Source organism: Stenotrophomonas sp. YJH_SMC_4, assembly GCF_059371575.1.
In genome coordinates, this window is sequence record NZ_JCAFUR010000018.1 from 1 (window position 1) to 56,187 (window position 56,187).

The following is a 56,187-nucleotide window of genomic DNA, read 5'->3' on the forward strand; positions in this document are numbered from 1 at the left end:
GGAAATCTGTCGAAGGCGGGGTGGGTCCGGTTGCGGGGGCGTGAGCCGCATGGATGCGGCGACCGAGCTTACATGGACGTACTTGCAGCGTCCCCCGCAACCGGACCCACCCCGCCATCCCTCAGCAGGCCCGCTGTTGCTGTTGCTGTTGCTGTTGCTTCTGAGGTTGCCGGCCAGCGGCCGGCACTACCCGCGGGTGCCGGGTGCAACCCGGCCGCAAACCCCATCCCTCAAAGCGGCAGCTGGGTCGTCTGCTTGATCCGCTGCATCGGAATCTCGGTCTTGGTGTTCTGCACCCCGGCAATCCGGTTCAGGTGCTGCATCTGGAACTGCCGGTAGGCATCCAGGTCGGCCACCGCCACCCGCAGCAGGAAATCGCAGTCACCGGCCATCAGATGGCATTCAAGCACTTCCGGGAACGACTTGATGCTGTTGATGAAATGATTGGTGGTGTCCTCGTCCTGCCCGCGCAGCCACACCCGCACGAACACCGTGAAGCCACGGCCCACCTTGGCCTCGTTCAACAAGGCCACATAGCGGTCGATGTAGCCGCCCTCCTCCAGCAGACGCACCCGGCGCAGGCAGGCCGACGGCGACAGCCCGACCAGGCGTGCCAGCTCAAGGTTCTGCAGGCGGCCGTCGCGCTGCAGGGCGTCGAGGATGCGCCGATCGAGGTTGTCCAGCTGGTACTGCATGGAATTTCACCTCTTCCACTTCTGACCGCATGAAATATCAATCATCCAGAATCAAGTGGTATCAACGCAACCCGATTTCGCGATTGGACCGCTAGCATGGGCCACCCCCACCTTGTTGTGCCGTTCGATGGACGCCCGTACCGCCCTCCCCCTGCCTGACACCTGCGATACCGCACCGCGTGCCGAATTCCTGCGCGGCCTGCGCGCCGCCGTGCCGGTGATGATCGGCTTCATTCCCTTCGCCTTGGTGCTCGGCGCGCAGGCAGCCCAGAAAGGCCTGAGCGCACTGGAAGTGCCGCTGATGACCGGCCTCAACTTCGCTGGCGGCTCGGAGTTCGCCGCCGTCGAACTGTGGACCTCGCCACCGCACATTGCACTGATCGTGGCCATCACCGCGCTGGTCAACAGCCGTCACCTGCTGATGGGCGCCAGCTTGGCCCCGCTGCTGCAGCACCTGCCGCGCCGCCGGGTGCTGCCGGCGCTGTTCTTCATGTGCGACGAAAGCTGGGCGATGGGCGTGGCCGATGCGCGCAGACGCGCGCTTGGCTTCAGCCTGGCCTACTACCTGGGCGTATCGGCAGGCCTGTACACGGTCTGGGTGGCCTGCACCGCGCTCGGCGCGATCATTGGCCCGATGCTGGGCAACATCCACGCCTACGGCTTCGACATGGCCTTCCCCGCCGTGTTCCTGGTGCTGCTGCGTGGCATGTGGCAGGGCATGAAGGCCGCGCGGCCGTGGCTGGTCAGCCTGGCTGTAGCCGCTGCTACCTACCTGCTGGTGCCAGGTGCGTGGTACGTGGCCAGCGGCGCACTGGCCGGCCTGGCCGCAGCCTGGCTGCTGGCGGAGGACGCAGCATGATCTTCAATGGCCTGATCCACTGGACCTCGGTACTGACCATCGTGCTGATGGCCGCCGCCACCTACCTGACCCGCATCGTCGGCTTCCTCGCGCTGCGCAACCGCACACTGGGCAAACGCGCAGTGACGGTGATGGAAGCCGCGCCGGGCTGCGTGCTGATCTCGGTGATCGCCCCGGACTTCGTCGCCGACAAGCCGGCCGACCTGGCCGCGCTGGCGATCACCCTGCTGGCCGCCACGCGGCTGTCGATGCTGCCGACCGTGCTGATCGGCGTGGTCTCGGCGGGTGTGTTGCGCTATCTGATGGGGTAGCTACCGGTCCGCCGGGCAATGCCCGGCGGTCCGTAGTGGCGCAGCAGTGCAATCACGCGCTGCTGCTTGCCGCCAGCAGGCACAGGCTGCGCGGCGGCAGCGTCCAGGCGCCTTCCTCATCCGGCTCCAACGTCGTTTCGTCGGTCTGCAGGAGTACGCGCCGGAACGACAGGGCGTCGTCTGACACACAGAACCGCTGCGGCTGCTCCCCGGCGTTCAACAGCAGGGCCAGGCTGACATGCCGCCCGGGCTCGCGCAGGCCACTGTCCGGACTGCGACCGTCCAGCACGATCAGCAGCGCACGCAGCCCTGCGTCATGCCAGTCCGCTTCCTCCATGCCGCGACCATCGGGATGCCGCCAGTCGATATCGCGCAGGCCCAGCGCCTCATCGTACTCGCCGCGCAGGAACCGGTTCCGGCGCAGCAGGCCGTAGCGCCGGCGCAGTGACAGCGCCCGCCGCACGAACGCCACCTGCGCCTGTGCAGCCGGCAATGCTGCGCGCTCCCAGTCGATCCAGCTCAGCGGATTGTCCTGGCAGTAGGCGTTGTTGTTGCCCTGCTGCGAATGGCCGAACTCATCGCCTGCCAGCAGCATCGGCGTCCCCTGCGCCAGCAGCAGCGTGGCCAGCAGATTGCGCATCTGCCGCGCACGCAACGAAAGGATCGCCGCATCATCGGTGTCTCCCTCCACGCCGTGGTTGCTGGAGAGGTTGTGCGAGTGGCCGTCACGATTGTCCTCGCCGTTGGCCTCGTTGTGGCGATCGTTGTAGCTGACCAGATCGTGCAGGGTGAATCCATCATGCGCCGTCACCAGATTGATGCTGGCCGACGGTCGCCTGCCGTGGTGTTCGAACAGGTCGGCCGAGCCAGTGAAGCGCGTGGCAAACTCCGCCAGCTGCCCGCCATCGCCACGCCACAGCGCGCGCACCGTGTCGCGGAAGCGGTCGTTCCACTCGGCCCAGCCCGGCGGAAACTGGCCCAGCTGGTAGCCGCCCGGGCCGATGTCCCATGGCTCGGCAATCAGCTTCACCTGGCTCAGGATCGGGTCCTGGCGTACCGCATCGAGGAAGCTGCCCGAGGCGTCGAAGCCATGCCGTTCGCGGCCGAGGATGGTTGCCAGGTCGAAGCGGAACCCATCCACCCGCATCTCGGTCACCCAGTAGCGCAGGGAGTCCATGACCATGCGCAGCGCACCGGCATTGGTCAGATCGAACGTGTTGCCGGTACCGGTATCGTTGATGTAATAGCGGCGATCATCGGCCAAACGGTAGTAGCTGGCGTTGTCGATGCCCTTGAACGACAGCGTAGGGCCCAGCTCGTTGCCTTCGGCCGTGTGGTTGTAGACCACGTCCAGGATGACCTCGATGCCCGCGTTGTGCAGGCGCGCGACCATCTGCTTGAACTCGGCCACGGTGCCCAGCGACAGATAGCGTGCCTGCGGCGCGAAGAAGCCGATGGTGTTGTATCCCCAGTAGTTGCGCAGCCCGCGCTCGAGCAGCTGCTGGTCATCCACGTAGGCATGCACCGGCAGCAGCTCGATGGCGGTCACCCCCAGATGGCTGAGGTGGTCGACCACCGCATCGTGCCGCAACGCGGAGAAGGTACCGCGCTCGGCCTGTGGGACGTCGGGATGCTGCATGGTCAGTCCGCGCACGTGGGCTTCGTAGATCACGGTCCGGTCCCAGGGCGTGGCAGGTGCACGCTCTGCGCCCCAGCTGAAAGCCGGATCGATCACGGCACAGCGTGGCATGTAACCGGCGCTGTCGCGGCGGTCGAAACTGAGATCGCCATCGCGGTGACCCAGGGTGTAGCCGAACAGGTGTGGGGCCCACTTCAGTTCGCCGACGATCTGCTTGGCATAGGGATCCAGCAGCAGCTTGTTGGGATTGAAGCGATGGCCCTCTTCCGGCGCATACGGGCCGTGCACCCGGTAGCCGTAACGTTGCCCGGGCCGCACGTCCGGCAGGTAGCCGTGCCAGATCTCGTTGGTGTACTCGGGCAGCGCGATACGCTCGACTTCACGGTTGCGCGCGTCGAACAGGCAGAGTTCCACCCGGGTAGCGTGCCGCGAGTACAGCGCGAAGTTCACACCCAAGCCGTCCCAGGTCGCCCCCAGCGGGAACGGCCGGCCTTCGCGCACCCGCGAGGTCTGCGTCCACTTACGGCTGGCCATCGGTTCCCTCCTCGTCGCGCGCAGCGGCAATCTCGGCTTCCACCAGGCGCTCGGCCATGTGCCAATGCCGCTGCTGCTGGTCGTCCGGCCGCCCTTCCGCTTCCCATATCTGGTGGGCCAATGCCTCAATCCGCTGCCGTCGTTCCCTGCTGTCCATTCCTGTCCGTCTCCTCGTTGATCCATACCGCCAACGGGCTGCCAGCCAGAAGCCGTGCCGCGTCCCCGGTTGCCTTGAAATGTTCGATGCGCCCGTCCAGCAGGTTGCGCATGGGGCCTGTCGCCAGCCCGTGCAGCATCAGGCCAGTGCCGACGTTGTGTGCTGCGTGCAGGCTGGGCCCGGGCACGGCGGTGGGCGAACCACGCCGCACGATCACCAGCAGCACCTGCGCCTGATGCCTGCGCGCGAATGCCAGCCAGGGCGAACGCGCCGGTGCGGACAGCGCCTGCAGTTGGCCGTGCAGGAACAGCTGCGGGTGCCTGCGGCGGCACTCCAGCAAGCGCCTGAGCAGAAATGCCTTGATGCCACCGTCCCGCCAGTCCTCCAGCAGGGCGGGCCAACCGCGCGTATCGCGCAGCCACGCCTGCCGCACTGGATAGTCCACGGCACGCCGGTTGTCCGGGTCCACCAGGCTCAGGTCCCAGCCTTCTCCGCCCTGGTAGAGGTCGGGCACGCCGGGCAGGCAGTGCTGCAGGCACAGTTGTGCCAGGCCGTTGCAGGCGCCGGCCGGCGCAATGCGCGCCACGAACGTCGCCAGCGCCTCCCGCACCGGCTGCAATGGCGCTCCATCCAGCAGTGCGTGCAGCCACTGCGCGGCGGCCTCCTCCACCGCCACGTTGGGATCGGACCAGCTGCTGACCCGTTTGCCCTCGCGCAACGCCTTGGTCAGCCATTGCACCATCCTCGATGCGAAGTCGGCGCCCGGGTTACCGTGCATCGGCCACGCGGCCACGAGCGCCTGCCACAGCGCATAGGCCTCGGCACCCGGCAACGGCATCGGCGCGCCCGCGCGGGTCGACATCCGGCTCCAGCGCCGCACGGCGTCCCGCCACTCGACCGTGCAGGTGCTGAGAACCGCCAGCCGCGCCCGGCTGTCGGCCCCGCGCTTGTGATCGTGGGTCGCCAGCGCAAGCAATGCCCGCGGATGGCGCTGCAGGCGTCCCACTGCGTGTTCCAGCAGCTCGCGTCCCTCCATGCCCAGCCGCTGCGGATCACTTCCGACTTCGTTGCGCGACAGCAGCCTGAAGTAACGATAGAAGCCTGTGTCCTCCACCGACTTGGCATTCAACGGCGCGGCCAATTGCCCGAATCTCACCCGCAGCGCGCGCTCGGCCTCCGCCTCGCCGGGAAGTGCCCGCAGCAGCAGATCCAGTGCCGCGTGTGCCGTACCGTCCAGTGCCTCGCGTGCTGCCGCGGCAGCGTCCACCAGGGCCTTCCGTTCACCTGCATCCTGCAGCGAATAGGGGCGGTAGGTACGGTAGTGCCGCAGCAGCGCGGCCAATGCACGGGCAAGCGCAGCGGCTCCGATATCGGCTTCGGCCAGCCGGGGCTGCAGGACCCGCTGCGCGCTGCGCAGCAGTCGCTGGAAGTCGGTGTGAAGCGACGTGCGCAGCAGCATGCTGCGGGCATCCTGCTGCAAGTCGTCAAAGCTGCGCGCGTCGCCAATCGCCGCTTGCCAGGTGCGGGAGAGCGCGGGTGCAGCAGCCGGATCATGCAGCCAGGCGCCAACCTGGTCCATGAAGTCATAGCCCGTCGTGCCGTCGCAGGCCCAGCCATCGGGCAGCTGTTCGTCCTCCGCCAGTATCTTCTCCACATGCACGCTCACTGCCTGTGGGTCGCGACCGCCTGCCGCGCAGGCCTCGTCGAGCGACGCACGCAGGTGTTGCAGGTACGGCCCGGGTGACGACAGGCCATCCACATGGTCAATGCGCAGGCCGTCAACCCACCCCGCACGCACCAGCCGCAACGGCAGCGCATGCACCGCCGCGAACACATCGTCGCGCTCCACCCGCAGTGCGGCCAGTTCGTTGATGTCGAAGAAGCGCCGGTAGTTCACCTGATCGCCCGCCGTGCGCCACCAAGCCAGCCGGTAGTGCTGCCGCCGCAGCAGCGTGTGCAACCGTTCGACGCTGCGGTTGCAGCGTTCCGCCCATGCCGGCCACTGCGCGGGTACCAGCGGATGGCTGCGCGGAGACAACGGCAATGCCAGCCCGTGATGACGCAGCGTCGGCCGCTCATCGTCCACTGCTACGCGCAACACGCCATCGCGCACGGCGTCGTGCAGTGGCCGGTCCAGCACTGGCAGCCAGAGCCGGCCCTCGCAACCCGGCGCCTCCCAGTCAATGTCGAACCATCCTGCATGGGGACTTCTGCACCCGTGCAGCAGCACATCGTTCCACCAGGGCGTCTGCGGGGATGCCGCAAGATGGTTGGGTACGATGTCCAGGATCAGGCCCATGCCATGCGCACGCGCCGCTGTCGCCAGCCGCTGGAAGGCTTCTTCGCCGCCCAGTTCCGGATTGATGCGGGCCGGGTCGATGCCATCGTAGCCATGCATGGACCCTGGCATCGCAGCGCTGATCGGCGACAGGTAAAGGTGGCTGACGCCCAGCGCGGCGTAGTACGGCAGCTGCGCCGCAGCGGCCTCGAAGTTGAAGCCTGCATGCAGCTGCAGGCGTGCGGTGGCACGCAACCGGGTCATCGTCCCGCCTTGCGCCGCGTGGCGCTGAACCGGGCAATGCGCGCATCGGCCGCGTCCGGATCCCACGCAAGCGGCAAGCGTCGGCGCCAGTTCGGGTGACCATTGACGGTACCCGGCAGGTTCACCTGCGCGCGGCTGCCCAGCGCATCTTCCAGCGGGAGCAGCGCCAGCCGTGAAGGTGCGTGCGCCACCAGTGACAGCGCACGCGCTTCCAGCGTCGCGCCCTCGCCCCGGGCGACTGCGGACAGCGCCTGTACCTCGCTGGCACGCGCGTGCAGCGCCGCGGGAAGCTCGGTCAGCTCACCCAGGCGTGCACGCCAGCGCAGGTCGCGCCCACGCAGCCAGCCGGCCAGCGGCGGCAGATCATGGGTGGAGGGCATGGCCACCGCATCGCGGCGCCACCGTGGCGCCGGCAGGAAGCGCTCACCGTTGCGGGCGAACGGCAGCACCTCCAGCCCCAGCACGCCACGGGCTGCCAGTCGCTGGCGGATACCCGGAGGAACCACGCCCAGGTCTTCGCCAATCAGCACGCAGCGATGGCGCCACGATTCCAGCACCAGCAGGTTGATCAGATCATCGAACGGATAGCGCAGATACACCCCCTGCCCGGCGCCCGCGCCACGCGGCAGCACCCACAGCCGCTGCAGGCCCAGGATGTGGTCGATGCGCAATCCACCGCGACCCGCCATCACGGCGCGCAACACGCGGATGAACGGTTCAAACCCTTCGCGCTGCAACGCAGAGGGTGACCAGCTGGTGATACCCCAGGCCTGGCCCAGCGGATTGAACGCATCCGGCGGCGCGCCCAGCTCGAGGCCCTGCAGCAGGCGGTCGCCGCCGGTCCGGGCCTCGACGCCCTGCGGTGCACAACCCACTGCCAGATCCGCGATCAGTCCGATCGACGCGCCGTCGTTGCGCAGTCCCGCCTGCACCTGCGCCCAGCCTTGCCACGCCAACCACTGCGCAAACGCATGGTCGTCGGCGCTTCCAGTGAATCGGTCGGCGGCGTGCTGGCAATACTGCAGCAGGGGTTCCCGCTGCGCATCGCACCACGTCTGCATCTGTTCGTACTGTGCCGGCGCCTGCTGCCGCAGCCATTGGCGCCCTTGGCGCAGCCAGCGCCACTTCACTGCCGCCGAGTGCGGCCAGTCGATGCGGCGTGCTGCGGTAGCCGCTTCAACGGCCATCGCCAGTGCTTCGTCCTCGCGCAACACGCTGCCGGCGGCCTCCGGCAAAACCTGCGGCAGCGACACCTGCAGCGGATCGAGCCAGCGCCGGTCGCTGGGCGAGTAAGGACTGTAGCCCGTGCCCGGTGCCAGGCCGGCGTGCAGCGGACTCAACGCCAGTGCATCGCCGCAGTGACGGTGCAGCAGCTCGCGCCACCGCGCACAGCCGGCGCTGTCACCGATGCCGGCATCACCGGGCGCGCGCAGGCTGTAGACCTGCGCCGACAGACCCCAACCGCGCAGCAGGCCCTGCGGCCACCAGGCACGCTGCGGTGCCACCGCAACCGCCTGTTGCCGGTCGCCCCGGCGCCACTGCCAATAGCCTGGCTGATCCGGAACCCGCCAGCGCCCTTGCGCATCCGCACGTGCAGGCAACGCTGTGCCCTGCTCGTCCACCCAGCACGCCGCGCCAGTTGCCTCAGGCATGGCCAGGAGCTGACCACAGCAGGCAGTGAGCAACGGGTGGGCCACCGGCACACCGTCGCACGCGAACTCCGACAGCACGGCGCGCAGCACGTCGGGCGCAACCTCGCGCTCTGCTCCGGCCACGTCGGTCCAGCGGACCAGCAGGCCCGCACGGCGGGCCGCCTCCCGGACCGCCGCATCCGTATTCATGCGGCGATCCAGCGCGCAAGCGCACCGCCGCCTGCCGGCAGCATCGCGGCCGCGTCCGGCCCAACGACGCACTCGCCGGCCGGCACCGCATGCGCCACCGGCACAGGGCCCACGTTGATCGCGATCCACCATTGGCCCGAGGGCAACTGCCAGCCCGCCTGCACCGCGCCTTGGCCCAGCACGCGCGCGCCCAGCGACCGCGCCTGCAGCAGGCCCGGCTGCAGATAGCGCCTGCGCAGGCCGAGGAACTCACCCGTACAGCGCAGCCAGTGCTGCGACCAGGGATCATCGCCGGGCGGCGGCGTGTACGACGCCTGCAGGGTCGCCGCATCGTTCGGGTCCGGAATACGCGCGCGCGCGGCGGCGTCGGCAAAGGCACTGAAACCGGAGAACTCACGGCGACGCCCTTCACGCACCGCCTCGTCCAGCGGTGGCGCGTAGTCGGTGAAGAACAGGAATGGCGATTGCACCTGCCACGGTTCGCCCATGAACAGCAGCGGGATCATCGGCGTCAGCAGGGTCAGGGCCAGCGCCGCGCGCAGCCGGGCAGGATCGATCAGCATCGACAGGCGCTCGCCGAAGGCGCGGTTTCCCACCTGGTCGTGGTTCTGCGCGAATACCACAAAACGCGCAGGCGACAGGTCGACGCTGGGCTCGCCACGGGGATGGCCGCGCAGGTCCGGTTCGCCCTGCCAGGCGAATCCCTCGGCCAGGCAGCGCGCCAGGAGTGCTTCGGCGCGCCCGGCATAGGCCGCGTAATAGCCTTCCTGCTCGCCGGTCAGCATCACATGCAGCGCGTTGTGGAAGTCGTCGTTCCACTGCCCCTGATAGGCGCCGCGCAGCCAACGCGCCTGGTTGCGTTCGTTCTCCAGCACCAGGTGCGCCTGCGGCACCGCAGCGCGTACCTCATCGGCCAGCTGCTGCAGGAACCGGTCATCGTCAATGGCGTGCACAGCATCCAGGCGCAGTCCGTCGACTCCATAGTCGCGCAGCCACATCAGCGCATTGTCGATGAAGAACCGCCGCACCCAGGGCTGGCGGAAGTCGATGGCCTCGCCCCACGGCGTGCTGCGATCGTCACGGAAGAACCCGCGCGCGTAGTTGCGCAGGTGGTTGCCCTGCGGTCCGAAGTGGTTGTAGACCACATCCAGCAGCACCGACAGCCCTGCATCGTGCGCCGCCTCGATGAAGGTCCTCAGCGCTGCCGGCCCGCCGTAGGCATGGGCCGGCGCATACGGGAACACGCCGTCGTAGCCCCAGTTGCGCTGCCCGGGAAACTGCGCGACCGGCATCAGTTCGATGGCGGTAACGCCCAGCGCCGCCAGCAGCGGCAGCTGCGCAGCCAGCGCAGCGAAGCCGCCGCCCGCTTCGATATGCACTTCATAGATCACCAGGTCCTGCCAGGCATGCCCGTGCCAGGCAGGCCGCGCTGCCTCCGTATCCAGCACCACGGCGCTGTCGCCGTCGACGCCGTCCGGTTGCCAGCGCGAGGCCGGGTCGGGCACGTCCTGGCCGGACGGCAGGCGGAACCGGTAGCGGTCACCATGCGACGCCTGTGTCCGCAGCCAGTGGCAGCCGTCCGGGTCGCGGTGCATCGGCCGCGGCACGCCCTGCAGGCACAGCGCCACGGTGCCTGCGTCCGGTGCCCACACGCGGAACTCGACACCTTCACCGGCCACCGGCCATGCGCCCAGGCGCGGCGCCACTGCGGTCATGCATCAACCTGCAGGTACAGCGTGGACAGCGGCGGCAGTGTGAGCCGCAGCGACTGCGCGTGACCATGCATCGGCCTCGGCTCGGTATGCACTGCGCCGAGGTTTCCCGCGTTGCCGCCACCGTAGTAACCGCTGTCGGTGTTGAGCCGTTCGGTCCAACACCCCGGTTGCGGCACGCCGACCCGGTAGCCGTCGCGACGTACCGGAGTGAAGTTGCTCACCACCAGAAGGGTGCGGCCGCTACCGGCCGGATCCCGGCGGATGAAGGCGTAGACGCTGTTGCGGCTGTCGTCGGCCACGCTCCAGTCGAAACCGCGTTCGTCGCGTTCGTCGCGGTGCAGCGCAGGTTCGGAGCGCAGCACGGCATTGAGGTCGCCCACCAGGCGCGACAGGCCCTGGCCCTCGTTGCTGGCCGCCCGTGCCCAGTCCAGTGCCGCATCGTGCGACCACTCCTGTCCCTGGCCGAACTCGCCGCCCATGAACAGCAGTTTGCTGCCCGGGTGCGCCCACATGAAACCGTAGTACGCGCGGAGCTGGGCCAGCCGCTGCGCCGGGTCGCCCACCATCTTGTCCAGCAGCGCTCCCTTGCCGTGCACCACCTCGTCATGCGAAAGCGGAAGCACGAACCGTTCGGAGAAGGCGTAGACCAGGCCGAAGCTGATCTCACTATGGTGATGCTGGCGATGAACCGGATCGCGCCCCAGGTACTGCAGGGTGTCGTGCATCCAGCCCATGTTCCATTTGTGGGTGAAACCAAGCCCGCCCTGCTCCACCGGCGCGGTCACCCCTGGCCATGCGGTGGATTCCTCGGCGATCACCAGCACGTCCGGGAAGCGCTCCCTCAGCGTCTGGTTCATCCGCCGTAGAAAAGCGACCGCCTGCAGGTTCTCGCGCCCGCCCTGCTCGTTGGGTATCCACTGGCCCTCGGCACGGCTGTAATCCCGGTACAGCATCGACGCCACGGCATCCACGCGCAGACCATCGATGTGGAACCGCTCCACCCACTCCAATGCACTGCCGATCAGGTAGGCGGCCACTTCGTTGCGGCCATAGTTGTAGATCAGCGTGTCCCAGTCGGCGTGCACCCCTTCGCGCGGGTCGGCATGCTCGTACAGCGCGGTGCCATCGAACCCGGCCAGGCCATGCGCATCGTTCGGGAAGTGCGCGCTCACCCAGTCCACGATCACCCCTACGCCGGCCTGATGACAGCGGTCCACGAAGCGTGCGAAGGCCTGTGGCGTGCCATGGCGCGCCGTTGGCGCGTAGATCCCCAGTGGCTGATAGCCCCAGGAACCGCCAAAGGGATGCTCGCTGACCGGCAGCAGCTCGATGTGGGTGAAACCAAGCCCTGCCACGTACGGAATCAACCGGTCGGCCAAGGCATCCCAGTCCAGCGGCGAACCATCGTCGCTGCGCTGCCAGGAGCCCGCATGCACTTCGTAGATGGACAGCGGCGTGCAGGTTCCGGCCTGCCGCCGCGCCGCCAACCATGCGTCATCGTGCCACTGCATCGGCGCTGCCGAAGGCACCCGCGAGGCGGTGGCCGGTGGCAGCTCGGCCCAGCGCGCCATCGGATCGAACTTGTCGGGCATCACCCGGCCGTCGGCGCCGACGATGCGGAATTTGTAGCGGGCACCGGCCTGCACGCCAGGCAGGAACAGCTCCCACACGCCAGCGGTGTGGCGCAGCCGCATCGGATGGCGCCGGCCATCCCACCCGTTGAAATCGCCGACCACGGCAACCCTTCGTGCGTTGGGGGCCCACACCGCGAAGCGCACGCCGTCGATACCCTGTACCTGCATCGCTACTGCGCCCAACTGGCGCGCTGCATCAGCGTCACCGGCATGGAAATGCTGCAGCAGCGCCTCATCCAGCAGCGGACCGAAGGAATAGGCATCGTGCACCTGCTCCACACCCTGCTCGAAATGCAGGGCGAGCAGCGGCACGGGCGCTTCACCTGCTGCACCTTCGAACAGGCCGGGCAAGGGACCCGGTTGCAGATCCCAGCGCCGCTCCGGGCCCGCAATCACCTCCACGCGACGCGCGTGGGGCACCAGAACGCGCAGCTGGCGCTGGCCATCGGGCTGTTGGTGCGGCCCGAGCCAGGCAAACGCATCGGCCGGCCGTGCATGAACCAGGTCGTCCAGGGCCGGAGCCACCACGCCCTCCTCCCGTCCGGCAGTCGCCATGGGCTCGTCCTCGAGGGCGACCGGCTGCAGGCTGTCGTGACTCATGCGGCCACCTGGCAGGTCTGCTGGTACAGGGCCAGATATGCGCGCCCCGCCGCATCCCAACCGCCCGGCCGCAGCATGGCCGCGCGGCGCATGGCCTGCAGCAGGCCGGGCAGGCGGAAGGTGCGCATCGCCCGTTCCACGCAGCGGCGCAGGCCATCGGCATTGGCGCCGTGGAACAGGAATCCGGTCACGCCATCCTCGACGGTATCCACCAGCCCGCCGGTCGCGTGCGCGATGGGCAGGCAGCCGAAGCGCTGCGCGTACATCTGGCTCAACCCACAGGGTTCGAAACGCGAAGGCATCAGCAGGAAATCGGCGCCAGCAAACATCTGGCGGGCCAGCGCCTCTTCGAAGCCGATGAATGCGCCCACCCGTCCGGGGTAGCGCCGGGCCAGCGCCTGCACCTGCGCTTCCACCTGCGGCTCGCCGCCACCGATGATGACCAGCTGGCCGCCGGCCGCCACGATCTGCGGCGCCACGTCGCATGTGATGTCCAGACCTTTCTGGTGCACCAGGCGGGAGACCACCGCGAACAGCGGGCCGGCCGAGGGCGCCAGGCCGAATGCACTGCGCACCGCGTGCGCATTGGTGGCGCGCCCGGTCCACTCACCAATGCCGAAGTGGGCCTTGAGATGGATGTCACGACGGGGGTCCCAGCTGGCGTCAATGCCGTTGACGATACCGCTCAGGTGGCCGCCGGCGGCGCGCCGGGCCAACAGATCATGCAGTCCGCAACCATCGTCCGGGGCGGTGATCTGTTGCGCGTAGCGCAGGCTGACCGTGTTCAGGCGCGTGGCATTGGTGATGCCACCCTGCAGGAACGACATCTGCCCGTGGAAGTGCAGTTCATCCAGGTGTTCGACCGGTACGCCTAGCACAGGTGCAAGCGCATACGGAAACAGCCCCTGGTAAGCCAGGTTGTGGATGGTCAGCAGGGTCGGCACGGTGGTCCGGTCCCAACGCACGTAGGCTGCCGCCATGGCCACAGGCCAATCATTCAGGTGCAGCAGCTGCGGCGACCAGTCCAGCCCGGCACGCCCGGCCGCAATCTCCGCCGCCGCGTGTGAGAGCGTGGCGAAGCGAACCGCGTTGTCCTTCCACTCCTGGCCCTGCCCATCGACGTATGGCGAACCTTCGCGCTCGTACAGCTCTGGCGAGAGCAGCACGTAGATCGGAAGGCCGTCTGCCTGCACTGCCATGCCGATCCCGCACGCAGGCAGGCCCGCCCTCGCGCTGACCTGTCCCACCCGCTGCAGCTGTGGCAGGCGCTGCAGTACCTCCGGGTAGCCGGGCAGCAGCACGCGCGAATCACAGGCGCCGCGTACCGCACGCGGCAGGGCTGCGGCCACGTCGCCCAGGCCCCCGGCCTTGATGAAGTCGGCCATCTCGGTCGCGACGAACAACACACGCTGTACCAGCTCCGGCAGCTGCAGTGGCTGCGAGTGGCCACGCCGGGTGCCGATCGGCACGAGCGAACCGGGAGAGGTCGCAACAGATGAAGCGGACTGGACAGCGCGGGCCATGGGAGGGTCTCTCGGGTATTTCAGGCAGACGGACGCCAGCGGCGCCCGGACGGGCGCTGATGGTGGGAAGGAAGTCGACGCAGGACGTGGGGGACGTCAGCGAGAGGCTCAGGACGACAATAGCCCTGCATGCGATCAATCAACCGTGAAGCCATGGCGATTTCTTTGTGACAACACGTCATGAGCTCAGTACACATGACATGCGCCCGCCTCCTGCACGTCTCTCCTGCGATGGGGCCGAGCCCACGCCCGGCTGCAATCCCGCGTGCCGCCTGAGCCGAGCTGGATTGGTCTTTAAGAGACTCACCCTGCGACACCCGGTCGCAGGCCTTCGCGCTACGCGCTTGACCAATGTCAAACCGCCCGCCGCCGCGCGGGCGTATTCCTATGCAGGACCCGAACACGCCGGCGCGGCCGGCATCCACAAGGACCCTGCGATGAGCTACACCCCCGACAACGCCCAGCTGCTGAACGCCATGCAGAACGTCATGGTGATCTCCACCACCGACCTGCAGGGCAACATCACCTACGCCAATGACCTGTTCTGCACGCTCACCGGCTTCGCCCGCGAAGAGCTGATCGGCCAGCCGCACAGCATCGTGCGCCACCCGGACGTGCCCAAGGCCGTATACAAGGACATGTGGGACACCATCAAGGCCGGCAAGACCTGGACCGGCATCGTGCCCAACCTCGGCAAGGGCGGCGTGCTCTACGTGGTCGACACCACCGTGCAGCCGCTGTTCGACGCAGACGGCAACATCACCTCCTACATCAGCATCCGCCGCGTGGTGAACGACCTGATGCAGAACTACGACCTGGTCGAGTTCAGCAAGGAAAAGTTCGACGACTTCTACGAGGCCGCGTGAACGCTCTCCCGACCAGTACGCCCTTCAGCCGTCTGCTGGTGGGTTTCGCGTCCGAGTCGGGCAACGCCCGCGCCCTGGCCCAGCGCCTGGGCGCGGAACTGCAGCCGCATGGGCCGCAGGTGCTCCCGTTCAACGACATCGACGTAGCCAGTCTCGGCCAAGGCGATGTGCTGCTGGCGATCTCCAGTTCCTTCGGTGACGGTGAGCCGCCAGCCAATGGCGAGCAGTTCTTCGAAACGCTGCGCCAGGTCCCGACGCTGAGCGGCCTGCGCTATGCAGTGTTCGGGCTCGGTGATACCGGCTACCCGAGCTTCTGCGGCTTCACCAAGGCGCTGGATGCCGCGCTGAGCGAGCGCCAGGCGCAGCCGCTGCTGCATCGGGTGGACGCCGACCTGGGCTACGAGCAGTTCTTCCAGCAATGGCAGCCGGTGCTCGGCCAGGTGTTGGATGGCGACCTCAGCGCTGGCCAGCACCTGCACCTGCAGGTCACCGCCTATGGCGAAGACAATGCGTTTGCCGCCCGCATCCTCGAACGCCGCCGCTTGAACAGCAGCGACCCGGCCGCCTGGCACCTGCAACTGGACATTGCCGGCAGTGGCATGGCCTACCGCGCGGGGGACACCCTGCACGTGGTACCCGAGAACGACCCTGCCTTGCTGCGGGCATTGGCTACCTGGTACGGCGACACCGCCGCCGTGGCCGCCCTGCACGACCGCGAGCTGCGCCTGCTGAGCAAGGGCGTGCTGCGCGAACTGGCCAGGCTCGGCGGCAGCGAGGTACTGAAGGGCCTGTTGAAGGTCAGCCAGAAGCGCGAGCTGGAAGCCTACCTGCACGGCCTGGACCTGCTGGACGTGCTGCAGGACCACGCCACGCCGGACAGCGTGCCGCTGGCCCGGCTGCGCGAACTGCTGTCACCGCGGCTGCCGCGTGCCTATTCGATCGCCTCGCACCCGTGCGACGACCAGCTGAGCCTGTGCGTGCGCGAAGTGCGCTACACCCTGCGCGGCCGCGAGCGCTTCGGCACCGCCACCGGCAGCCTGCTGCATGGCGGCGACCACGCCCGTGTGTACTGCCGCTCCAACCCTGGCTTCCACCTGCCCGATACCGGCCAGGCGCCGCTGCTGCTGGTCGGCACCGGCACCGGCATCGCACCGCTGATGGGCCTGATGCAGGAGCTGCAGGCCAACGGCTGCGAACGCGAGGTGCACCTGGTGTTTGGCGAGAAGCACCGCCAGCACGATTACCTGTATCGAGACCAGCTGCAGGACTGGCACGCGCGTGGCGTGCTGGCCGGCCTGCATACCGCGTTCTCGCGCGATGGCGCTGAAAAGATCTATGTGCAGCACGTGCTGCAGCAGCGCGCCAGCGAAGTGCGCGACGTCCTGGCCCGCGGTGGGCATCTTTACCTGTGCGGCAACAAGCGCCATCTGGAAGGCGCGGTGCGCGAGGCCATCGATGCCATTGGTGGCGAGGGGCGCTGGGACGCGCTGCGCGGTGAAGGCCGCACGCACTGTGAGCTGTATTGATCGGTACCACTGGACTGCACGAATCCTGGACCGGTAGAGCCGGCCGCTGGCCGGCATTACCAGAATATGTAGCCAACCATCGCCCGTGCATCACGGTAGAGCCGGCCGCTGGCCGGCTGCTCAGGATACCGAGGTTGCCGGCCAGCGGCCGGCACTACCATCAGATGTGACCCACCGTCGCCGGTGCGTCCATCACGGGTCAATTGCCGACAATGCGGCCGTCCACCACGCGCGCCACCTGCTGGCCGAACATGGCCACGTCCTGTGGATCGTGGCTGATCAACAGCAGCGGAATGCCGGTCTTGTCCAGCACGGTCTCCAGCTCCTGGCGCAGATGCTGGCGCAGGTCATGGTCCAGTGCGGAGAACGGCTCATCCAGCAGCAGCGCTTGCGGCTGCGTCACCAGGGCGCGCGCCAATGCAGTGCGCTGGCGCTGGCCACCGGAGACCTGCGACGGCAGCAGATCGCCCACCGTGTCGATGCGGAATGCGTGCAGCCACTGCTCCACCGCATCGAAACGCTGGCCGACCCGCGGATTCAGCCATCCCTTCTGCAGCCCGAACGCCACGTTCTGGCGCACGCTCAGGTGCGGGAACAACGCGTAATCCTGGAACACGTAGCCCAGCCGGCGGCGCTGCGGCGGCAGATCCACAGCGGTGGCCGCGTCGAACAGGGTCTGCCCCTGCAGGCGCACATGGCCCTGGCCCGGCCGCAGCAGCCCGGCCACCGCCTTCAGGGTCAGGCTCTTGCCGGCGCCTGAAGGCCCGAACAGCACCACCTGCCGCTGCGTGCACTGCAGCGATACGTCCAACACGAAATCCTGGCCGGCCGCCTGCAGGCGGCGCTGCACCTGCAGGTCAAGCCACATCGCGCAGCTCCCGGCGACGCCCGCCCACCAGCCGCGCTGCCAGCAACAGGATCACGATGCACACCACCGAAGTCAGGATCACCAGCGCATTGGCCTTGCCATCCTGGCCGGCCTGCACCGCCTCGTAGATGGCGATCGACAGCGTCTGCGTGCGTCCCGGAATGCTGCCCGCTACCATCAATGTCGCGCCAAACTCACCCATCGCACGTGCGAAGGCCAGCAGCAGGCCGGCAAGAATGCCGCGCCACGCCAGCGGCAGCGTGACGCGGAAGAACACCGCTGCTTCGGACACTCCAAGCGTGCGCGCGGCCTGCTCCAGCTGTCCGTCCACTTCCTCGAACGCCGCGCGTGCCGGCTTGAACACCAGCGGCAGCGAAGCCACCGCCGCGGCGATCACCGCGGCCTGCCAAGTGAACACCAGGTTGATGCCGAACCACGACTGCAGCCACGCGCCGATCGGGCCGTTGCGGCCGATCAGCACCAGCAGGTAATAGCCCAGCACCGTCGGTGGCAGCACCATCGGCAGGGTCAGCAGCGAATCCAGCAGCTCGCGGCCGGGAAAGCGCCGCCGCGCCAGCAGCGCGCCCAGTGCCACGCCCAGCACCAGATTGATCGCGGTGGCCCAGCCGGCCACCTTCAGCGACAACCCCAGTGCGCTCCAGTCCAGATCCATGCGTCAGGGCTTGCCGAACCCGTGCTTGGCCAGGATCGCCTGGCCCGGCGCCGAACGCACGAAGGCGGTGAAGCGCCTGGCTTCGGCCGACTGCGCGCTGGCCTTGGTCACCGCCAGCGGATAAGCAATGCGCCCCGCCACCGGAACCGCGAAGGCGCGGCGCACCCGGTCGGGCATCGCCTGTGCATCTGTGGCATAGACGAAGCCCGCATCCACTTCACCGCGCGCCACGTAATCCAGCGACTGGCGCACGTTCTGCGTCGTGATGATCCTGCCCTGCACCGACGGCCACAGGCCCGCCGCTTCCAGCGCGCCCTTGGCATAGCGGCCAACCGGCACGCTGTCCGGGTTGCCCAGCGCAACGCGCTGCACACCGGCACCGGCCAGGTCCTTCAAGGTACGCGGCGCAGCCTTGGCCTGCGGCGGCACCACCACCCATAGTGCGTTCACCGCGAACACCTCGCGGGTACCGGCCGCCAGCAGGTCCTGCTGCTGGGCCTGGTCCATCGTGGTTTCATCGGCCGACGCGAACACATCCACCGGTGCGCCACGGCTGATCTGCTGCAGCAGCACGCCGGATGCGGCGAAGTTGAAATCGACCTTGGTTCCCGGGTGCGCCCTCTCATACGCCGCGCCCAGCTCGCGGAAGCTCTCGGTCAGGCTCGAAGCCGCCGACACCGTCAGGTCGGCCGCCCAGGCCGGTACTGCAGCCAGCATTCCCAGCAACAACAGTCCAGCTCGCTTCATCGTCGGCTCCCGGCCAGGTTCAGTTCGGATCGGATTCGTCGGCCACCGCCAGCGCTGCCAGGCGCTCGGGCTGCAGCAACAGGATCTCGCGCTGCTTCACCGCAATGATCCCATCATCGCTCAGGCGGCGCAGCACGCGGCTGGCGGTTTCCGGCGCCATCCGCAGGTAATTGGCGATCTCGGTACGCGCCATCGTCAGGTTGAAGCGCGTGGCGGAGAAACCGCGCCGCGCGTAGCGCTCGGACATGTCCAGCAGGAACGCGGCCATGCGTTCTTCGGTACGGTGGTTGGCGGCCAGGGTCGCGACCTTGCCGATCTCCGCACTGAGCAGGCTGAACAGCTTGGCCTGCAGCCCCGGCATGCGGGTCGCCAACAGGCTGAGCTTGGGGAACGAGATGCGGCACAGGTGCACGGTGTCCAGCGCCACCGCATTGCAGGGGAAGCGCGAACCGTGGATCGCGTTGAGGCCGATCACTTCGCCCGGCAGGCTGAAGCCCAGCACCTGCTCGTTGCCCTGGCTGTCATCGACGAAGGTCTTGACCATGCCCGCGCGCACCGCAGCAATCGAATCGAACGATTCGCCGGCGCGGAAGATGTAGTCACCTGCATGGAACGGACCGACATGGTCGACCAGCACGTGCAGGTCGCCCAGTGCGGTCTTGTCGTAACCCTGCGACATGCATGCGTCGGAGAACGCGCAGGTGCTGCAGAAGTGCAGTGCGTCGCCATCATCGGCGGCGGCGGGGTTGGGTGTGGCCCGGCCGAGACGGCCCTGCGAAGGCGGAATTGAAGACATCGGGGCAAGACTCAAGCGATGGCGGCCGCCGGCCGGAAGCATGCGGCCATCATACGCCACAGCAGGCGCCCTTCTTCGGCCAGGCGCAGCACGCGCGCATCCCACTGCGCCCAGCCGCGTGCCAGCAGCGGCGACAACGCGGGCAGCTGTTCGGCGAAACATTCCTCGAACGGTTCATCGTTGCGCCACTCGAAGGCAGCCGCATCGAGGGCGTGGTCACAGGCGATGCTCTGCGCCACTTCGGCCACCAACCGCTCGTCCTCGGACAGGATCAGCCCGGCGGAGACTCCCATGTGACCCGCCAGCAGCCGCGCACGCCATTCGCCCAGTTCGTCCTCCAGCCGGTAGAACACCTCGCCGATCTGGCTGCAGGCAGACAGGCCAAGCCCGATGAAATCACTGCGGTCGCGGCGTGGCACGCTGGCAAGATCGCAATGGCGCTGGCCATCGCCCGGACCGTGCGGGTTCGGCAGATCGCCGCGCTGATAGTGATCGCCACCAATCGGTTCGTAACCCGCAGCGCGCAGCAGGCGCCAGGCCTGCAGCCAATGGACGGCCGAGGGGTATTCTGGCAGCGCACACGGCGCCGGCAGCAGGATGCGCTCCGGTGCCTCGGCCAGCACCTCGTGCAGCCGTTCAATGAAGCCAGCGTCCTCGCTGCCGGGTACCCGCAACTGGTAGTAGCGCGCGGTGAAGCCCACCTGTCGCGCCTGTGCCAGCAGGGTCGGCCCCGGTGCATCGGCGCGATCGATCACGTTCAAACGGGTGCAGCCCACCGCACGCAGCTGCGCCGGCGCCAGCGCGCTGCCTGCGTCCAGCCGCACCTCCACCTGGGGCCGCGCCACGGTGCGCAGGTGCTGCGGCACCGCATCCAGCAGCTGGCCGAGCTGCGGCGGCGGCAACGTCTCGGCCAGCCCCAGCTGCAGTACCATCGCCACCACTTCACGGTCCTCGGCCAGCACGTCGGCCTGCAGCCGCAGCGCCAGCAGCAAGGTGTCCAGATAGGCCTGCGGCGGCACACCGCGCCCGCCACGACCGACCTGGAAGCCGAGCGTCAAGCCGCGTGGGATCAGGTGCTCATTGCTGGCGCGCATGGCAGCGCGCCAGCCGCTTTCGCCAAAACCAGTACTGAACTGGTCAGCCGGCGGAAACAGCACGTGCCGCGGTTGCCGCAGCAATGCAGCCTGCAGCGCAGTGTCCTCGCTCTCGTCAACGTGGAAGCTCATGGCAGACATCTTCGGGCGTTCCTCTTCGCGTGGCCCTGATTGAAATCAAGCGTGGCGCATCTGGCGGTTGCTGCCGGCCAGCGTCCGGCACTACCCCTTCACCCACCATTTGGTAGTGCCGGCCGCTGGCCGGCAAACACCTTCACCCACCGCGCACCCGCTCGGCGGCGGCCGCATCGATGGCTTCGGGCAGATCGGTTTCGCGGTCGATCTGCGGGAAGTGGCGGCGTTCCATACGGCGGATCGCGAAGTGCATCCAGGCCAGTGCAGCGGCCACCAGCACGAACAGCAGCATGAAGCAGCTGCTCCAGATGCCCACCGCATCGTTCAATGCACCGAACACGATCGGCAGGATGAAGCCACCCAGGCCACCGATCATGCCAACCACGCCGCCCACGGCACCCACGTGCTTGGGGTAGTACACCGGGATGTGCTTGTAGACCGCGGCCTTGCCCAGCGACATGAAGAAGCCCAGCACGAACACCAGCACGGTGAACATCACCACGCCGATGGCCAGATGGAAGTGGATCGGGCCATGGATGCCCTTCACCACATACTCGGTATCCGGGTAGGCCAGCAGGAAGGTGCAGATGGCCGACACGCCGAAGGTCCAGTACATCACCCGGCGCGCCCCCATCCGGTCCGACATCCAGCCACCGACCACGCGGAACAGGCTGGCCGGGATCGAATAGCACGCCGCCAGCATGCCGGCGTGGCCCACGTCCATGCCATAGGCGCCCACCAGGTAGTGCGGCAGCCACAGCGCCAGCGCCACGAAGCCACCGAACACGAAGAAGTAGTACAGCGAGAACCGCCACACCTGCAGGTTCTTCAGTGGCGCCATCTGCTCGGCGAACGGCACCGGCTTCACGCCTTCGCGACGGCGCTGCTCCAGCGACGGATCTTCCTTGCTGAAGAGGAAGAACAGCACCGCCGTGACGGCCAGCGCGACGGCCCAGACCTTGGCGACCATGGTCCAGCCGGCCGCCACCATCACCAGCGGCGCCAGCAGCTTGGTCACCGCCGAGCCGATGTTGCCAGCACCGAAGATGCCCAGTGCGGTGCCCTGCTTGCTGGCCGGGAACCACTTCGAGACGTAGGCCACGCCCACCGAGAAGTTGCCGCCGGCGATACCCACGCACAGCGCGGCAATCAGGAACTGGGTGTAGGTCTGGGCATAGGTCAGCATCCAGGTGGCCACTGCGCCACACAGCATCACCAGCACCATCACCTTGCGGCCACCGAACTGGTCGGACCATATGCCGAGGAAGACCCGGCTGACCGAACCGGTCAGCACCGGCGTGGCGATCAACAGGCCGAACTGGGTGTCATTCAAGCCGAGCTGTTGACTGATCTGGATGCCGATGATCGAAAAGATCATCCACACCGCAAAGCACACGGTGAAGGCGAACGTGCTCAGCCACAGCGCACGTTGCTGCTGCCCGGCACTGGCGGGGGCAAGGGCCTGGTTCATGAATTCTCCTCGTTCAAGGGGGTTCAGCCGATATCCGCTTCGGCTTCGATCTCATCCAGCCCGCGCACCGGGTAGCGTTCCTGCAGCTGCAGCAGGTAGGCCTGCACTTCACGCTGGCGTACCTGCAGCTCCAGGTAGTCACGCAGCTGCGGCAGCACCGCCTCGAACGGCTGCGGCTGGCCTTCCTCGCGTGCATCGACGCAGACCACGTGGTAGCCCCAGCGCGATTCCACCGGGAAACCGGCCAGGCCCTCGCGCAGGCGGAACACCTGGCGGTCGAACTCCGGCGTGGTCTGCCCACGCTGCAGCCAGCCCAGGTCGCCGCCCTCGCTGCTGGATGGGCAACGCGAATGGCGCAGGGCGAAATCGGCGAACAGGTGCGGCGACTCTTTCAGCAGCCCGACCAGCCGCTCGCCCTCGGTACGTGCGGCGAAGCGCCCAGCCACGTCGTCGGCCGGCGCGGCCAGCAGGATATGGCGCAGACGCACGCGGTCGGGGGAGCGGAAGCGCTCCGGGTTCTGCTCGAAGTACCGGCGGCAGTCTTCATCACTCGGTACGCGGTCTTTGATCGCATCTTCCAGCAGCTGTTGGATCAGCACTTCCTCGTCGCTTACTCGGTTGCCCTCCGGCGCCTGCAGCCCAAGCCGCTGCGCTTCCAGGCGCAGCAGCTCGCGCACCACCAGTGCACGTGCCGCTTCGGCACGAGACTGCTCCGGGCGCATCGCCCGGTGGTGCTGCATCTCGCGGGCGATGTCGGCCTCGCTGATCGCGGTCTCGTCCACGAACAGCCGGCACGGTGCCGGCTGCCCGAGCGAGCGCGGCCCCTGCGCTGCCGCGTCATGGTGGTGCGAATGCGCCTCGGCGGGAACCGGCGCAGCGGAGTCGATCACGGTGATCGGCAGGAATTTCGGCAGGCTGCCCATGACTTACTCCCGCGGACCGTAGCGCAGCGTGGCCTGGCGGCGGCGCACCACCTGGTACGGCCTCCACAGGTAGCTGATCGGAATGCTCCACACGTGCACCAGGCGCGTGAACGGCGCGATCAGGAACAGGGTCAGGCCCAGGAAGATATGCATCTTGTAGACCCAGCTGACGCCCTCGATGTAGTCGGCGGCACCGGCACGGAAGGTCACGATGTGCTGTGCCCACTCGGCCAGCTGCACCATCACCCCGCCGTCCAGGTGGCCGGACGAGATGCGGATGCTGTACAGGCCCAGGCACAGCTGGGCGAACAGCAACACCAGCACCAGGGTGTCACCGAAGCTGCCGGTGGCCCGCACGCGCGCGTTGAACAGGCGGCGCACCAGCAGGATGCTGATGCCGATGAAGCACAGTGCGCCGAACACACCACCGACCACCATCGCCAGCATCTGCTTCTGCGAGGAGGTGATGAAGTGCTCGTACACCGCGTGCGGGGTCAGCAGGCCGACCAGGTGGCCACCGAGGATGGCCAGGATGCCGATGTGGAAGCAGTTGCTGCCGATCCGCATGCCCTTGTCCGACAGCATCTGGCTGGAGCCGGTGCGCCAGGTATACATGGCCCTGTCATAGCGGGCCCAGCTGCCGATCAGCAGCACCGCCACGGCGATGTACGGGTAGTACTGGAAGGCGAATTGATGCAGGGAGTAACTCATGGCTGGACCTCTCGATGCGAAGGACGGGCCGGCGAACGCACGGGCGGCTTGCAGTCTTCGGCAGGAGCTTCGGCGCCGAAGCGCACCGCCTCCTCCTCCCACAAACGGTCCATGGCCTCGGCGGTATCGTCGCGGACTTCCTCGCTGGCACGCTGGCGCAGCGCCTGCAGATCGGCCTTGCCGTCACCGGCTTCGACCAGGATCTCGAACAGCACCCGGTGCGGCAGCTCCCGCTCGGCGGCACGCGCCGCCAGCATCCCGGCGATATGGCCGATGTGGTGCAGCCACTCGCGGGCCTCGCTGCCTGGGCGATGGGCCAGGAACTCCAGCAGCAGCGGCAGGTAATCCGGCAGCTCGCGTGCATCCAGTTCGAAGCCGTTGCGGCGGTAGGTTTCGACCAGATCGACCATGGCCTGGCCACGGTCCCGCGACTCGCCATGGATGTGTTCGAACAGCAGCAGGCTCATCGAACGGCCGCGGTCGAAACTGGCCAGCCACGCCGCCTGCGCATCCAGCGCATCGGTGGCCAGCAGCTGCTGCACGAAGCTGCGCAGCTGCTGGCGGCGGGCGGCGTTCAGCGCCGGGTCGTCACAGGCGGCGAGCAGTTCCTCGCCGTGCTCCCACAGTTCTTCGCGGGGGTAGTCCAGCAATACCCCGACCAGCTTGAGCACGCTCATCACACCACCTCCTTGCGGCGGTGGTTCGGGCCCTTGTCCACCACGAAGGTGGTGGTCTTGCGCTGGCCGAACAGGTCGGCCGGGCTGTCACCATTGCAGCCGTTGCCGAAGGTGAAGCCGCAGCCGCCGCGCTCGCCGAAGGCGTCGTTGGCGTACTCGCGGTGGCCGGTCGGAATCACGAAACGGTCCTCGTAGTTGGCGATGGCCAGGTAGCGGTACATCTCCTCCACCTGGGCGATGCTCAGCCCGGTCTGTTCCAGCACCGAGGTGTCTTCCACGCCGTCCACGTTCCTGGCCCGGCGCCAGGCACGCATCGCCATCAGCCGCTCCAGCGCGCGTACCACCGGCGCCTCGTCACCGGCCGTCAGCAGGTTGGCCAGGTAGCGCATCGGAATGCGCAGCGACGCCACGTCCGGCAGTTCCCCGCTCATGCCCACGCGGCCACGCTCGGCGGCAGACTGGATCGGCGACAGCGGCGGCACGTACCAGACCATCGGCAGCGTGCGGTATTCCGGGTGCAGCGGCAGCGCCAGCTTCCAGTCGATCGCCAGCTTGTACACCGGCGACTGCTTGGCAGACTCCAGCCAGCTGTCCGGGATGCCCTCCTTGCGCGCGGCGGCGATCACCGCCGGATCGTTCGGGTCCAGGAAGATATCCAGGTGGGCCTGGTACAGGTCCTTCTCGGCGGCCACCGAAGCGGCCTCGGCGATGCGGTCGGCGTCGTACAGCATCACGCCCAGGTAGCGGATGCGGCCCACGCAGGTTTCCGAGCACACGGTCGGCTCACCCATCTCGATGCGCGGGTAGCAGAAGATGCACTTCTCCGACTTGCCGCTCTTCCAGTTGTAGTAGATCTTCTTGTACGGGCAGGCCGACACGCACATGCGCCAGCCGCGGCACTTGTCCTGGTCGATCAGCACGATGCCATCTTCCTCGCGCTTGTAGATCGCGCCCGAGGGGCACGCCGACACGCACGCCGGGTTCAGGCAGTGCTCGCACAGGCGCGGCAGGTACATCATGAAAGTCTTCTCGAAGGCGCCGTAGATCTCCTTCTGCACCTGGTCGAAATTGTAGTCGCGCGATCGCTTGCTGAACTCCGAACCGAGGATCTCCTCCCAGTTCGGGCCCCACTCGATCTTCTGCATGCGCTCGCCACTGATCAGCGAACGCGGCCGCGCGGTGGGCTGGTGCTGGCTGTCCTTGGCGGTGTGCAGGTTCTGGTAGTCGAAATCGAACGGCTCGTAGTAGTCGTCGATCTGCGGCAGGTCCGGGTTGGCGAAGATCTTGGCCAGCATGCGCCAGCGGCCACCCGCGCGTGGCACCAGCTTGCCGCTGCCGGTGCGCACCCAGCCACCGTTCCACTTCTCCTGGTTTTCCCATTCCTTCGGGTAGCCGATGCCCGGCTTGGTTTCCACGTTGTTGAACCAGGCGTACTCGACGCCCTCGCGCGAAGTCCAGACGTTCTTGCAGGTGATCGAGCAGGTATGGCAGCCGATGCACTTGTCCAGGTTCAGCACCATCGCGATCTGTGCACGGACCTTCATCACACCACCTCCTTGCTGGCCGATGCCGAAGCACCAGCGGGCTGCTCATCGGTCGCTCCTGCGCGTCCTGCGCCCGCGACACTCGAACTTCCTTGTTCATCGTCCAACCAATCAATCTTGTCCATCTTGCGTACGATCACGAACTCGTCGCGGTTGGTACCGCAGGTGCCGTAGTAGTTGAAGCCATAGGCCAGCTGCGCGTAGCCGCCGATCATGTGGGTCGGCTTGAGCACGATGCGGGTCACCGAGTTGTGGATGCCGCCGCGGGTGCCGGAAATCTCCGAGCCCGGCACGTTGATGATGCGTTCCTGGGCGTGGTACATCATCGCCATGCCCGGCATCACGCGCTGGCTGACCACCGCGCGCGCAGCAATCGCACCGTTGACGTTGAACAGCTCGATCCAGTCGTTGTCGACGATGCCGGCGCTGCGCGCGTCGTCCTCGCTGATCCACACGATCGGGCCACCGCGCGACAGTGTCTGCATGATCAGGTTGTCGCTGTAGGTGCTGTGGATGCCCCACTTCTGGTGCGGGGTGATCCAGTTCAGCACGATCTCCTTGTTGCCGTTCGGGCGCTGGTTCAGCAGCGGCTCCACCGTGCGCGTGTTGACCGGCGGCCGGTAGCTCATGAAGGCCTCGCCAAAGTCGATCATCCACTCGTGGTCCTGGTAGAACTGCTGGCGACCGGTCACCGTGCGCCACGGAATCAGCTCGTGCACGTTGGTATAGCCGGCGTTGTAGCTGACGTTGTCGTCTTCCAGGCCCGACCAGATCGGCGAGGAAATGATCTTGCGCGGCTGTGCCTGGATGTCACGGAAGCGGATCGCCTCGTGCTCCTTGCCCACGGCCAGGTGGGTGTGCTCGCGGCCGGTGAAGGTGCCCAGCGATTCCCAGGCCTTCACCGCCACGTGGCCGTTGGTTTCCGGCGCCAGGTGCAGGATCACTTCGGCCGCGTCGATCGCGGTCGAGATGGCCGGGCGCCCCTGGCTTACGCCTTCTTCGTGCACGGTGTGGTTCAACTTGCCGAGGAACTCGACCTCGTGCTTCGTGTCCCAGCTCATGCCCTTGCCGCCATTGCCCTGCTTGTCCAGCAGTGGGCCGAGCGAGGTGAACTTGCGGTACAGGTTCGGGTAGTCACGCTCAACCACCGTCATCGACGGCATGGTCTGGCCCGGAATGGCCTCGCACTCGCCCTTCTTCCAGTCGGCTACGCCGAACGGCATGCCCAGCTCGTTGGGGGTGTCGTGCAGGGTCGGCACCAGCACCAGGTCCTTCTCCACACCCAGCACGCCCGGCGCCATCTCGCTCACGGTGCGGGCCACCTCCTTGAAGATGTCCCAGTCACTGCGCGATTCCCAGGCCGGGTCCACCGCCTTCGACAGCGGGTGGATGAACGGGTGCATGTCCGAGGTGTTGAGGTCGTCCTTCTCGTACCAGGTTGCCGTCGGCAGCACGATGTCCGAGTACAGCGCGGTGGTGCACATGCGGAAGTCGAGCGTGACCAGCAGGTCCAGCTTGCCTTCCGGCGCCTCGTCGCGCCACTTCACCTCCTGCGGCTTCACTGCGCCCATTTCGCCCAGGTCCTTGCCCTGCAGCCCGTGGCGCGTACCCAGCAGGTGCCGCAGCATGTACTCGTGGCCCTTGCCCGAGGAACCCAGCAGGTTCGAGCGCCAGATGAACATCATGCGCGGGTGGTTCTGGCTGGCGTCCGGGTCGGCGAAGGCGAAGTCCAGCGAGCCGTCCTTGAACTTGCCCAGCGCATAGTCCGCCGGGGCCACGCCGGCCGCTTCGGCCTCGCGTACCAGCTGCAGCGGGTTGCGGTCCAGCTGCGGGGTGCTCGGCAGCCAGCCCATGCGCACCGCGCGCAGGTTCAGGTCGGCCAGGCTGCCGCCGTACTTGCTCGCATCGGCCAGCGGCGACAGCAGCTCGTCCACCTGCAGCTTCTCGTAGCGCCACTGCCCGGTGTTGAAGTAGAAGAACGAAGTGCCGTTCATGTGGCGCGGCGGCTTGCTCCAGTCCAGGCCGAATGCGAGCGGCTGCCAGCCGGTCTGCGGGCGCAGCTTTTCCTGGCCCACGTAATGCGCCCAGCCGCCACCGGTCTGGCCCACGCAGCCGCACATGATCAGCATGTTGATCAGGCCGCGGTAGTTCATGTCGTTGTGGAACCAGTGGTTCATGCCCGCGCCGACGATGATCATCGATCGGCCGTGGGTCTTGTCGGCGGTACGCGCGAACTCGCGGGCGATCTCGATCACCTCGGCGCGCGACACGCCGGTGATGCGTTCCTGCCACGCCGGCGTGCCCGGCACCATGTCATCGAAGCTCGATGCCACGTTGCCGCCGCCAAAGCCACGGTCCACGCCGTACTGGGCCAGCAGCAGGTCGTAGACCGTGGCCACCAGCGTCTCGCCGCCATCGGCCGTGGCCAGTCGGCGCACCGGAATGTTGCGGTCCAGTACTTCTTCGGCCGGTGCAGCGGTCCAGCCATCGCTTTCAATGCCACCGAAGTACGGGAAGCTCACTGCCTCGATGCCGTCGTTGGCCTCGGACAAGCTCAGGCGCAGGCGCGTATCGGCGCCATTGCTGGCCTTCTCTTCGATGTTCCAACGACCCTTCTCGCCCCAGCGGAAACCGATCGAGCCGTTGGGCACCACGATCTGGCCGCTGTTCTCGTCGTAGGCCAGGGTCTTCCAGTCCGGGTTGTTGGCTTCACCCAGCCCGCCCAGCTCACTGGCACGCAGGAAGCGGCCCGCCACCAGGCGGCCATCGTCGCGACGCTCCAGACGCACCAGCATCGGCATGTCCGAGTACTGGCGGCAGTAGTCCTGGAAATACTGCGAGGGCCAATCAACATGGAACTCGCGCAGGATCACATGGCCGAAGGCAAAGGCCAGCGCCGCGTCGGTGCCCTGCTTGGGGTGCAGCCAGTGGTCGGTCAGCTTGGCCAGCTCGGAATAGTCCGGGCAGATCGCCACCGTCTTGGTGCCGTTGTAGCGCGCCTCGGTGAAGAAATGTGCATCGGGCGTACGCGTCTGCGGCACGTTCGAGCCCCAGGCGATGATGTAGCGACTGTTGTACCAGTCGGCCGATTCGGGCACGTCGGTCTGCTCGCCCCAGATCTGCGGCGAGGCCGGCGGCAGGTCGCAGTACCAGTCGTAGAAGGACAGGCAGGCGCCACCCAGCAGCGACAAATATCGCGCACCGGCGGCGTAGGACACCATCGACATCGCCGGAATCGGCGAGAACCCGACCACGCGGTCCGGGCCGTACTGCTTCACCGTATACAGGTTGGAGGCGGCGATGATCTCGTTGGCCTCTTCCCACTGCAGGCGCACGAAGCCACCCATGCCGCGGCGGGTCTTGTACGAACGCGCCTTCTCCTTGTCCTCCACGATGCTGGCCCAGGCATCGACCGGGGCCTTGCTCTTGCGTGCTTCGCGCCACAGGCGCAGCAGCGTGCCGCGGATCAGCGGGTACTTCAGCCGGTTGGCGCTGTACAGGTACCAGGAATAGCTGGCGCCACGCGGGCAGCCACGCGGTTCATGGTTGGGCAGGTCCGGGCGTGTGCGCGGGTAGTCGGTCTGCTGGGTTTCCCAGGTGACCAGGCCGTTCTTGACGTAGATCTTCCAGCTGCAGGAGCCGGTGCAGTTCACGCCGTGGGTGGATCGTACGATCTTGTCGTACTGCCAGCGGGCGCGGTAACTGTTTTCCCAGTCGCGGCCCTCGCTCTTGGCAAAACCATGGCCATCGGCAAAGGTCTGGGGGTCACGCTTGAAGAACTGCAAGCGATCGAGGAAATAACTCATCGGGGATCTCCCTTTGCGGACATCGGCATCGTGGCTGTGTGTGTCATCTGGCTGCGGTGCGTTTTCATGTCGTCAGCAGGGTGTCTCGGCACCGCGCCGGTAGTACCACCACCAGGTCACGGCCAGGCAGGTGACATAGAAAACAACGAATCCGTACAGCGCCATGTCGGGGCTGCCGGTCAACGTAATGGACGAGCCGTAGCTCTTGGGAATGAAGAAACCGCCGTAGGCACCGATCGCACCGGAGAAACCGACCACTGCGGCCGACTCGATGCTGGCCTGGTGTGCGGCCGTGGCCTTGCCCTCGGCGTTGTCGTTGGCCGACCAGCGCTCATGCAGGGTGCGGAAAATCACCGGGATCATGCGGAAGGTGGTGCCGTTGCCGATGCCACTGAGCACGAACAGCGCCATGAAGCTGAGCAGGAAGCCGTAGAAGTTGCCGCCCTGGCCATCGCTGGGCAGGAAGTGCAGCACGCCGAACACTGCCGCGATCATCAGCGCGAACACCCAGAAGGTCAGGCGTGCACCACCCCAGCGGTCGGCCATGCTGCCACCCACCGAGCGCATCAGCGCGCCCAGCAGCGGGCCGATGAAGGCGTAGGCCAGCGGGTTCACGTCCGGGAACTGGCTCTTCACCAGCATCGGGAAGCCGGCCGAGAAACCGATGTAGGAACCGAAGGTGCCGATGTACAGCCAGCACATCAGCCAGTTGTGCTTGCGGCGGAAGATCACCGCCTGCTCGGAGAACGACGAGCGGGCGCTGGTCAGGTCGTTCATGCCGAACCAGGCCGCGATGGCGCACAGCGCGATGGCCGGCACCCAGATGAAACCGGCGTTCTGCAGGAACAGCGGTGCCCCACCCTCCACCGCGGGCTGCGGTGCACCACCCAGCGCACCGAATACGCCCACGGTGATGACCAGCGGAATCACCGCCTGCGCCACCGACACGCCCACATTGCCCAGGCCGGCGTTCAGGCCCAGCGCCAGGCCCTGCTTCTGCTTGGGGTAGAAGAAGGAGATGTTGGACATCGACGACGAGAAGTTCGCGCCGCCGAAACCACACAGGATCGCGATGGCCACGAACACCCAGTACGGCGTGGCCGGGTTCTGCACCGCAAAGCCGAGCCAGAGCGTCGGCGCCAGCAGCGACGCGGTGGACAGCGCGGTCCAGCGGCGGCCGCCGAAGATCGGGATCACGAACGAATAGAAGATGCGCAGGGTCGCGCCGGACAGGCTGGGCAGTGCCACCAGCCAGAACAGCTGGTCGGTGCTGAAGTTGAAGCCGATCTTCGGCAGGCTGATCGACACCGCCGAGAACAGCACCCAGACCGAGAAGGCCAGCAGCAGCGAAGGGATCGAGATGACCAGGTTGCGGGTGGCGACCCGCTTGCCGGTGCGCTCCCAATAGCCGGGATCCTCCGGCGTCCAGTCGCTGATGACGCGACCGGGACTGGCAGTGCTGCGGACAACAGGATCGCTACCGACGGTCATACATGGCTCCAAGGCTGTGGAATGACGTGGGTACTGCGTTTCAAGTTGTAACCCGTCGTCATGCAGCCATTAGGCCGTGCAGCACGGACGACGGGGTTGATCTGGATCAATCAAGGGCCGGTTTCCACCCTGCCCCTGACAAATGTCAAACCGATGAAGCGGTGCTGCGGCGGGTCACCCCGCGCTGGCGCACGCTGTCGCGCACGTCCACATCGAACTGCAGCTGAAGCTGGCTTCCATCTTCCAGGGCAATGTCGAATGGCAGGCCATCGCGGCACGGCAGCCGCGCCGCCAAGGCCTCGACGGCCGAGCGCGGCAGTACCAGGCGGCAGAAGGTGCCTCCGTCGAGCAGTACCGGTTGATCGCCGCCATGCAGCGACACCGCCATGCCCCAGCCTTCGATACCGCCGAAGCGGGTCATGTTCTCGACCGTTTCACCGGCCAGCAGGCGCGCCAGCTCGGCCTCGTCCAGGCGAAGCCGTACCGATTGGTCCTGCAACTGCACTTTCATGACGCAACATCCTCCCATTGTTCGGGGGTATTGCAGTTGACCAGCCCGGCCTCGTCAACCGGCGCCAGCGCCACGGAATTCACGCCAAGACGACGCTGCAGGGCCTGCAGCGAGCGCGGACCGTCCGGGTCGCCCAGCATCGATTCAAGTACGTTGCGACAAGCATCGTCTATATCCACCAGCATGGGCAGGGGATGGCCGGCAAAGATCGTGCATGGACCGCGATGGCCGTCACGCAATTGCTGCAGCAATCGCGGCGGCAGCAGCGGCGTATCCACCGGCACCACCCAGGCCGGGCCATCGGGCATGCGCATCGCCACGCTGTAGAGCCCGCCCAGCGGCCCGCAACGTGCCACGCGGTCCGGCACGCCGCCGAACGCCGGGTAATTTCCGCTGACCCAGACCTCGCGTGCGCCAGCCTGCATCAACAGGCCCCGCATGTGTTCCAGCAAGGTCCGCCCCTGCCACGGCAGCAGCGCCTTGTCGCGGCCCATCCGGGTGGACAGGCCGCCGGCCAGCACGATGCCGTTGACGCTCATCGCCGTAGAGCCACGCCATGCGTGGCTGCGCCGGCCGGGTGCTCGGGAAAGGCCTCATCCACGCATGGCGTGGATCTACTGAACCCCGCGCCGCCCTGAAGGGTGGGGTCAATGCCCGTGGTCGTGCGCATGATCATGGGCATGGGCGGGTTCGCTGTCCGCATGGCACAGGCTGCAACCCTCGCTCCATTCGCTGTCGCCATCCACGTAGTGCTCCTGCTTCCAGATCGGGCACTGGTGCTTGACCACCTCGATCAACTGCCGGCACGCGCGGAACGCTTCGTCGCGGTGCGGGCTGCCCGCGGCCACCACCACCGCCACATCGCCGATGCCCAACCGGCCCTTGGCGTGGGCCACATACAGCTTCAGCTTCGGACCGAACGCCGCCTCGACCTCGGCGGCCAGGCGCTTGAACTCGTTCAGCACCAGCGGCTCGAACAGGTCGTAGGTGATGCCGGTCACTGCGCGGCCGATGTTCACATCGCGCACCTTGCCGATGAACACATCGATGCCGCCAAACCCCGGATCGGATACCGCGGCGATGCCCTCGGCCGGATCGATTTCGGCATGTGCACGGTCCACCACTTTGACGATGACGTTCCCGCTCATGGTTCAACCCCCGCTTACCGGCGGCAGGATCGCCACCCGCCCATCGTCGGGCAGTGCCTCGTGGTCGCGCAGCACGCGTTGCTGGTCGGCGAACGCCGAATAGTCCAGCAGGCCCGCACGGAAATCCGGCCAACGCGTCGGCAGCAGCTCACGCAGCGCCTGGCGCAGGTCGGCCACGGTGCCACCGGCCACCTCCACGGCAATCTCGCGGCTGGCATCCAGATCGGAGAACGCGCCGAACAACTGCAGATTCACCTGTCTCATCATGACTCCTGGCTCGCCAGCTGCACCGGGTCCTGATGACCCCAGCCCTGCACGCGCACGTAGGTGCCAGCACTGGCCAGACCTCCCTCGCCTTCCAGCACCACCCAGGCGTTGGCCTGCAGCATGGACATCAAACGGAACGACTCCTGCCCGGCCAGCACGCGCGCACTCAGGCGCCCCTGTGCGTCCACCTCCACCCGCGCCCGCGCGTGGAAGCGCAGGCCGGGCGGCGTGCGCACGTCGGCCTGCAGGGGCAATGTCAACACCGGCTCCGGTGCCAGCCCCAGCAGGCGGCGCAGCACCGGTTCGACGAAGAAGCGCTGGCCCACCGCAGCCGACACCGGGTTGCCGGCCAGGCCGAAATACAGCGCGCCATTGGGCAGCACCGCAAACAGCAACGGCTTGCCCGGGCGGATCGCCACCTTGTGGAACACGATGCGCGCACCGCGGCCGCGCAGCGCGTCGGGAACGAAGTCGTAGCGGCCGGCCGACACCGCGCCGGTGCTGATCAACAGCTGCGCACCCGCGTCCAGCGCTTCATCCAGGACCGCGTTGAACGCGGCCACGTCGTCGCCCACCGTGCCCTGCCAGACCACTTCGGCACCGGCGGCCTGCAGGCGGCCGACCAGATACGGCCGGTTGCTGTCTCGGATCTGCCCGGATGCCAGCGTCTGCGCCGCCTCGGTCACCAGCTCCTTGCCGGTAGCAATCACCGCCGCCTTTGGCCGCGCCACCACCGCCACCTCGCCCGCGCCGATCGCATGCAGCAGGGTGCGCGCGTTGATGTCCAGCACCTGCCCGGCCTGCAGCACGCGCTCGCCGTCGCTTACATCCTCGCCGCGCAGGCGCACGTTCTGGCCCGGCTTCACCAATGCCTTCAGGGCAATGCGGGTCGGGCGGCCATCCTCGCTGGCGAGGATCTCCACGTTCTCGACCGGTACCACCGTATCCAGCCCGACCGGCATGCGCGCACCGGTCATGATTTCCCAGGCACCCTCGCCGCCTTCGGCGCCAGCATCGCCGGCCGCTTGCCAACCCTGCACGGCAAATTCGGTACCGGCTTCGAACGTCGCGCCGTTGGCGCGCAGCGCGAAGCCGTCCATTGCCGAATTGTCGAACGGCGGCAGCGACTGCCCACTGATGATGTCACTGGCCAGGGTGCGGCCGCTGGCCTCATGCAGCGGCAGATGCTCGGCCGGCAGCGGCGTGGCCGCATCCAGCAGGTGCTGCAAGGCCTCGCTGTAGGCAATCATCAGTGGCCACCGCCATCGACCATCGCCAGCGCATGGCCCAGCACCGGCGCCAGGATATCCAGGCACTGCGCCGCCGCCTTTGGGCTGCCAGGCAATGCAAACACCAGCATGTTGCCCAGCTGCACCACCTCGGCGCGGCTCAGCCAGGCCATCGGCGTGTGCTGCGCGCTCAGCGCCCGCACCATCTGCGCCAGGCCATGCACCGGCCGCGCGTTCAACGAACGCAGTGCCTCCGGGGTCAGGTCACGCGGGCCGAGCCCGGTACCGCCGGTACACAGGCACAGGCGCACGCCGTCGGCCGCCAGGGCCCGTAGGCGGCCGGCCAACGGCTCGATGCCATCGGGCAGTACCTCGGCGGCCACCACCTCGCCACCCAGCTTTTTCAGCCCGGTCACCAGGGTCGGGCCGGAGACATCCTCATAGGTGCCTTCGCTGGCGCGATCACTCAGCGTGATCACCGCGCAGGCCGCTCCCTCCAACCCCTTTGGCGCACGCGGGTTGAAACGCTCACGCTCGGCCTCGTCCATGCCATCCGGGTGCAGCCAGACCCCGCGCTTGCCGCCTTCCTTGAACAGCAGGCGGATGCCCTCGATGCGCAGGGCCGGCTCCACCGGCTTGCTCAGGTCGTACAGGGTCAGCAGCGCCGCGTTGACGCCGGCCAGTGCCTCCATCTCCACGCCGGTGCGGGCCTCGCTGGCGCACTCGCACCACACGCGGATCGCCTGCCGCTCCGGCACCGGTGCGCAGAACACCTGCACCAGTTCCAGCGGCAGCGGATGGCACAGCGGCATCAGCATCGACGCCATCTTGGCGCCCTGCAGGCCGGCAATCTCGGCCATCACCAGCGCATCGCCTTTGGGCAGGCGGCGCTCGACGATCAGCGGATAGGCCACTGGACCGGCATGCAGCTCGCCCACCGCCACCGCACGGCGGCGGCTGATGCGCTTGTTACGGACATCGGCCATGTGGAAGGCCGCATTCAATTCCCCACTCATCGTGTTGCTCATCCTCCGATGGAGGCCAGGTGCGGGGTCAGCCCGGTCTGGCCCTGGTGCAGTCCATGCCCGGCCGCTTTCAGGCCAAGCTGTGTGGTGATGCGTGCCAGCAGCGCGTCGTGGTCCTCATCGCGCTGCAGCAGCGGGCGCAGCGGTACGCCGAACTCGCCGAACAGGCACAGCCGCAAGTCGCCCTTGGCGGTCACCCGCAGGCGGTTGCAGCCCTTGCAGAAGTCACGCGAATACGGGGCAATGATGCCGATGCTGCCGCGATGGTCGGGGTGGCCGAACTCGCGCGCCGGGCCGGCGTCGGCGGCGCGCGGACGCTCGTGCCAGCCAGCGGCCAGCAGCTGCTCGATCACCACGTCGGCGCGCAGGTGGTGGCGCTGGAAATAGGCTTCGTTGTCGCCGGTGCGCATCAGTTCGATGAAGCGCACGCTGAAGGGGCGGCCACGCAGGTAGTCCATCCACTGCGGCAACTCGTCATCGTTCAGGCCACGCAGCAGCACCGCGTTGAGCTTGATCGCCGGCAGGCCCAACGCCTGCGCCAGGGCCAGGCCCTGTTCGATCTCCGGCAGGCGGTCGTGCCCGGTGATGGTCTTGAAGCGTTCGCGCTGCAGGCTGTCCATGCTCACGTTCAGCGCAGTCAGGCCGGCCCGGTGCCACCCCGGCAGGCGCCGCGGCAGCAACGTGCCATTGGTGGTGATGGCCACCTTGCGGATGCCCGGCACCGCCGCCACGGTGGCGATGATCTCGTCCAGATCCTTGCGCAGGCTGGGCTCGCCGCCGGTCAGGCGGATCTTGCTCATACCCAGCGCGGCAAACGCACGCACCAGCCTCGCGATTTCATCCACCTGCAGGAAGCGCGGGCGGCCATCGGCCTGGTAACCGTCGGGCAGGCAGTAGCTGCAACGGAAGTTGCAGGCTTCGGTCAACGACAGGCGCAGGTACGGAAAGCTGCGTCCGAAACCGTCGGTGAGTTGGCTCATGGCTGGTCCACCTTGTTGCTCCACCGTCTTGCCTGTGCCCGGAACGGCCCGGATACCCTCGCCTGCTGGAACGATTGCCAGAGTACGCGGCCTTCAGTTCCATGGGCATGACTTAAATCAATCGCGTTCGGCCCCGCGCGGCAGGCGTTGTGGCAGCATGCGGCTTTCCGTGCAGCGGGCGTGTGACAACCCTCATGATGATGAACGATTTCCAGCAACTGCTGCATGCCGCCGGCGAGCAGGCTGAACCGCAACGCCTGCTGTTCGTATTCGTGCGCGCCGAGCTGCCCGAATCGCCCACCAGCGACCAGCGCGACCGGCAGGACCGCCGCGAGGGCGGCACCCTGTCGCCGGTGCTGTGCGTGGACAAGCTGCCGGCCGAGGTGCCCAGCTTCCAGGCGCTGGCGGCCGAGTCGACCACCACCGGCATCGACTGGGACCTGGTGTTCGTGGCGGCGCTGGATGGCAGAGGCGGTTTCGCACCCAACAGCGACGAAGCCGCGCGCCCGCTGAAGCTGATGGTCAACGCCATCCATGACGGTCAGATCGGCCGCTTCGCCGCCTTCGACCGTGGGGGCGAGCCCGTTCAGTTCTATTGAGCCACCAGCTGCAGGGTCAGGAAGAAGATCACCAGCACGGTGTTCAGCCCCCAGGCGACGGTCAACCCGCGCGCCGCCACACCCAGGTTGGGGTTGTGCGCGGTGGGCGCCGCCCGCCAGACCGCCGGGATGATCCAGCCGGTATAAAGCAGCAGCACGGCAAATACCCCCAGCAGCAGCGTGGTGCGCTGGTTGGCCAGGGCCCAGAGGGCCACTGCCCACAGAATGTTGCTGGGAATGACGCCCTGCAGCCAGAACACACTCCACAGGCGGGAACGGCCCTGGGTGTCGGGGGTGGGGTGCAGCGAAGCGGTCGCGGTCATAAGTCTCCTTCTGTTTAGGAAACGTGCTGAACAAGCCTGCGCTTGGTGGCTGGGAACGTCAACCCGAGTCGCACGTCACGCTTTGACGCTTGTAGAGGCGGGCCATGCTCGACTCAGGCCCTTCCCTTCAGAGCCTGTCGTCATCGCCCCTCCCCCCTTGTTCCCTAACGCCCCCCAAACGCGACACCTGTCGCAGATTGCACGGTGCGGGCGGACCGCCGCGCCAGCTAGCGCTGGCGGTGCTTAACAGCGTGGGAGAATGCCGAAAGCGTCTCCAATCGAGTGATGTTTGCAACTCTTCTGATTGGCATTGCACAGCGCCACGGGCTCAGATGGCGTGCCACCGGAAAAGGGTGGCCGGGCTTCGAATCCCGAGTTGGTCCTGAGTGATTGCGCTTGCCAGTCGGCGTCCACATTCCGTGGCGCCGGCTGGCAATCCGTCTGCCGGCTATGGCGGGCGGTGCGTGGGGGCGTTCGCGCCCACCGGCTTGGGACCAACCCGGATTCGAACCACGTACCGCCCGCCACTTTTATGGGTGGCGGCTACCGATTGCCCTGCACGGAGCCTTGCCATGAACGAATCGGACTTCCCGCATCTGCACGCCTACCGCAGCACCGCCGGCGACGACGGTTCGCCACAGGCTGCGCCAACAGTGGACAGGAACACCTTCATTGCCAATCTCCACCGCATCGGCTCCGGTGCGGCGGCTGATGGGCAGCCGTGGCCGGAGCGGCATCAGCTGCCCGGGCGCTGCCTGGCCCTGGCCGATGCCGATTGCGCGTTGAGCGGGTTGCGGGTGGTGCTGGAAATGCTGCTGGCGGCCGAACGTACCCGGCAGAACGTCGAACCCGAAGAGTACGTGGGCGACCGGGTGATGGAGGGGTTGGTCATGGCCTGCCAGTCGTTGTGCGCGCAGGCGGTGGGGCGGTTGCAGCCCGAAGGGTGAATGCCATGTGCCACGCCCTTCAGGGAGGATCGCTTTCAGCAGGCGTCAGTGCTCGCTGAAAGCGCTCCTCAGATCGATGCCGATGATCGGCGAGAAGTCCACCTTGCACGGCTCCAGCTCGAAGAGCTGATCCTGATTGTCCAGACACAAGGTGACCCTCACCGGCACGCCGTCGGCATCGGCAAGCATGGCCGTGGCAATGTCACTTCCGAAGACCTGAGTCGTGCTGGACAGGAACACCACGCCCCCGAATCCGACGACCTCCACGTCCTCCACCTGGGCGAGCGCCAGATCCTTCAACAACCGTTCGGACAGCTCGGTCGTCTCCGGCAGCAGCCTATGGATGAGGGAGACCTCGTCGGGGGTGAGGAATCTGGGCACGGAATGTCCTTCAGGGCACTGCATCCGCCATCGGCTGATTCTCGATCCGCCATGTCCTGGCGTAGATCAGAATGACGCTTCCGGTCGAGCTGGTCTCGATACGAAAACACTTCAGACCGGACAGCGGATAGCCGACCGCCTTCCAACGATCAAGAAGATCAGCGAGTCCCGGCTCGTCATCGTCCACCATGGCGAACTCAATTCCCTCGTCACCCAGTACGCCGAAGTTCATGAGAGCCGAGCACCCGTACGCTTCCGAGAAGCAGACGGTTGCCTGCCGGCAGTCCGGCCAGCGCACCTGGACCTTTACCTCGTCGGACTCGCCAGGATTGCTTCTGTCAATGTTGATAGCCAGCAACGTGGCGTCACACCATTCAAGGGAGTTGAAATCTTGGTTCATCTACTGGAATCCGCCAGATTCATACGACGGTGGTGCGACCTCATCCGCCCCTTCCTCTCTCTCCCCGCTCCTGAAGCTCCCCAAGATTGAGATCCCGAGCATAGGACCGCCGACTACTGATCTGTACCGGCTTGGATGCGAACCTCCGACCGTCCCTGCATTCAACGGCGAATTGGTAGCTCTGGGGTTCCGGCCCTGCAACGACCATCATGGGTACCGAGAATGTGCTTCCAACCGGTTTCGACGAAACCACACCTCCGCCCTCCCCGAGCATGCTCAGCTCACAATCGAGAGCGCGAACGTCACCCTGACCTGGCGGCACGCTTCCCGAGACGCGCACGATCATATCGCCACCCGATGTTGCACAGCCGGCCAGAACCAGACCGGCAATGACAGCTGCGGCATACCTCACCTTCGCCCCTTCTCCGCATTGTTAATGCACCTGTTGAACGCACTGACGTTCGCATTCACCACGGTCAACAGTTGCCGGATGGTGTAGCTGGCGGTACCTGCCGAGGTGACCAGCGCGATGCGATTACCTATGACGTCATGATCTCAAGCCCCCTTGCAAAGAGGTGGTTGAGAAGGCCCGCTACTCCGGGGACCCATCTGCAAAATGCCGCTTTCTCCTAAAGGCAACGAGAACGAAGGCTGTCGCAGCCAGGAAGGCACCACACGCATCCCAGATTCGGCCCATCCACAGCATCAAAGCGAAAATGGCGAGCCACATTACAGATAGTGCAAGAAGCCATCCGCGCGTCAGCTTCATAGGGCTCAGTACACAGGTTGAATTCCAACCATAGCGCAGACGATAGCCAATGCAACCTAATAGATTGCCGGCGTCCCTTCTTCCAACTGCTGCAACGCCGGCGACAAAGGGCAAAAGCAGCGCCAGATCCGACGCACCAGATGCCGACAAGGTCAGCCACGTTGATAGGCGGGCGGAAGAACCCGCAGCGCAGGCGCAGCGACCTCATACACCATGACTTCCTGCACGGGGAATCGGTGTTATACCTCACTACATTACCAGCACGACTTGTCGCGAGGTCGGCAGGCTGTGGCACTCCGCTGCAGACCTGACCCATCGGAAGGGCTGGCACGCGTCACGGCCCAGGGGAATGGCAATGAAAAGCAGCCGAGTGACGTTGTGGGCGCTGGCCGCCATGATGGCCGCAGTGGGCACCGCGCACGCAGGGGAAATCCAGGTGCATCGAGGCGCTTACGCACTGCAGGCCGAAGAGACGGGGGCCGGCCCGATCACCGTGGTCTTTGAATCCGGTTTCGGGCAGGGCGCGGGCGCCTGGAAGGAGGTGGTTGCCGGTCTGGGGCGCGACTACCACAGCATCACCTACGCCCGTGCAGGACTCGGCAAGTCCGGCAGCGACGGCCACCCCAAGCGCATCGATGCGCATCTGGCCGACCTCACGGCAGTGATCGATACGCTCGCAGCCGGTCGCCGCGTTGTGCTGGTGGGTCATTCCTATGGCGGCCTGCTGGCCACGGAGTTTGCACGCCGCCATCCGGAGCGCCTACAAGGCCTGGTGCTGGTAGACCCGGCCACGATGGGTCAGCGCCATGCGTTCAAGCAGGCCGACAGTGCCCGCGTGCAGGCAGATGATGCCCAGCTGCGGGCGATGCTGCCGCCGACCATGGCCGCCGACTACGCCGTGTTGACCGAACAGCTGGATGCACCCGGTGCGGAGACCCCGCGCACGATGCCGGACGTGCCCGTGGCGCTGCTGACTGCAACGCAGCTGGCTGCCGAACCGCTGTTCTTCGAAGAAACCGCAGCGGGCAAGGCACTCTGGAAGGCACAGCACGCCCTGCTCTTCTCAGGGTTCACGCGCGGTACGCATCGCTACCTGGCGACCGGGCATACCCTCCAGCGCGAGGATCCTGCTGCGGTGGTGGCCGCGATTCAATCGGTCTCCGGCACCTTGAAGTAGCCGTTCCAGGCAACGCTTTCCGGGTTGTTCCCTGCTACTGCCCCCGCAGGCGCACCGCAAAATAGCGCGTCGGGGAGAGGCCAAGCGCCTTCTTGAACATCGTGATGAAGGCCGTCACCGATTCATAGCCCAGCGTCTCGGAAACGCGTTGTACCGGTGCACCACCGGCGAGTTCACGAATGGCGATGAGCAGATGCAGCTGCTGTCGCCAGCGCCCGAAGGACAAGCCCGTTTCTCGCTCAATCAGCCGGGTCAACGTGCGCTCGCCCAGGGCCAGGCGCACGGCCCACTGGCTGATGGTGCTGCGGTCTGCCGGATCAGCCGACAGCGACGCAGCCAACGCCCGCACCTTCGGGTGATGACTGACCGGCAGCGAGAGGTGCTCGGCCGGCATCTGCACCAGTTCGTCCAGCAGCACCCGGGCCAGCCGATCGATGTGGCTGCCATGCGGATAGTCCAGTGGCGCATCGGCCAGGTGCAGGATCATCTCGCGCAGCATCGGCGAGATGGCCAGCGTCACGCACTGCGCCGGCAGGTCGACGATGCCGGGCTCGACGAACAGGTAGCACAGGCGCGCGTTGGCGGTGGCGCGATTGCTGTGGGGCATGCCGCCCGGGATCCACACGCCACACTGGGGCGGCACGATCCACAGCGCATTGGCCACTTCGCAGGTCACCGCCCCATGCAGCGCAAGAATGAGCTGACCCTTTCGATGCTCATGCACCGGAATTTCCGCGTCGTGCTCGGCCACCTGCAGGCGGCTGGCAACCGCCGGGCGATCGGTCTCGTCCGGGTCCAGGTCAAAGCCGGGGAGCGAAATGCGAGCCATTCTCACATTGACCGGTTTTAGTGATTGATTGTCATTGTAGCGAAATTCGCCATGCCGGCCGATCACTAGGATGAGCCGCATGCACTCCTCCAGCCCGCTCCGCCCCCACCTGCTCCAGGCATTTGCGCGGTTTAAAAGCCCTGCCCTCAGGACCGACCAGGAGGCGGTGCTGTTCTCGCTCAAATGCCTGCTCGCCGCGTCGTTGGGGCTGTATGTCTCTCTGCGGATCGGCCTGAACCGCCCGTTCTGGGTGGTCGGCACGGTCTATCTGGTGTCGCAGCCCCTTTCCGGGGCGACACTCAGCCGCGGCCTGTTCCGCCTGCTCGGTACCGTGGGCGGGGCCGTCGCCACCGTCGTGCTGGTACCACGTTTCGCCAATGCACCCCTGGTGCTGAGCGCCGCGCTCGCGACCTGGATGGCGCTGTGCCTGTACCTGGCGATGCTCGACCGCACGCCACGTGCCTATGCGTTCCTGCTGGCCGGCTATACCACCAGCCTGATCGGGTTTCCTGCGGTGATGGTGCCGGGAGAGGTGTTCACCATCGCCATCACGCGGGTGCAGGAAATCGCCATCGGCATCCTGGCCGCAACGCTGGTCCATGGGCTGGTGCTGCCGCGCCGGGTTTCGTCGCGCGTGCACGCACGGGTTGCTGCCGTGCTGGATGACGCAGAACGATGGACACGCGACATGCGCGCCGGTGCATCGGACACGGTGCTGACGACGGACCGCTCGAAAGTGGCAGCCGACCTGCTTGAGCTGCATGTGCTGTCGATCCACCTGCCCTTCGACAGCGCCCACGGCGTGGCCCAGGTGCAGATCCTGCGTGCCCTGCATGACCGGATGCTGGACGTACTGATGCTGTCCAGCGCGGTGGAAGATTCCATCGCTCGGCTGCGTTCACCGCAGGCCGGCACAATGGATGCAAGCGGCTGGCGCGATCTGCTGCAGGCCAGCCTCGCCGCTCAACAGGCCGAGCTCGACCTCGCCCACTCCGACTGCCGCGTGCTGCAGGCACAACTGCACACTGCCCGCCCCGACTGGCGCCTGCATGTGCCTGACCGTCTTGCGCGGAATGTGCAGGGCGCAGTGATTCACCGGGATCACAGGAACGCCGCGCGCAGCGCGCTGGGCGCGTTCGTCGGCATCCTGCTGAGCTGCGTGCTGTGGATCATCACGGGCTGGTCGGACGGCGCCACGGCGGTGTCCATCATCGGCACAGCGTGCGTGCTGTTCGGCACGATCGAAGCGCCGGCACCGCATGTCATGCGCTACCTGGTGGGATCGTGCATCGGCGTTGCCGTCGGCCTGCTCTACGGTCTGCTGATCTTCCCCGCGCTGTCCGATTTCGTCGGCCTGATGGCCGCGCTCGCGCCGGTGCTGCTGCTGTGCGGATCGTTCCTGGCCCGGCCGCCCTTCATCATGGCCGCCCTGGGCGTGGTGCTGACCTTCCCGCTCGTCGCAGGTCTGGGCGCGACCAATACGGTCAACATCGTCGGCGCACTCAACAACAGTGTTGCGCTGTTCGTCGGTACGGCAATGGCACTGTGCAGCATGCAGTTGTTCCAGACCTCCGATGCGGGCCGCAACCGCGCACGGTTGGAGCATTCGACCCGTCGGGACATTGCGCGACACGCCGCCGGACAAGGTGATGTGACCCGCGCGTGGCTTAGCCGCATGCTGGATCGAATCGGGCTGCTCGCTCCCAGGTTGCAGGGCCGTTCCAGCGCCGCGCACGACCTGCGGGCATTGTTTGCGGACGTTCGTGCGGCACGTGCATCCAGCCAACTCCGCGCGCTGGAAAGGCGGCTGCACAACCCGCAGGTTCGGGCGCTTCATGCGGCGCTGGTCGAACGCATCGCTGCACATTTCAGGGTTCGCGCCCACTCGGCACGCAGTGTCGACATCCATCTTCTGGAACTGCTCGACCGCATGCGCGAGGCCGCGGCGGCCAGCAGCGGGGCTGATCAGAGGCATCTGTCGCACCTGCTCTGCGGATTGCGCCGCGACCTGCTGGCATCCCCGCTTACCCATCGGCACTGACCTCATGTTTTCTGACCATTCCATTGATGGCGTGCTGATCCCCGGCCTGCTCGCCGTGGCCGCCGCCGCGCTGGTGCTGTCGATGCTGAGCTCACGCCTGCTCGCCAGCCTCGGCCTGTACCGGTTGTTCGCCGCGCGGCCCTTGGTGGGCCTGTCCCTGTTCGTGATCCTGGCGGAGCTGATGATCCGGCTCTCGCCCCTGCTCGAGAAATGAAATGAAACACCTGCTTGCTGTCATCGGGCGCTGGAGCGCAACGCTGGGCGTGTGTGCGCTTGCCGCCATTGCCGCGCTCTCCATCTGGAATCGTTACGAAATGCGCCCCTGGACGCGGGATGGGCGGGTGCGCGCCGATGTGGTGCGCGTTGCATCGGACATGGGGGGGCTGGTCACCCAGGTGCTGGTGCACGACAACCAGCGGGTCAGCGCCGGACAACTGCTGCTGGTACTGGATCAACCACGCTTCGCTGCCGCGCTTGAGAAGGCAGACGCAGCGGTCAGCAGCGCACGCGCGACGCTGGCGCTGGCACGCCGCGAATCGACGCGGGACAACGTACTTGGCAACCTGGTCGCCTCGGAAACACGCGAACGCAATGTCGCCAAGGTCGATACCGAGCTGGCCGCCCTGGCCCAGGCAAGGGCCGAACAGCGCGTAGCCCAGCTCAACGTGCAACGCACCGAGGTGCGCGCGACCACCGATGGCATCATCACCAACCTGGACCTGCACGCGGGCGACTACCTGCAACCCGGTGCGCAGGCACTGGCGCTGATCGACACCCGCAGCCTGCGTATCGAGGGCTACTTCGAGGAAACCAAACTGGGCTGCATCACCGAGGGCGATGCCGCCGTGGCCCGGCTGATGGGCGACGACCACGACGTCCGCGGACACGTGGATACCATCGCCGCCGGCATTGCCGACGATCAGCGCTCAAGCACACACAACCTGCTGCCCGCCGTGGCGCCGACCTATACCTGGGTGAGACTGGCACAGCGCATCCCGGTACGCATCCGTATCGATGATGCTCCACCGGATACGCGTCTGATCGTGGGTCGCACTGCAAATGTGACCATCACGCCCTCAGCACAGGGAGCTTGCGAGTGAGCTTGCGAACAGTGCGAGGTGGGCTGCTTGCCCTGCTGCTGCCGATGACGGCCTGCGTGTCCGGCCCCGACTATCACTTGCCGGCGAGCGCTGTCGCAGCCTCCCCACGGGCGGCGCGGGCGTTCGTCTCGGGCCAGGAGGCATCGTTCAGCCACGACGCGCCACCGGATCGATGGTGGCAACTGTATGGCGACCCCCAGCTTGACGCCTACGTACGCGATGCTCTGGCGGCCAATACCGACCTGCGCGCCGCCGATGCCAACCTCCGGCGCGCCAGCGCGACCGTGATGGAGTACCGCGCGCGCGGTGCCGTGCAAGGGGACGTGGATGCATCGGGCACGCTCGTCCATGCCGGTGGCTACACCCAGGCGTCGGCCGCGCCGCAGTCGTACGCGCTGGGCCTCCACCTCTCCTATCCGCTGGATCTCGCAGGTGGCATCCGCCGCGGCATCGAAGCCGCCAACGCGGACACGGAGGCGATTGCTGCGGCACGCGACCAGGTTCGCGTGGTCGTCGCTGCGGCCGTCACCCGTGCCTATCTCCAGGTGTGCACAAGCAATCACACGCTCGCTGCAACCCGGCAGGTGCTGGCGATACAGCGCGCCACGCTGGAGGCAACCCGACGGCTGGCTGCAGGCGGGCGCGGAACGGACTTCGATGTCAGCCGTGCCGGTGCCGCCGTCAATCGCAGCGCGGCGGCGATACCGCACCTGCTGGCGGAACGGCAGGCCTCACTGTTCGAACTGGCCGCACTGATGGGCAAAGTCCCGGCAGACTATCCCAGGGAAGCAGAAGGGTGCCCACAGCCCCCTGAGCTGCAGCAAGCATTGCCGATCGGTGACGGCTGGCAGCTGCTCCAGCGGCGCCCTGACGTACGCGCAGCCGAACGCAGCCTGGCCGCCGCGACTGCAATGATCGGTGTCGAGACGGCGAGTCTCTATCCGCAGATCACCCTGGGCGCCTCTTCGGGCGTGGCCGGCACACCGGCGCATCTGCTGTCGGCCGACGGCTTCGGTGCGAGCATCGGTCCCGTGCTGTCATGGCACTGGCCCGACCGCCGCGTAGCCAAGGCCCGCATCGCGGCGGCCGGTGCCAATGCGGACACCGCTCTCGCTTCCTTTGACGGAGTCGTGCTGCAGGCACTGCGCCAGACCGAGACCGCGCTTTCTGCCTGCACGCAGGAGCTTGAACGCGAGCGCAGCCTGGCGCACGCGCGTCGGGACGCATCCCGTGCCACCGAACAGGCACAGCACCTCTACCGCTTCGGCAGGATCGATTTTCTCGACGTGCTTTCGGCCCAGGCCGAGCTGGCAGATGCGGAGTCCGCATTGGCCGCCTCGCGCGCGGAGCGCATTGACCGGCAGATGGATCTTTTCGTGTCGTTGGGCGGAGGCTGGGCCGCAACGGATTCGGCCCCGGGCGGGCTCCAATGACCCGTTGTCTGGCAACGACTGCAGGCCGCGCCGTCTGTTCAGGAAATTACCGCCTACACCCGCATTCATTCACATGGATTGCCCTATATTCCCGCCACAGCGCCGCATGCTGCGGCCATGACGGAGGCATCCCCATGAAGACCACACGTTTGCTTGCCATCGCCTTGACCACCGCCACCGCTTTCGCTGCGGCCCCCGCGTTCGCCGATCCGCCGCACCACGCCCGCGGCAACGGGCCGCCGCCGCACGCAGGCGGCCCGCACCACCGCGATGCGCCGCCGCCGGGCTGGCAGAAGAAGGCCTGGCGACGTGGCGAGCGCCTGCCGTGGGCCGAAGTGGACCGCCGCTACTGGGTAGACGATTACGCGCGCTATGACCTGCGCGAGCCGGGCCGCGACCGACGCTGGGTGCGCCAGTCCGATAACGAGTACCTGCTGGTGGAGATCGCCACCGGGCTGATCATCGACGCGCTGCATCGCTGAAGCGACCTGCAGCGTCCCACACTGAGCGATTTACCTCGGTGCAGACACCTTACGACCGGGGTCGCCCCGGTCGGCGGTGTTTGCGCCCACGGCGCCCCGCCTGCCTCCGTGGCCGCCCGGCATGCATGCCCTCCCGCAGTGCGGTACGCCCGCACATCAGCGCTGTGGCAAATAACCCCATCGCCACCAGTATTTCGAATCCCCGATCACCAAAGAGCAGGCGGATGGAGACCTCCAGTGAGCACAGCCTGCCGCACCGCAGGCCCTGCTCGTCGAAGCCATAGATGAGCACCAGTATGCCCATCAACGTGCACCACGCGATCAGGGCCAGGCTTGCGATAAATATGAAAGGACGGTGGATGCGCATGCGCTCGTCGCGGTCTTCTACGGTGATGTCCAGCGCGACGTTGCGAGCACGCGATCGGAAGCATCCAGCTCTACCGACCAGGCTTCGGTATCCAGGCCCAGCCGGTTCTCATACCACCATCGCTGCGCACAGCGACCACTGCATCCACTGCTCGCATAGCGCGCAAAGGGAACACCGGCGTGCTCCACCACGTCAGGGTGCCCCAGCGCCCGCAGTACCTCGGCCCTGCTCGCCCCGACCGGGACCGAGGCAAGCGCGTGGGAATGCCACGCTGAGATCGCCGAGCAACTGGCAACGTACGCCACGAACAGGCCGGCAAACCCCCACATCAGTGTCCTCATTGACAGATCCCCTCCTGCGCCGCGCGCCCGCGCATCATCCGCGCAGACCTTCTTCAACGTCAAACCTCGACAAGCGGGTCTGTTGCGGCGCCCGGCATCCGTGCTAGCGTGCGCCGTCAAACTCTCCATGGGGTGCAGGATGCGCAATGGAATGGGACGGAATCTGGTGATCGCCTGCATGGCCCTGGCTGTTGCCCCAGCGGCGGCAACAGCGGCCGCACCACCGGGTGATCGTGGGCAGGATTTCGTGCAGACACAGGCGATCGCCGCGCGCTGCCAGAAGAGCCTGCCCGGCCTGGAACTGCAGTTGCAGGAGGGCCGCAAGCACTGGCTGTCGACACTCGACGCCGCGCAACTGCAGGCCGCCGAGGCCTATGCCAGCAGCAAGGAAGGCAAGATTCTGGGAAAGAGCGTGGAGCGGGATGCCTCCCGCGCCTTCGGCCGCAATACCTTGTCCGCCGCAGCGACCTGCGTTGGCCTCCTCGCCGAGTACGGCCCGGCCCACCCGCTGCCTTCCGGCACGGCAATGCCGGCCGACCGGGTGCAGCACTACATGCTGCACTTTGCACCGATGGTGCTGGCCCGGCTGCAGTGTGCGCGCCTGGACGGCATCGACGTGGCCGCCCAGCCCGATGGCTCGGAAACCTGGCAGTACCGGGCCTGCGGCCAGACCGAATCCGTGCGCATGGCCCCGCTCGGGCAGAGCTGGTCGATGAGCGATGCGGACCGCAATCGCCTGTTCGACGCACTGACCCGATAGTCGGACGGCATTCCTCGGGGCAACAGGAACCATGTTTCCACCCACCACCTGGATCAAGTTGCGATCTGCCTTTCCATTGGCGGCCTGCACGGTGCTATGCGCCTGCGGCCTGGTGATGGACAGTTCGTTCGACACTCTGCGCGAGGCGCTTGACTCCGACATGGTGAACAAGGGATGGATTCCCGGCTGGGTGCCCCACGAGGCGACCGACCTGCGCGAGGTGCACGACCTCGACTCGAACACCAGCGCGCTGGCCTTCACCAAGCCCCCTGCGGTACTACTGCAGCTGCCTGCGGATTGCCAGGCAACGACATTCAGTAACAGCGATCCTGTTGCGTTCGATCGATACTGGTGGCCGGGCGACGGGACGCTCAAGTCGTCGTACCGCGTCTTTCGCTGCGCGCCCGAATCCGGAAAATCAGTCTTCGTGGCCATCAACAGGGCCGAAGACCACGTGCTCTTCTGGCGAACCTACGCGCGGTGATGCGCCCGCGCCACTTCACTCCTCTTCAGGACACCATGATGCCCAACGCACGTGCACGCTTCGTCGCCCTCGCCCTGTTGCTTCCGGCGTGGCTGCCGGCCTACGCCACGCAGAATGCCCCCGCCGACGTCAAGGCGATCGAACAGGTGGTCGAAGCGTTCCGCACCTCGCTGATCAACAAGGACAAGCCGACCTACATGGGCCTGTTCTTCTCGGACAAACCAGAAGACATCGGCTGGCAGTTCGTTTCCGAGGACGTGCGCCTGCAGGACATCCGCAAGGCCAAGCCCGATGCAATCAAGGCACGGCAGATTCCTGCAAACAACTTCATCGCGCTGATCGACGGGGCGGTGGCCTCGCCGAAGCCGAAGGAAGAGAAGTTCTCCAACACGAAGATCGAGACGGATGGTGATGTGGCTTCGGTCTCGTTTGACTACAGCTTCCACGACGATGGGGTGAAGACCAACTGGGGCAAGGAAATGTGGCAGCTGATCCGCACCGAACAGGGCTGGAAGATCTTCTCGGTGATCTACTCGGTCCGCGATTCACGCAGCCCGGCCGATTGAACGTCGCTTGATGGGGCCGAACCCAGGCCGCGATCCATTCAGCAAGGGCATTGGCATTCGGCCAGCGATCGGGCAGAGTTCGGCCACGCGCAAGGACGCATGCCATGACCCGCCTGCTGATCATCGAAGACAACCCCGAGCTGGTTGCCAACCTGTATGCCTTCTTTGAACCGCTGGGTTACGTACTGGACGACGCCCGCGACGGCGCCAGCGGCCTGCGCCGGGCCACGCAGCACGACTACGACGCCATCCTGCTGGACCTGATGCTGCCGCGGCTGGACGGCATGACGCTGTGCCAGAAGCTGCGCCAGGAGTTCCAGAACCCGGTGCCGATCCTGATGCTGACCGCGCGCGATCCGGTCGAAGACCGCGTGCAGGGCCTGGCCCTGGGCGCGGATGACTACCTGGTCAAACCGTTCTCGCTGACGGAACTGGATGCGCGGATCAAGGCCCTGGTACGACGGGCGCAGGGTCGCCAGGTCCAGAGCGTGCTGGCGTGGAAGGACCTGCAGGTGGACACGCGCTCGCCACAAGCCTGGCGGCAAGGCCGCTGCATTGCGCTGACGCCCACGTCGCACAAGTTGCTGATGTGCCTGGTGCGTGCGGCGCCGGCCGTGGTGCGCAAGCAGGAAATGGAGTACCTGGTCTGGGGCGACGAGCCACCGGACAGCGGCGCGCTGCGAACCCACATCCATGAGCTGCGCCTGCAGGTGGACCGCAGCTTCGACACCGCGCTGATCACCACGGTGCACAGCGTCGGCTGGCGCATGCGGGCGTGACCCGTGCCTCCCTCTACCGCCGCCTGAGCCTGCGCACCCGCATCACGATCTCGTTCGTGCTGTTGATGGCCGGTGCCATGGGCTTCATCGTACTGGCGGAACAGGTGGACTACGACCAGGTCCGGGCCGCTGTCGTCGCGCGGACCCAGGACAGTGAAGTACGCCGCCTGCAGGACGAACTCGCCCGTGGTCGGCGTCCCGACCTGCCCTCCGGCAGCGCACTGTTCGATGCCCAGGACGTGCCTGTCGTGCTGCGCCAATATGGCCCGGGATATCACGGCGAAGCAGCACCCAACGAGTGGCACCTGCGTGTGTTCGACAGTGCCGGCCAACGTTATTACCTGCTGCAGGACGCTGCCCCCTATGGCTACCTGGAACACCTGATCAATGCCTTTGCGGCGCTGGTCATCTCGATCTGCGTGCTGGGCGCCTTCCTGATCGGTCGCAAGGTAGCGACCCACGTCATCGCGCCCATCACACGATTGGCCGATGCGGTGCAGGACGGCCACAAGCCCTTTCCCTACCAGGACGCACGCGATGAGATCGGCGTGCTCGCGCGCGCCTTTGCCCGCCATAGTGACGAGCTCGAAGGGTTCCTGCATCGCGAACAGTGCTTCAGCGGCGATGCCAGCCACGAGCTGCGCACGCCCCTGGCCATCATCGGTGGCGCTGCCGAGACGCTGGCCTGCCAGCTTCCGGCCGACAGCCACCTGGTTCCCAGTGCCGAGCGCATCCTGCGCACCACCCAGGAGATGCAGCGCCAGCTGACCTGCCTGCTGCTGCTCTCTCGCGCCCCCAGCACCGTGCCACGCAACGAGGTGGCCCTGCGTGCGCTGGTTGAATGCTGCATGGATCGCTGCCAGCCCTGGCTTTCCGGCAAGCCGGTGATCGTTGCGTTTGATGCCCGGCATGACACCGTGCTGCACACCAACGCGGATCTTGCGCACAGCGTGATCTGGAACCTTCTGCGCAACGCCTGCCAGTACACCGAAAGCGGCGAAGTCCGGATCACCCTCCACGACGCCGCACTCATCGTCGCCGACACGGGGCCCGGCCTGCCCTCCAGTATCGATCCACAGCTGTTCCAGCGCTTCGTGCCCGGTAGCGTGCACAGCGGCGAGGGGCTGGGGTTGTCGATCGTGCAGCGCATCGTCGAGCACCTGGGTTGGAGGATGACGGTGCATTCATCGCAGCAGGGATGCCGGTTCAGCCTGGAGTGGCCCCTCTGACGATTTCCTGACGCACGCGTGCACATGCTGGGGATTGCTCACTTCACGGCGGAAACCGCATGCAGCACCCCAAGGACAGCGGCAAGTACCCGCACGGGAAGACCGGCCTGAGCCGCATCTTCCACACCCTCATCCATTCGCGCGATGGATTCGTCGCCACCTTCCGCGGCGAGGCAGCCTTTCGCCAGCTGCTGCTTCTGCACGCGCTGTTGATCATTGCAGCGTTCGTACTGGACATCAGCGCGGTCGAGCGCGCGATAGTGCTTGCGGTCTGCTTCATCAGCCTGCTGGTGGAACTGCTCAACTCGGCGATCGAAGCGGTGGTTGATCGCATCTCCCTGGAACAGCATCCACTGTCAAAGAACGCCAAGGATATGGGCAGCGCCGCGCAGACCACCGCACTGTTGATGGTGGGCGCGGTGTGGGGCGTCATCCTGCTGGGCTAGTCCGCCCAACCTGACAACTTCCTGATAAAGCGGTTTCGATACTGCGCGCACTCCCGCTCCACGGAACCTGCTCGTGCGTCAATGCCGCCGTTTTCCACGGCCCCATCCGATCGTTCTGGTCTGGGCCGTCGCACTGTTCTTCACCACGATTGGAAACATCGCCCTCTGGAAGACGCTGTGGGGGCTGGTCGGCCTCAACAGCGTGCGCAGCGTGCTGTTCCTGGCCAGCCTGCCGGTGGTGCTGTTCTGCCTGTTCAACCTGTTGCTGACGCCACTGCTGGCACTGCCGTTCCTGCGCAGGCCGCTGCTGGTGCTGCTCGTTGTCGTCAGCGCCGCCTGCAGCTACTTCATGCTGCACTACAACGTGCTGATCGATCGCAGCATGGTGCAGAACGTGTTCGAGACCAACCAGGCCGAACTGAACGCCTATCTGTCGCTGCCACTACTGTTGACCCTGCTGGCGCTGGGCGTGCTGCCTGCTGCCGGGCTCGCCCTGGTGCGCACCACCAGCGGGGCCGGCTCGATACGTTCGCTGCTGGTGTGGCCGGCCAGCGCTCTGGCGTCATTGCTGGTACTGCTGGCAATCGGCTTCGCGTTCTACAAGGACTACTCCTCGCTGCTGCGCAACAACCGCTATCTCCGTGACCAGGTGCTACCGTTGAATGTCGTGCGCCATACCCACGGTTATCTGAAAGGCCTCTACAGCGCCCGCCAGCAACCCTTGCGCCCGATCGGCATGGACGCACGGCGCGTACCGGGCCCGCGTCCGAAGCTTGTGGTCATGGTCGTCGGCGAGACCGCGCGATCACAGAACTTCCAGCTCAACGGCTACCCACGCGCGACCAATCCCCGGCTCTCGCGCAAGGAAGGCGTCATCAGCTTCAGTGATGTTTCCTCATGCGGAACCGCAACGGCGATCTCGGTGCCGTGCATGTTCTCGCAGATGACCCGCCGCCAGTATGACGATGTACGCGCAGCGACCGAGGAGAACGTGCTCGACATCCTGCAGCGCACCGGCATCAGCGTGCTCTGGCGCAACAACAACAACGGGGGCTGCAAAGGCGTGTGCGAACGCGTGCCGACCGAGGACATGCCCGCGCTGAAGGTGACCGGCCAATGTGTCAATGCCGACGGCACCTGCTATGACGAGGTGCTGCTGCATCAGCTCGGTACACGCATTGACGCCATGAACGGTGACGCCCTGGTCGTGCTGCACCAGCTTGGCAGCCACGGCCCGACCTACTTCGAACGCTACCCGGCACAGTCGCGGGCATTCAGTCCGACCTGCGACAGCAACCAGATCCAGCAGTGCAGCAACGAGGCGCTGGTCAACACCTATGACAACACCCTGGTCCACACCGACCGCATGCTTGGCAGGACCATCGACCTGCTGCAGGGCTATTCGGACCAGCGTGATGTCGCGCTGATCTATGTGTCCGACCATGGCGAGTCGCTCGGCGAACGTGGCATGTACCTTCACGGCACGCCTTACTTCATCGCGCCGCGCGAGCAGACCCAGGTGCCGATGGTGATGTGGTTCTCACCGGAGTTCAGCCGCAACGCGGGCGTGGACCTGGCCTGCCTGCGCGGGAATGCCCTGCACCGGGCGCACAGCCACGACAATGTCTTCCACTCACTGCTGGGCCTGTTCGGGGTCAACAGCACGGTGTACCGGCGCGATCTGGATGTCTTCGCCGGCTGCCGCGCGTCGGCTTCGCCGGCTGTGGCCACCTCGCCAGCCAAAGAACGGCGCCGGTTGATGCCGGTCGCTGCCCGCAACGTGGCGCGTTACTGCGCCGCCAGGGCGAAATCCAGGCCCGCACACACCGCCGCCACCTGGGCGTCGTTGCACTCCTGCGGGTTGGTGCGCGGGCTGTCCGGGTAGACCTCGGTGGTGGTGGCAAAGCGCGCGTCGGTGAAGCCGGCGCAGGCGCCGATCGAGCGCGACTCACCCCACACCACGCCCGGCGACTGCAGCGGCAGGCCGACCAGGTTGCCCTCGGCGTCGGCCGGGGCGATATGGGTGACTGGCGCGACCGCGGCGATCAGGGCCTTCTGGAACTCGGCCTGCGGGTCTTCGCTGTTGCCGATCACGTAGAAGCCATCCGGAATGGTGTCGCGCTCGAACGGCTTGCCGTCGCGGGCGCAGCGCGCCGGATCGAACTCGTGCAGGTCGCTGTCGGTGGTCTCGTGCAGGTCCAGGTGCACCAGCAGGTTCGGTTTGCGCTCGGCCACCCAGGCCATCAGCGCGGCCGCTTCCTCGATCTGGCCGCCGTCACGGAAGCTGCGGTTGGGATCGATGGCATCCGGGTTCCAGCGCTGGATGCGTTCGTAGCCCCACGGGCTGACGCACGGTGCCACGATCAGGTTCAGCCGGCCCAGGTAACGCTCAGCCTGCTGTTCCAGGAACTGCAGGGCGCCATGCACGCCGCTGGTCTCGTAGCCATGCACGCCACCGGTGATCAGTGCGGTCGGCAGCGCCGGGTTCCAGTCGTGGTTGACCACGGCGAACAGCGGGTAATGGTCCGGCGCATAGTCCAGCTGGCCGTACTGGATCACATCGAAGCTGTCGTCCAGGCGCTCGAGCGCTGCCACAACGTCATCGTGGTAGCTGCGCTGGCGCTGCTGGCGGGCCCGCCACTGTGCGCGTTCCGCGTCGCCCCAGGGCTGTCCGGGGGTGCCGATCGGGTAGAACTGCGCAACGGTCATTGGGTACTCCAGGGGTCGAACGGGATGGGTGCAGCCGGTCATTCTAAGCCTTGTCGCGCCTGCGGGTCCCCTCCCCCGGCCCCGCCTTCATCCAGGCCGGGTCATCTGGTTGTAAAATCAACGGTTTTTGGCCCCTCACCCCTTGATGGCGAACGCAGCGCAGCCGGTCCTGGGTGGACCGGAGTTCCTCCGCCTGCTCGCCCGTCTCAGCGACGGCGCGATGCCGGCCAGCAGTCCCGCCCTGACCGATCGGCTCGGCCAGTGGGTGGACTGGAGCCGTGCCGTGGCCCTGTCCGGGGCGCTCGGCGGACGCCTGCCCGAGCCCGGTGAAGGCGCCGAAGCCGTCGAGGATGTGCTGGCCGACTGCGTCCAGGCGCACGCCAGCCTGCTGGCCTCGATCAGTGAGGACGCCGAGGCCGAGCGCCTGCTGGATCTGGCCGAAGCTGCCGCTGCACCCAACTTCGCCTCGCTGCGCCAGCGCTACCGGGTACTGCAGCAGGCCATCCAGACCGCCACCGGGCGCTTGCGCGGCCGCCTGCGCGACCAGCTGGTGCAGGTTTCGCCCGAGCTGGCGCGGCTGGCCGAGGTCGACGCGGTGATGGAACAGACCCTCACCCCGCGCGAGCACAGCCTGCTGGCCACTGCGCCGGCCGTGCTCGGCGCCCGTTTTGAACGCGTGCACGGCCAGCCCGGCTGGCGCGCGGCCTTCCGCCATGACATGCGCACCCTGCTGCTCGCCGAGCTGCAGCTGCGCTTCCACCCGATCGAAGGGCTGCAAGACGCCCTGCGCTCCCACTGACCGGAACACCATGTCCAGAACTGCTTTCCATGTCGTTGTTTTCCTTGTCGGCCTGCTGGCCGTGTGCTGGATCGGCATTGGCTATGTTTCGGTGCATCCGCTGGGTGCAGCGGTGGCGGCGATCATCGCGGCCTGCTACATCGCCGGTGGCGTGGAGCTGTACCGCTACCGCCAGGCCAGCAACGGCCTGCGCAGTGCACTGAACGACCTGTCCAGTGCGAAGGAGAGCCTCACTCCCTGGCTGGAGCGCGTGCCCGCAGGCCTGCGCAATGCCGTGCGCCTGCGCGTGGAGGGCGAGCGCACTGCCCTGCCCGCTCCGGTGCTGACCCCTTACCTGGTCGGCCTGCTGGTGCTGCTGGGCATGCTCGGCACCCTGCTGGGCATGATGGACACGCTGCGTGGCACCGGACTGGCCCTGCAGAGCGCGACCGACATGGCCGCGATCCGCGGCTCGCTGGCCTCGCCGGTGCAGGGCCTGGCGGTGGCATTCGGCACCTCGATCGCCGGTGTGGCCAGCTCGGCCATGCTAGGCCTGCTGGCGGCGCTGCTGCGTCGTGACCGCCTGCAGGCCGTGCAGCAGCTGGATCGCGCCATTTCCGGCGACCTGCATCCGTACTCGCAGGCCTGGCAGCGCGCCGAGTCGCTGCGCCTGCTGCAGGCACAGTCCGCGGCGCTGCCGGCGCTGGTC

Annotated in this window: 53 protein-coding genes (1 of these 53 only partly in view); 21 read left to right on the forward strand and 32 right to left on the reverse strand. The window is 66.8% G+C overall.

Annotated features, from left to right (window positions below):
- Positions 1-230 precede the first annotated feature (230 nt).
- Positions 231-695, reverse strand: a complete 465-nt coding sequence (locus AC5P9F_RS17435; protein ID WP_005413654.1) for an Lrp/AsnC family transcriptional regulator — start codon at positions 693-695, stop codon at positions 231-233.
- A 127-nt stretch (positions 696-822) separates the two neighbouring features.
- On the opposite strand from AC5P9F_RS17435, the gene AC5P9F_RS17440 reads away from it, so the two are divergent.
- Together AC5P9F_RS17440 and AC5P9F_RS17445 are read left to right on the forward strand one after the other, a co-directional pair.
- Positions 823-1,554, forward strand: coding sequence for an AzlC family ABC transporter permease (locus AC5P9F_RS17440; protein ID WP_005413655.1), 732 nt, complete (start codon positions 823-825; stop codon positions 1,552-1,554).
- Positions 1,551-1,865, forward strand: a complete 315-nt coding sequence (locus AC5P9F_RS17445) for an AzlD family protein (RefSeq protein WP_005413656.1) — start codon at positions 1,551-1,553, stop codon at positions 1,863-1,865. Before AC5P9F_RS17440 ends, AC5P9F_RS17445 begins: the two co-directional genes overlap by 4 nt.
- A 52-nt stretch (positions 1,866-1,917) precedes the next feature.
- On the opposite strand, the gene glgX is transcribed toward AC5P9F_RS17445, so the two are convergent.
- Genes glgX through glgA form a run of 7 tightly spaced genes read right to left on the reverse strand, consistent with a single transcriptional unit; the run spans position 1,918 to position 14,050 of the window.
- A complete protein-coding gene (gene glgX, locus AC5P9F_RS17450) occupies positions 1,918-4,038 on the reverse strand; it encodes a glycogen debranching protein GlgX (RefSeq protein ID WP_171968865.1) in 2,121 nt (706 codons plus the stop codon).
- Entirely contained in the window at positions 4,025-4,195 is a 171-nt protein-coding gene (locus tag AC5P9F_RS17455) for a DUF2934 domain-containing protein (RefSeq protein ID WP_005413658.1), read from the reverse strand. Before AC5P9F_RS17455 ends, glgX begins: the two co-directional genes overlap by 14 nt.
- Positions 4,164-6,737 (reverse strand): malto-oligosyltrehalose synthase, encoded by a 2,574-nt coding sequence (treY, locus tag AC5P9F_RS17460; RefSeq protein WP_099498085.1) that lies wholly within the window; start codon positions 6,735-6,737, stop codon positions 4,164-4,166. Before treY ends, AC5P9F_RS17455 begins: the two co-directional genes overlap by 32 nt.
- Entirely contained in the window at positions 6,734-8,578 is a 1,845-nt protein-coding gene (locus AC5P9F_RS17465) for a 4-alpha-glucanotransferase (RefSeq protein WP_099498084.1), read from the reverse strand. The genes treY and AC5P9F_RS17465 overlap by 4 nt, the downstream gene beginning before the upstream one ends.
- On the reverse strand, positions 8,575-10,293 hold the full coding sequence (treZ, locus tag AC5P9F_RS17470; protein ID WP_099498083.1) for a malto-oligosyltrehalose trehalohydrolase: 1,719 nt from the start codon (positions 10,291-10,293) through the stop codon (positions 8,575-8,577). Before treZ ends, AC5P9F_RS17465 begins: the two co-directional genes overlap by 4 nt.
- Positions 10,290-12,527, reverse strand: coding sequence for a 1,4-alpha-glucan branching enzyme (locus AC5P9F_RS17475; RefSeq protein WP_495232007.1), 2,238 nt, complete (start codon positions 12,525-12,527; stop codon positions 10,290-10,292). The genes treZ and AC5P9F_RS17475 overlap by 4 nt, the downstream gene beginning before the upstream one ends.
- A complete protein-coding gene (gene glgA / locus AC5P9F_RS17480) occupies positions 12,524-14,050 on the reverse strand; it encodes a glycogen synthase GlgA (protein ID WP_012480461.1) in 1,527 nt (508 codons plus the stop codon). The genes AC5P9F_RS17475 and glgA overlap by 4 nt, the downstream gene beginning before the upstream one ends.
- Before the next feature lie 437 nt (positions 14,051-14,487).
- Here glgA and AC5P9F_RS17485 point away from each other — a divergent pair, with 437 nt between their 5' ends.
- Both AC5P9F_RS17485 and AC5P9F_RS17490 read left to right on the forward strand, forming a co-directional pair.
- On the forward strand, positions 14,488-14,916 hold the full coding sequence (locus AC5P9F_RS17485) for a PAS domain-containing protein (RefSeq protein WP_005409905.1): 429 nt from the start codon (positions 14,488-14,490) through the stop codon (positions 14,914-14,916).
- Entirely contained in the window at positions 14,913-16,442 is a 1,530-nt protein-coding gene (locus tag AC5P9F_RS17490) for a diflavin oxidoreductase (protein WP_308678783.1), read from the forward strand. The genes AC5P9F_RS17485 and AC5P9F_RS17490 overlap by 4 nt, the downstream gene beginning before the upstream one ends.
- Positions 16,443-16,641: 199 nt before the next feature.
- On the opposite strand, the gene AC5P9F_RS17495 is transcribed toward AC5P9F_RS17490, so the two are convergent.
- The 19 genes from AC5P9F_RS17495 to moaA all read right to left on the reverse strand — a co-directional run bounded on the left by AC5P9F_RS17495 (position 16,642) and on the right by moaA (position 36,538).
- Positions 16,642-17,310: a sulfate/molybdate ABC transporter ATP-binding protein gene (locus tag AC5P9F_RS17495; RefSeq protein ID WP_049397976.1), complete on the reverse strand. Its 669-nt coding sequence runs from the start codon at positions 17,308-17,310 to the stop codon at positions 16,642-16,644.
- Entirely contained in the window at positions 17,300-17,983 is a 684-nt protein-coding gene (gene modB, locus AC5P9F_RS17500) for a molybdate ABC transporter permease subunit (RefSeq protein WP_005409908.1), read from the reverse strand. The genes AC5P9F_RS17495 and modB overlap by 11 nt, the downstream gene beginning before the upstream one ends.
- A gap of 3 nt (positions 17,984-17,986) precedes the next feature.
- Complete coding sequence (gene modA, locus AC5P9F_RS17505; RefSeq protein ID WP_099484138.1) at positions 17,987-18,730, reverse strand: molybdate ABC transporter substrate-binding protein; 744 nt, start codon at positions 18,728-18,730, stop codon at positions 17,987-17,989.
- Between the two features lie 19 nt (positions 18,731-18,749).
- On the reverse strand, positions 18,750-19,526 hold the full coding sequence (locus tag AC5P9F_RS17510; protein ID WP_010485317.1) for a helix-turn-helix domain-containing protein: 777 nt from the start codon (positions 19,524-19,526) through the stop codon (positions 18,750-18,752).
- An 11-nt stretch (positions 19,527-19,537) separates the two neighbouring features.
- Entirely contained in the window at positions 19,538-20,752 is a 1,215-nt protein-coding gene (locus tag AC5P9F_RS17515) for an oxygen-independent coproporphyrinogen III oxidase (protein WP_044570336.1), read from the reverse strand.
- Positions 20,753-20,894: 142 nt separating this feature from the next.
- A complete protein-coding gene (locus AC5P9F_RS17520) occupies positions 20,895-22,226 on the reverse strand; it encodes an MFS transporter (RefSeq protein ID WP_012480466.1) in 1,332 nt (443 codons plus the stop codon).
- A gap of 23 nt (positions 22,227-22,249) precedes the next feature.
- Positions 22,250-23,149, reverse strand: coding sequence for a peptidylprolyl isomerase (locus tag AC5P9F_RS17525; RefSeq protein ID WP_012480467.1), 900 nt, complete (start codon positions 23,147-23,149; stop codon positions 22,250-22,252).
- A 3-nt stretch (positions 23,150-23,152) separates the two neighbouring features.
- Positions 23,153-23,860 carry a respiratory nitrate reductase subunit gamma gene (gene narI / locus AC5P9F_RS17530; RefSeq protein ID WP_012480468.1) on the reverse strand — a complete coding sequence of 236 codons (708 nt, stop codon included), beginning with the start codon at positions 23,858-23,860 and terminating at the stop codon, positions 23,153-23,155.
- Positions 23,857-24,537: a nitrate reductase molybdenum cofactor assembly chaperone gene (narJ, locus tag AC5P9F_RS17535; protein ID WP_049439032.1), complete on the reverse strand. Its 681-nt coding sequence runs from the start codon at positions 24,535-24,537 to the stop codon at positions 23,857-23,859. Before narJ ends, narI begins: the two co-directional genes overlap by 4 nt.
- Entirely contained in the window at positions 24,537-26,081 is a 1,545-nt protein-coding gene (gene narH / locus AC5P9F_RS17540) for a nitrate reductase subunit beta (protein WP_012480470.1), read from the reverse strand. Before narH ends, narJ begins: the two co-directional genes overlap by 1 nt.
- A complete protein-coding gene (locus AC5P9F_RS17545; protein WP_012480471.1) occupies positions 26,081-29,887 on the reverse strand; it encodes a nitrate reductase subunit alpha in 3,807 nt (1,268 codons plus the stop codon). The genes narH and AC5P9F_RS17545 overlap by 1 nt, the downstream gene beginning before the upstream one ends.
- 72 nt (positions 29,888-29,959) lie before the next feature.
- On the reverse strand, positions 29,960-31,378 hold the full coding sequence (locus AC5P9F_RS17550) for a NarK family nitrate/nitrite MFS transporter (protein ID WP_012480472.1): 1,419 nt from the start codon (positions 31,376-31,378) through the stop codon (positions 29,960-29,962).
- A 145-nt stretch (positions 31,379-31,523) separates the two neighbouring features.
- Positions 31,524-31,889 (reverse strand): DUF7009 family protein, encoded by a 366-nt coding sequence (locus AC5P9F_RS17555; protein ID WP_012480473.1) that lies wholly within the window; start codon positions 31,887-31,889, stop codon positions 31,524-31,526.
- A complete protein-coding gene (gene mobA, locus AC5P9F_RS17560; RefSeq protein ID WP_012480474.1) occupies positions 31,886-32,428 on the reverse strand; it encodes a molybdenum cofactor guanylyltransferase in 543 nt (180 codons plus the stop codon). The genes AC5P9F_RS17555 and mobA overlap by 4 nt, the downstream gene beginning before the upstream one ends.
- Positions 32,429-32,536: 108 nt before the next feature.
- Positions 32,537-33,037 carry a molybdenum cofactor biosynthesis protein MoaE gene (locus AC5P9F_RS17565; protein WP_164225243.1) on the reverse strand — a complete coding sequence of 167 codons (501 nt, stop codon included), beginning with the start codon at positions 33,035-33,037 and terminating at the stop codon, positions 32,537-32,539.
- A gap of 3 nt (positions 33,038-33,040) precedes the next feature.
- Entirely contained in the window at positions 33,041-33,301 is a 261-nt protein-coding gene (locus tag AC5P9F_RS17570) for a MoaD/ThiS family protein (protein WP_134972884.1), read from the reverse strand.
- Complete coding sequence (locus tag AC5P9F_RS17575; RefSeq protein ID WP_164225242.1) at positions 33,301-34,554, reverse strand: molybdopterin molybdotransferase MoeA; 1,254 nt, start codon at positions 34,552-34,554, stop codon at positions 33,301-33,303. Before AC5P9F_RS17575 ends, AC5P9F_RS17570 begins: the two co-directional genes overlap by 1 nt.
- The gene (gene moaCB, locus AC5P9F_RS17580) at positions 34,554-35,549 is read right to left on the reverse strand and encodes a bifunctional molybdenum cofactor biosynthesis protein MoaC/MoaB (protein ID WP_164225241.1); all 996 of its coding nucleotides are present in this window, start codon (positions 35,547-35,549) and stop codon (positions 34,554-34,556) included. The genes AC5P9F_RS17575 and moaCB overlap by 1 nt, the downstream gene beginning before the upstream one ends.
- An 8-nt stretch (positions 35,550-35,557) precedes the next feature.
- The gene (gene moaA / locus AC5P9F_RS17585) at positions 35,558-36,538 is read right to left on the reverse strand and encodes a GTP 3',8-cyclase MoaA (protein ID WP_012480479.1); all 981 of its coding nucleotides are present in this window, start codon (positions 36,536-36,538) and stop codon (positions 35,558-35,560) included.
- Between the two features lie 194 nt (positions 36,539-36,732).
- On the opposite strand from moaA, the gene AC5P9F_RS17590 reads away from it, so the two are divergent.
- Positions 36,733-37,137, forward strand: a complete 405-nt coding sequence (locus AC5P9F_RS17590) for a ribonucleotide reductase subunit alpha (protein ID WP_495232008.1) — start codon at positions 36,733-36,735, stop codon at positions 37,135-37,137.
- Here the strand turns inward: AC5P9F_RS17590 and AC5P9F_RS17595 are convergent.
- Positions 37,131-37,460 (reverse strand): hypothetical protein, encoded by a 330-nt coding sequence (locus AC5P9F_RS17595; protein ID WP_005416862.1) that lies wholly within the window; start codon positions 37,458-37,460, stop codon positions 37,131-37,133. The genes AC5P9F_RS17590 and AC5P9F_RS17595 overlap by 7 nt on opposite strands.
- Before the next feature lie 572 nt (positions 37,461-38,032).
- Here AC5P9F_RS17595 and AC5P9F_RS17600 point away from each other — a divergent pair.
- Positions 38,033-38,407 carry a hypothetical protein gene (locus tag AC5P9F_RS17600; protein WP_164225240.1) on the forward strand — a complete coding sequence of 125 codons (375 nt, stop codon included), beginning with the start codon at positions 38,033-38,035 and terminating at the stop codon, positions 38,405-38,407.
- Between the two features lie 45 nt (positions 38,408-38,452).
- Here AC5P9F_RS17600 and AC5P9F_RS17605 read toward each other — a convergent pair whose 3' ends face one another.
- Together AC5P9F_RS17605 and AC5P9F_RS17610 are read right to left on the reverse strand one after the other, a co-directional pair.
- A complete protein-coding gene (locus tag AC5P9F_RS17605) occupies positions 38,453-38,788 on the reverse strand; it encodes a DUF6984 family protein (protein WP_164225239.1) in 336 nt (111 codons plus the stop codon).
- 10 nt (positions 38,789-38,798) lie between these two features.
- Positions 38,799-39,188, reverse strand: coding sequence for a hypothetical protein (locus tag AC5P9F_RS17610; RefSeq protein WP_062606554.1), 390 nt, complete (start codon positions 39,186-39,188; stop codon positions 38,799-38,801).
- Between the two features lie 1,124 nt (positions 39,189-40,312).
- Here AC5P9F_RS17610 and AC5P9F_RS17615 point away from each other — a divergent pair.
- Positions 40,313-41,134, forward strand: a complete 822-nt coding sequence (locus tag AC5P9F_RS17615; protein ID WP_062606555.1) for an alpha/beta fold hydrolase — start codon at positions 40,313-40,315, stop codon at positions 41,132-41,134.
- A 34-nt stretch (positions 41,135-41,168) separates the two neighbouring features.
- Here AC5P9F_RS17615 and AC5P9F_RS17620 read toward each other — a convergent pair whose 3' ends face one another.
- Positions 41,169-41,963 (reverse strand): AraC family transcriptional regulator, encoded by a 795-nt coding sequence (locus AC5P9F_RS17620; protein WP_164225258.1) that lies wholly within the window; start codon positions 41,961-41,963, stop codon positions 41,169-41,171.
- A gap of 79 nt (positions 41,964-42,042) precedes the next feature.
- Here AC5P9F_RS17620 and AC5P9F_RS17625 point away from each other — a divergent pair, with 79 nt between their 5' ends.
- The 12 genes from AC5P9F_RS17625 to AC5P9F_RS17680 all read left to right on the forward strand — a co-directional run bounded on the left by AC5P9F_RS17625 (position 42,043) and on the right by AC5P9F_RS17680 (position 53,876).
- Positions 42,043-44,004 carry an FUSC family protein gene (locus AC5P9F_RS17625; RefSeq protein ID WP_308678786.1) on the forward strand — a complete coding sequence of 654 codons (1,962 nt, stop codon included), beginning with the start codon at positions 42,043-42,045 and terminating at the stop codon, positions 44,002-44,004.
- 4 nt (positions 44,005-44,008) lie between these two features.
- Positions 44,009-44,218 carry a DUF1656 domain-containing protein gene (locus tag AC5P9F_RS17630; RefSeq protein ID WP_044570365.1) on the forward strand — a complete coding sequence of 70 codons (210 nt, stop codon included), beginning with the start codon at positions 44,009-44,011 and terminating at the stop codon, positions 44,216-44,218.
- A 1-nt stretch (position 44,219) separates the two neighbouring features.
- Positions 44,220-45,104 carry an HlyD family secretion protein gene (locus AC5P9F_RS17635; protein WP_495232009.1) on the forward strand — a complete coding sequence of 295 codons (885 nt, stop codon included), beginning with the start codon at positions 44,220-44,222 and terminating at the stop codon, positions 45,102-45,104.
- The gene (locus tag AC5P9F_RS17640; RefSeq protein ID WP_164225236.1) at positions 45,101-46,537 is read left to right on the forward strand and encodes an efflux transporter outer membrane subunit; all 1,437 of its coding nucleotides are present in this window, start codon (positions 45,101-45,103) and stop codon (positions 46,535-46,537) included. Before AC5P9F_RS17635 ends, AC5P9F_RS17640 begins: the two co-directional genes overlap by 4 nt.
- Positions 46,538-46,671: 134 nt before the next feature.
- Positions 46,672-47,019 carry an RcnB family protein gene (locus tag AC5P9F_RS17645; protein WP_099481275.1) on the forward strand — a complete coding sequence of 116 codons (348 nt, stop codon included), beginning with the start codon at positions 46,672-46,674 and terminating at the stop codon, positions 47,017-47,019.
- 859 nt (positions 47,020-47,878) lie between these two features.
- Positions 47,879-48,487, forward strand: a complete 609-nt coding sequence (locus AC5P9F_RS17650; protein WP_005413686.1) for a hypothetical protein — start codon at positions 47,879-47,881, stop codon at positions 48,485-48,487.
- 31 nt (positions 48,488-48,518) lie between these two features.
- Positions 48,519-48,971: a YbbD-related protein gene (locus AC5P9F_RS17655; protein ID WP_024958598.1), complete on the forward strand. Its 453-nt coding sequence runs from the start codon at positions 48,519-48,521 to the stop codon at positions 48,969-48,971.
- Positions 48,972-49,006: 35 nt separating this feature from the next.
- Positions 49,007-49,537, forward strand: a complete 531-nt coding sequence (locus AC5P9F_RS17660) for a Cif family virulence factor (protein ID WP_024958597.1) — start codon at positions 49,007-49,009, stop codon at positions 49,535-49,537.
- Positions 49,538-49,641: 104 nt separating this feature from the next.
- Positions 49,642-50,316, forward strand: a complete 675-nt coding sequence (locus AC5P9F_RS17665; RefSeq protein ID WP_005413688.1) for a response regulator transcription factor — start codon at positions 49,642-49,644, stop codon at positions 50,314-50,316.
- Entirely contained in the window at positions 50,313-51,545 is a 1,233-nt protein-coding gene (locus AC5P9F_RS17670; protein WP_164225235.1) for a sensor histidine kinase, read from the forward strand. The genes AC5P9F_RS17665 and AC5P9F_RS17670 overlap by 4 nt, the downstream gene beginning before the upstream one ends.
- A 59-nt stretch (positions 51,546-51,604) precedes the next feature.
- Positions 51,605-51,991: a diacylglycerol kinase gene (locus AC5P9F_RS17675; RefSeq protein ID WP_005409934.1), complete on the forward strand. Its 387-nt coding sequence runs from the start codon at positions 51,605-51,607 to the stop codon at positions 51,989-51,991.
- Between the two features lie 73 nt (positions 51,992-52,064).
- Positions 52,065-53,876 carry a phosphoethanolamine transferase gene (locus tag AC5P9F_RS17680; RefSeq protein WP_109337180.1) on the forward strand — a complete coding sequence of 604 codons (1,812 nt, stop codon included), beginning with the start codon at positions 52,065-52,067 and terminating at the stop codon, positions 53,874-53,876.
- Here AC5P9F_RS17680 and AC5P9F_RS17685 read toward each other — a convergent pair.
- Entirely contained in the window at positions 53,780-54,700 is a 921-nt protein-coding gene (locus AC5P9F_RS17685; protein ID WP_005409936.1) for a M14 family metallopeptidase, read from the reverse strand. The two genes, AC5P9F_RS17680 and AC5P9F_RS17685, sit on opposite strands and share 97 nt — an antisense overlap.
- A 145-nt stretch (positions 54,701-54,845) precedes the next feature.
- Between AC5P9F_RS17685 and AC5P9F_RS17690 the strand changes: the two genes are divergently transcribed.
- Positions 54,846-55,499: a DUF3348 family protein gene (locus tag AC5P9F_RS17690; protein WP_032966871.1), complete on the forward strand. Its 654-nt coding sequence runs from the start codon at positions 54,846-54,848 to the stop codon at positions 55,497-55,499.
- 10 nt (positions 55,500-55,509) lie between these two features.
- On the forward strand, positions 55,510-56,187 hold the beginning of the coding sequence (locus AC5P9F_RS17695; RefSeq protein ID WP_197638123.1) for a DUF802 domain-containing protein. It continues 1,587 nt past the right edge of the window; the window shows 678 of its 2,265 coding nt (coding positions 1-678); its start codon is at positions 55,510-55,512; the stop codon falls past the right edge of the window.

Excerpts from the sequence above, each read along its gene's own strand:
- AC5P9F_RS17665 (WP_005413688.1), top strand. The coding sequence starts at position 49,642 with ATGACCCGCCTGCTGATCATCGAAGACAACCCCGAGCTGGTTGCCAAC.
- AC5P9F_RS17510 (WP_010485317.1), bottom strand. The coding sequence starts at position 19,526 with ATGTCTTCAATTCCGCCTTCGCAGGGCCGTCTCGGCCGGGCCACACCC.
- treZ (WP_099498083.1), bottom strand. The coding sequence starts at position 10,293 with ATGACCGCAGTGGCGCCGCGCCTGGGCGCATGGCCGGTGGCCGGTGAA.
- mobA (WP_012480474.1), bottom strand. The coding sequence starts at position 32,428 with ATGAGCGTCAACGGCATCGTGCTGGCCGGCGGCCTGTCCACCCGGATG.
- AC5P9F_RS17625 (WP_308678786.1), top strand. The coding sequence starts at position 42,043 with ATGCACTCCTCCAGCCCGCTCCGCCCCCACCTGCTCCAGGCATTTGCG.
- AC5P9F_RS17440 (WP_005413655.1), top strand. The coding sequence starts at position 823 with ATGGACGCCCGTACCGCCCTCCCCCTGCCTGACACCTGCGATACCGCA.
- AC5P9F_RS17520 (WP_012480466.1), bottom strand. The coding sequence starts at position 22,226 with ATGAACCAGGCCCTTGCCCCCGCCAGTGCCGGGCAGCAGCAACGTGCG.
- AC5P9F_RS17660 (WP_024958597.1), top strand. The coding sequence starts at position 49,007 with ATGATGCCCAACGCACGTGCACGCTTCGTCGCCCTCGCCCTGTTGCTT.
- AC5P9F_RS17615 (WP_062606555.1), top strand. The coding sequence starts at position 40,313 with ATGAAAAGCAGCCGAGTGACGTTGTGGGCGCTGGCCGCCATGATGGCC.
- AC5P9F_RS17565 (WP_164225243.1), bottom strand. The coding sequence starts at position 33,037 with ATGAGCGGGAACGTCATCGTCAAAGTGGTGGACCGTGCACATGCCGAA.
- AC5P9F_RS17570 (WP_134972884.1), bottom strand. The coding sequence starts at position 33,301 with ATGAGACAGGTGAATCTGCAGTTGTTCGGCGCGTTCTCCGATCTGGAT.
- AC5P9F_RS17550 (WP_012480472.1), bottom strand. The coding sequence starts at position 31,378 with ATGACCGTCGGTAGCGATCCTGTTGTCCGCAGCACTGCCAGTCCCGGT.
- narI (WP_012480468.1), bottom strand. The coding sequence starts at position 23,860 with ATGAGTTACTCCCTGCATCAATTCGCCTTCCAGTACTACCCGTACATC.
- AC5P9F_RS17475 (WP_495232007.1), bottom strand. The coding sequence starts at position 12,527 with ATGAGTCACGACAGCCTGCAGCCGGTCGCCCTCGAGGACGAGCCCATG.
- AC5P9F_RS17495 (WP_049397976.1), bottom strand. The coding sequence starts at position 17,310 with ATGTGGCTTGACCTGCAGGTGCAGCGCCGCCTGCAGGCGGCCGGCCAG.
- AC5P9F_RS17595 (WP_005416862.1), bottom strand. The coding sequence starts at position 37,460 with ATGACCGCGACCGCTTCGCTGCACCCCACCCCCGACACCCAGGGCCGT.
- AC5P9F_RS17675 (WP_005409934.1), top strand. The coding sequence starts at position 51,605 with ATGCAGCACCCCAAGGACAGCGGCAAGTACCCGCACGGGAAGACCGGC.
- AC5P9F_RS17645 (WP_099481275.1), top strand. The coding sequence starts at position 46,672 with ATGAAGACCACACGTTTGCTTGCCATCGCCTTGACCACCGCCACCGCT.
- AC5P9F_RS17545 (WP_012480471.1), bottom strand. The coding sequence starts at position 29,887 with ATGAGTTATTTCCTCGATCGCTTGCAGTTCTTCAAGCGTGACCCCCAG.
- AC5P9F_RS17435 (WP_005413654.1), bottom strand. The coding sequence starts at position 695 with ATGCAGTACCAGCTGGACAACCTCGATCGGCGCATCCTCGACGCCCTG.
- AC5P9F_RS17600 (WP_164225240.1), top strand. The coding sequence starts at position 38,033 with ATGAACGAATCGGACTTCCCGCATCTGCACGCCTACCGCAGCACCGCC.
- moaCB (WP_164225241.1), bottom strand. The coding sequence starts at position 35,549 with ATGAGTGGGGAATTGAATGCGGCCTTCCACATGGCCGATGTCCGTAAC.
- AC5P9F_RS17515 (WP_044570336.1), bottom strand. The coding sequence starts at position 20,752 with ATGAGCTTCCACGTTGACGAGAGCGAGGACACTGCGCTGCAGGCTGCA.
- AC5P9F_RS17650 (WP_005413686.1), top strand. The coding sequence starts at position 47,879 with ATGGGACGGAATCTGGTGATCGCCTGCATGGCCCTGGCTGTTGCCCCA.
- AC5P9F_RS17655 (WP_024958598.1), top strand. The coding sequence starts at position 48,519 with ATGTTTCCACCCACCACCTGGATCAAGTTGCGATCTGCCTTTCCATTG.
- AC5P9F_RS17525 (WP_012480467.1), bottom strand. The coding sequence starts at position 23,149 with ATGGGCAGCCTGCCGAAATTCCTGCCGATCACCGTGATCGACTCCGCT.
- modB (WP_005409908.1), bottom strand. The coding sequence starts at position 17,983 with ATGGATCTGGACTGGAGCGCACTGGGGTTGTCGCTGAAGGTGGCCGGC.
- AC5P9F_RS17635 (WP_495232009.1), top strand. The coding sequence starts at position 44,220 with ATGAAACACCTGCTTGCTGTCATCGGGCGCTGGAGCGCAACGCTGGGC.
- AC5P9F_RS17685 (WP_005409936.1), bottom strand. The coding sequence starts at position 54,700 with ATGACCGTTGCGCAGTTCTACCCGATCGGCACCCCCGGACAGCCCTGG.
- AC5P9F_RS17610 (WP_062606554.1), bottom strand. The coding sequence starts at position 39,188 with ATGAACCAAGATTTCAACTCCCTTGAATGGTGTGACGCCACGTTGCTG.
- treY (WP_099498085.1), bottom strand. The coding sequence starts at position 6,737 with ATGACCCGGTTGCGTGCCACCGCACGCCTGCAGCTGCATGCAGGCTTC.
- glgA (WP_012480461.1), bottom strand. The coding sequence starts at position 14,050 with ATGGCCCGCGCTGTCCAGTCCGCTTCATCTGTTGCGACCTCTCCCGGT.
- modA (WP_099484138.1), bottom strand. The coding sequence starts at position 18,730 with ATGAAGCGAGCTGGACTGTTGTTGCTGGGAATGCTGGCTGCAGTACCG.
- AC5P9F_RS17590 (WP_495232008.1), top strand. The coding sequence starts at position 36,733 with ATGATGATGAACGATTTCCAGCAACTGCTGCATGCCGCCGGCGAGCAG.
- AC5P9F_RS17555 (WP_012480473.1), bottom strand. The coding sequence starts at position 31,889 with ATGAAAGTGCAGTTGCAGGACCAATCGGTACGGCTTCGCCTGGACGAG.
- AC5P9F_RS17690 (WP_032966871.1), top strand. The coding sequence starts at position 54,846 with ATGGCGAACGCAGCGCAGCCGGTCCTGGGTGGACCGGAGTTCCTCCGC.
- AC5P9F_RS17445 (WP_005413656.1), top strand. The coding sequence starts at position 1,551 with ATGATCTTCAATGGCCTGATCCACTGGACCTCGGTACTGACCATCGTG.
- AC5P9F_RS17620 (WP_164225258.1), bottom strand. The coding sequence starts at position 41,963 with ATGGCTCGCATTTCGCTCCCCGGCTTTGACCTGGACCCGGACGAGACC.
- AC5P9F_RS17465 (WP_099498084.1), bottom strand. The coding sequence starts at position 8,578 with ATGAATACGGATGCGGCGGTCCGGGAGGCGGCCCGCCGTGCGGGCCTG.
- narH (WP_012480470.1), bottom strand. The coding sequence starts at position 26,081 with ATGAAGGTCCGTGCACAGATCGCGATGGTGCTGAACCTGGACAAGTGC.
- AC5P9F_RS17630 (WP_044570365.1), top strand. The coding sequence starts at position 44,009 with ATGTTTTCTGACCATTCCATTGATGGCGTGCTGATCCCCGGCCTGCTC.
- narJ (WP_049439032.1), bottom strand. The coding sequence starts at position 24,537 with ATGAGCGTGCTCAAGCTGGTCGGGGTATTGCTGGACTACCCCCGCGAA.
- glgX (WP_171968865.1), bottom strand. The coding sequence starts at position 4,038 with ATGGCCAGCCGTAAGTGGACGCAGACCTCGCGGGTGCGCGAAGGCCGG.
- AC5P9F_RS17455 (WP_005413658.1), bottom strand. The coding sequence starts at position 4,195 with ATGGACAGCAGGGAACGACGGCAGCGGATTGAGGCATTGGCCCACCAG.
- AC5P9F_RS17575 (WP_164225242.1), bottom strand. The coding sequence starts at position 34,554 with ATGATTGCCTACAGCGAGGCCTTGCAGCACCTGCTGGATGCGGCCACG.
- moaA (WP_012480479.1), bottom strand. The coding sequence starts at position 36,538 with ATGAGCCAACTCACCGACGGTTTCGGACGCAGCTTTCCGTACCTGCGC.
- AC5P9F_RS17485 (WP_005409905.1), top strand. The coding sequence starts at position 14,488 with ATGAGCTACACCCCCGACAACGCCCAGCTGCTGAACGCCATGCAGAAC.